At 64.6% G+C, this 55822-nt stretch carries 57 protein-coding genes and 1 pseudogene (2 of these 58 only partly in view); 46 read left to right on the top strand and 12 right to left on the bottom strand.

The features are described 5' to 3' along the window. Window positions 1-544, top strand: partial view of a substrate-binding domain-containing protein gene (locus B3H47_RS05750; RefSeq protein ID WP_013107182.1) — the 3' portion only. It extends 299 nt beyond the left edge of the window; 544 of the gene's 843 nt are visible here — the last part of the coding sequence; the start codon falls outside the window, past its left edge; the stop codon is at window positions 542-544. A 3-nt stretch (window positions 545-547) separates the two neighbouring features. Here B3H47_RS05750 and B3H47_RS05745 read toward each other — a convergent pair whose 3' ends face one another. The 5 genes from B3H47_RS05745 to B3H47_RS05725 form a co-directional block, all read right to left on the bottom strand. Next, window positions 548-1663, bottom strand: coding sequence for a 3-deoxy-7-phosphoheptulonate synthase (locus tag B3H47_RS05745; RefSeq protein ID WP_286986418.1), 1116 nt, complete (start codon window positions 1661-1663; stop codon window positions 548-550). Window positions 1664-1676: 13 nt separating this feature from the next. Further along, a complete protein-coding gene (aspS, locus tag B3H47_RS05740) occupies window positions 1677-3476 on the bottom strand; it encodes an aspartate--tRNA ligase (RefSeq protein ID WP_286986417.1) in 1800 nt (599 codons plus the stop codon). An 81-nt stretch (window positions 3477-3557) separates the two neighbouring features. Beyond that, the gene (locus B3H47_RS05735; RefSeq protein WP_013107178.1) at window positions 3558-4196 is read right to left on the bottom strand and encodes a DUF502 domain-containing protein; all 639 of its coding nucleotides are present in this window, start codon (window positions 4194-4196) and stop codon (window positions 3558-3560) included. 87 nt (window positions 4197-4283) lie between these two features. Continuing rightward, window positions 4284-4556 carry an FmdB family zinc ribbon protein gene (locus B3H47_RS05730; protein ID WP_013107177.1) on the bottom strand — a complete coding sequence of 91 codons (273 nt, stop codon included), beginning with the start codon at window positions 4554-4556 and terminating at the stop codon, window positions 4284-4286. Window positions 4557-4708: 152 nt separating this feature from the next. Next, window positions 4709-5302 (bottom strand): type II secretion system protein N, encoded by a 594-nt coding sequence (locus B3H47_RS05725; protein ID WP_286986416.1) that lies wholly within the window; start codon window positions 5300-5302, stop codon window positions 4709-4711. A 113-nt stretch (window positions 5303-5415) separates the two neighbouring features. Between B3H47_RS05725 and gspG the strand changes: the two genes are divergently transcribed. The 16 genes from gspG to waaF all read left to right on the top strand — a co-directional run bounded on the left by gspG (window position 5416) and on the right by waaF (window position 20776). Beyond that, window positions 5416-5883, top strand: a complete 468-nt coding sequence (gene gspG / locus B3H47_RS05720; RefSeq protein WP_286728871.1) for a type II secretion system major pseudopilin GspG — start codon at window positions 5416-5418, stop codon at window positions 5881-5883. Continuing rightward, window positions 5810-6475: a pilus assembly FimT family protein gene (locus B3H47_RS05715; RefSeq protein ID WP_324343490.1), complete on the top strand. Its 666-nt coding sequence runs from the start codon at window positions 5810-5812 to the stop codon at window positions 6473-6475. Before gspG ends, B3H47_RS05715 begins: the two co-directional genes overlap by 74 nt. Window positions 6476-6591: 116 nt before the next feature. After that, entirely contained in the window at window positions 6592-6954 is a 363-nt protein-coding gene (gene gspI / locus B3H47_RS05710; RefSeq protein WP_321164557.1) for a type II secretion system minor pseudopilin GspI, read from the top strand. After that, window positions 6955-7704, top strand: a complete 750-nt coding sequence (locus B3H47_RS05705; protein ID WP_286986413.1) for a PulJ/GspJ family protein — start codon at window positions 6955-6957, stop codon at window positions 7702-7704. 73 nt (window positions 7705-7777) lie between these two features. After that, entirely contained in the window at window positions 7778-8764 is a 987-nt protein-coding gene (gene gspK, locus B3H47_RS05700) for a type II secretion system minor pseudopilin GspK (RefSeq protein ID WP_286986411.1), read from the top strand. A 94-nt stretch (window positions 8765-8858) separates the two neighbouring features. Then, window positions 8859-10052 carry a type II secretion system protein GspL gene (gspL, locus tag B3H47_RS05695; protein ID WP_286986410.1) on the top strand — a complete coding sequence of 398 codons (1194 nt, stop codon included), beginning with the start codon at window positions 8859-8861 and terminating at the stop codon, window positions 10050-10052. Then, complete coding sequence (gene gspM, locus B3H47_RS05690; RefSeq protein WP_013124233.1) at window positions 10049-10609, top strand: type II secretion system protein GspM; 561 nt, start codon at window positions 10049-10051, stop codon at window positions 10607-10609. The genes gspL and gspM overlap by 4 nt, the downstream gene beginning before the upstream one ends. Continuing rightward, the gene (gene gspN / locus B3H47_RS05685; protein WP_013107168.1) at window positions 10610-11527 is read left to right on the top strand and encodes a type II secretion system protein N; all 918 of its coding nucleotides are present in this window, start codon (window positions 10610-10612) and stop codon (window positions 11525-11527) included. Window positions 11528-11591: 64 nt separating this feature from the next. Then, window positions 11592-14246 (top strand): type II secretion system secretin GspD, encoded by a 2655-nt coding sequence (gene gspD / locus B3H47_RS05680; protein WP_286986409.1) that lies wholly within the window; start codon window positions 11592-11594, stop codon window positions 14244-14246. A 13-nt stretch (window positions 14247-14259) separates the two neighbouring features. Continuing rightward, the gene (gene gspE / locus B3H47_RS05675) at window positions 14260-15684 is read left to right on the top strand and encodes a type II secretion system ATPase GspE (protein ID WP_013107166.1); all 1425 of its coding nucleotides are present in this window, start codon (window positions 14260-14262) and stop codon (window positions 15682-15684) included. Window positions 15685-15698: 14 nt separating this feature from the next. After that, window positions 15699-16913: a type II secretion system inner membrane protein GspF gene (gspF, locus tag B3H47_RS05670; RefSeq protein ID WP_276729483.1), complete on the top strand. Its 1215-nt coding sequence runs from the start codon at window positions 15699-15701 to the stop codon at window positions 16911-16913. Window positions 16914-16916: 3 nt separating this feature from the next. Next, on the top strand, window positions 16917-17831 hold the full coding sequence (locus B3H47_RS05665; RefSeq protein WP_013124230.1) for a 5'-nucleotidase: 915 nt from the start codon (window positions 16917-16919) through the stop codon (window positions 17829-17831). Between the two features lie 100 nt (window positions 17832-17931). Beyond that, window positions 17932-18429 (top strand): thiol peroxidase, encoded by a 498-nt coding sequence (tpx, locus tag B3H47_RS05660; protein ID WP_286986407.1) that lies wholly within the window; start codon window positions 17932-17934, stop codon window positions 18427-18429. Between the two features lie 79 nt (window positions 18430-18508). Then, window positions 18509-19444, top strand: a complete 936-nt coding sequence (locus B3H47_RS05655) for a branched-chain amino acid transaminase (protein ID WP_286986405.1) — start codon at window positions 18509-18511, stop codon at window positions 19442-19444. 32 nt (window positions 19445-19476) lie between these two features. Further along, window positions 19477-19677, top strand: a complete 201-nt coding sequence (locus B3H47_RS05650; RefSeq protein ID WP_013107161.1) for a zinc-finger domain-containing protein — start codon at window positions 19477-19479, stop codon at window positions 19675-19677. Window positions 19678-19690: 13 nt separating this feature from the next. After that, entirely contained in the window at window positions 19691-20776 is a 1086-nt protein-coding gene (gene waaF / locus B3H47_RS05645; RefSeq protein ID WP_286986404.1) for a lipopolysaccharide heptosyltransferase II, read from the top strand. A 12-nt stretch (window positions 20777-20788) separates the two neighbouring features. Here waaF and B3H47_RS05640 read toward each other — a convergent pair whose 3' ends face one another. After that, window positions 20789-21235, bottom strand: a complete 447-nt coding sequence (locus B3H47_RS05640; protein WP_286986403.1) for a CopD family protein — start codon at window positions 21233-21235, stop codon at window positions 20789-20791. Between the two features lie 309 nt (window positions 21236-21544). Between B3H47_RS05640 and B3H47_RS05635 the strand changes: the two genes are divergently transcribed. The 10 genes from B3H47_RS05635 (at window position 21545) to B3H47_RS05590 (ending at window position 30173) form a co-directional block, all read left to right on the top strand. Further along, window positions 21545-22033 carry an ATP synthase subunit I gene (locus tag B3H47_RS05635; protein ID WP_286986402.1) on the top strand — a complete coding sequence of 163 codons (489 nt, stop codon included), beginning with the start codon at window positions 21545-21547 and terminating at the stop codon, window positions 22031-22033. A 48-nt stretch (window positions 22034-22081) separates the two neighbouring features. Then, window positions 22082-22942 (top strand): F0F1 ATP synthase subunit A, encoded by an 861-nt coding sequence (atpB, locus tag B3H47_RS05630; RefSeq protein ID WP_013107157.1) that lies wholly within the window; start codon window positions 22082-22084, stop codon window positions 22940-22942. 70 nt (window positions 22943-23012) lie between these two features. Further along, window positions 23013-23261: a F0F1 ATP synthase subunit C gene (gene atpE, locus B3H47_RS05625; RefSeq protein ID WP_013107156.1), complete on the top strand. Its 249-nt coding sequence runs from the start codon at window positions 23013-23015 to the stop codon at window positions 23259-23261. 56 nt (window positions 23262-23317) lie between these two features. Beyond that, window positions 23318-23788 (top strand): F0F1 ATP synthase subunit B, encoded by a 471-nt coding sequence (locus B3H47_RS05620; RefSeq protein ID WP_013107155.1) that lies wholly within the window; start codon window positions 23318-23320, stop codon window positions 23786-23788. Window positions 23789-23800: 12 nt separating this feature from the next. Beyond that, complete coding sequence (locus tag B3H47_RS05615) at window positions 23801-24340, top strand: F0F1 ATP synthase subunit delta (RefSeq protein ID WP_286986401.1); 540 nt, start codon at window positions 23801-23803, stop codon at window positions 24338-24340. A 16-nt stretch (window positions 24341-24356) separates the two neighbouring features. After that, window positions 24357-25898, top strand: coding sequence for a F0F1 ATP synthase subunit alpha (gene atpA / locus B3H47_RS05610; protein ID WP_013107153.1), 1542 nt, complete (start codon window positions 24357-24359; stop codon window positions 25896-25898). 68 nt (window positions 25899-25966) lie between these two features. Beyond that, window positions 25967-26845 (top strand): F0F1 ATP synthase subunit gamma, encoded by an 879-nt coding sequence (gene atpG / locus B3H47_RS05605; RefSeq protein ID WP_013107152.1) that lies wholly within the window; start codon window positions 25967-25969, stop codon window positions 26843-26845. 37 nt (window positions 26846-26882) lie between these two features. Continuing rightward, window positions 26883-28298: a F0F1 ATP synthase subunit beta gene (atpD, locus tag B3H47_RS05600; protein ID WP_156053552.1), complete on the top strand. Its 1416-nt coding sequence runs from the start codon at window positions 26883-26885 to the stop codon at window positions 28296-28298. Between the two features lie 90 nt (window positions 28299-28388). Further along, window positions 28389-28823, top strand: coding sequence for a F0F1 ATP synthase subunit epsilon (locus B3H47_RS05595; RefSeq protein WP_286986399.1), 435 nt, complete (start codon window positions 28389-28391; stop codon window positions 28821-28823). A gap of 192 nt (window positions 28824-29015) precedes the next feature. Beyond that, window positions 29016-30173 (top strand): septal ring lytic transglycosylase RlpA family protein, encoded by a 1158-nt coding sequence (locus tag B3H47_RS05590; RefSeq protein ID WP_286986397.1) that lies wholly within the window; start codon window positions 29016-29018, stop codon window positions 30171-30173. A 78-nt stretch (window positions 30174-30251) separates the two neighbouring features. Here the strand turns inward: B3H47_RS05590 and B3H47_RS05585 are convergent, their stop codons facing one another. Beyond that, on the bottom strand, window positions 30252-30707 hold the full coding sequence (locus tag B3H47_RS05585) for a PsiF family protein (protein WP_414718230.1): 456 nt from the start codon (window positions 30705-30707) through the stop codon (window positions 30252-30254). 94 nt (window positions 30708-30801) lie between these two features. On the opposite strand from B3H47_RS05585, the gene argS reads away from it, so the two are divergent. The 7 genes from argS to B3H47_RS05550 all read left to right on the top strand — a co-directional run bounded on the left by argS (window position 30802) and on the right by B3H47_RS05550 (window position 38002). Further along, complete coding sequence (gene argS, locus B3H47_RS05580; protein WP_286986396.1) at window positions 30802-32556, top strand: arginine--tRNA ligase; 1755 nt, start codon at window positions 30802-30804, stop codon at window positions 32554-32556. Between the two features lie 52 nt (window positions 32557-32608). Next, on the top strand, window positions 32609-33235 hold the full coding sequence (locus B3H47_RS05575) for an SPOR domain-containing protein (protein ID WP_286986394.1): 627 nt from the start codon (window positions 32609-32611) through the stop codon (window positions 33233-33235). A gap of 35 nt (window positions 33236-33270) precedes the next feature. Beyond that, window positions 33271-33936, top strand: coding sequence for a thiol:disulfide interchange protein DsbA/DsbL (locus B3H47_RS05570; RefSeq protein WP_013124216.1), 666 nt, complete (start codon window positions 33271-33273; stop codon window positions 33934-33936). 122 nt (window positions 33937-34058) lie between these two features. Continuing rightward, complete coding sequence (gene lptA / locus B3H47_RS05565; protein WP_286986393.1) at window positions 34059-34694, top strand: lipopolysaccharide transport periplasmic protein LptA; 636 nt, start codon at window positions 34059-34061, stop codon at window positions 34692-34694. Between the two features lie 77 nt (window positions 34695-34771). Further along, window positions 34772-35545, top strand: a complete 774-nt coding sequence (gene lptB, locus B3H47_RS05560) for an LPS export ABC transporter ATP-binding protein (RefSeq protein WP_013107143.1) — start codon at window positions 34772-34774, stop codon at window positions 35543-35545. A 6-nt stretch (window positions 35546-35551) separates the two neighbouring features. Continuing rightward, the gene (locus B3H47_RS05555) at window positions 35552-37072 is read left to right on the top strand and encodes an RNA polymerase factor sigma-54 (protein WP_286986392.1); all 1521 of its coding nucleotides are present in this window, start codon (window positions 35552-35554) and stop codon (window positions 37070-37072) included. A 120-nt stretch (window positions 37073-37192) separates the two neighbouring features. Continuing rightward, window positions 37193-38002 carry a hypothetical protein gene (locus tag B3H47_RS05550; protein WP_286986390.1) on the top strand — a complete coding sequence of 270 codons (810 nt, stop codon included), beginning with the start codon at window positions 37193-37195 and terminating at the stop codon, window positions 38000-38002. Here B3H47_RS05550 and B3H47_RS05545 read toward each other — a convergent pair. After that, complete coding sequence (locus tag B3H47_RS05545) at window positions 37988-39544, bottom strand: CHAD domain-containing protein (RefSeq protein ID WP_286986388.1); 1557 nt, start codon at window positions 39542-39544, stop codon at window positions 37988-37990. The two genes, B3H47_RS05550 and B3H47_RS05545, sit on opposite strands and share 15 nt — an antisense overlap. Before the next feature lie 130 nt (window positions 39545-39674). On the opposite strand from B3H47_RS05545, the gene B3H47_RS05540 reads away from it, so the two are divergent. The 4 genes from B3H47_RS05540 (at window position 39675) to B3H47_RS05525 (ending at window position 42674) form a co-directional block, all read left to right on the top strand. Further along, window positions 39675-40634 (top strand): UDP-2,3-diacylglucosamine diphosphatase, encoded by a 960-nt coding sequence (locus B3H47_RS05540; RefSeq protein ID WP_156053544.1) that lies wholly within the window; start codon window positions 39675-39677, stop codon window positions 40632-40634. A 74-nt stretch (window positions 40635-40708) separates the two neighbouring features. Further along, a complete protein-coding gene (locus B3H47_RS05535) occupies window positions 40709-41749 on the top strand; it encodes a glycosyltransferase family 4 protein (protein WP_191088471.1) in 1041 nt (346 codons plus the stop codon). Window positions 41750-41753: 4 nt separating this feature from the next. Next, window positions 41754-42176 carry a diacylglycerol kinase gene (locus B3H47_RS05530; protein ID WP_286986386.1) on the top strand — a complete coding sequence of 141 codons (423 nt, stop codon included), beginning with the start codon at window positions 41754-41756 and terminating at the stop codon, window positions 42174-42176. Between the two features lie 60 nt (window positions 42177-42236). Beyond that, window positions 42237-42674 (top strand): nuclear transport factor 2 family protein, encoded by a 438-nt coding sequence (locus B3H47_RS05525; protein ID WP_286986384.1) that lies wholly within the window; start codon window positions 42237-42239, stop codon window positions 42672-42674. A 7-nt stretch (window positions 42675-42681) separates the two neighbouring features. On the opposite strand, the gene corA is transcribed toward B3H47_RS05525, so the two are convergent. The 3 genes from corA to B3H47_RS05510 are packed head-to-tail and all read right to left on the bottom strand — an operon-like array spanning window position 42682 to window position 45969. Then, window positions 42682-43647, bottom strand: coding sequence for a magnesium/cobalt transporter CorA (gene corA, locus B3H47_RS05520; RefSeq protein ID WP_286986382.1), 966 nt, complete (start codon window positions 43645-43647; stop codon window positions 42682-42684). Between the two features lie 9 nt (window positions 43648-43656). After that, complete coding sequence (locus tag B3H47_RS05515) at window positions 43657-44868, bottom strand: patatin-like phospholipase family protein (RefSeq protein WP_286986381.1); 1212 nt, start codon at window positions 44866-44868, stop codon at window positions 43657-43659. A gap of 45 nt (window positions 44869-44913) precedes the next feature. Beyond that, window positions 44914-45969 carry an MBL fold metallo-hydrolase gene (locus tag B3H47_RS05510; RefSeq protein WP_286986380.1) on the bottom strand — a complete coding sequence of 352 codons (1056 nt, stop codon included), beginning with the start codon at window positions 45967-45969 and terminating at the stop codon, window positions 44914-44916. Between the two features lie 78 nt (window positions 45970-46047). On the opposite strand from B3H47_RS05510, the gene B3H47_RS05505 reads away from it, so the two are divergent. The 3 genes from B3H47_RS05505 (at window position 46048) to B3H47_RS05495 (ending at window position 48242) form a co-directional block, all read left to right on the top strand. Then, window positions 46048-46452 (top strand): MerR family transcriptional regulator, encoded by a 405-nt coding sequence (locus B3H47_RS05505; RefSeq protein WP_276708247.1) that lies wholly within the window; start codon window positions 46048-46050, stop codon window positions 46450-46452. Window positions 46453-46567: 115 nt separating this feature from the next. After that, a complete protein-coding gene (locus tag B3H47_RS05500; protein WP_286986378.1) occupies window positions 46568-47017 on the top strand; it encodes a PaaI family thioesterase in 450 nt (149 codons plus the stop codon). Window positions 47018-47063: 46 nt separating this feature from the next. Next, window positions 47064-48242, top strand: coding sequence for an isovaleryl-CoA dehydrogenase (locus B3H47_RS05495; RefSeq protein WP_286986376.1), 1179 nt, complete (start codon window positions 47064-47066; stop codon window positions 48240-48242). 80 nt (window positions 48243-48322) lie between these two features. Here the strand turns inward: B3H47_RS05495 and B3H47_RS05490 are convergent, their stop codons facing one another. Continuing rightward, a complete protein-coding gene (locus tag B3H47_RS05490) occupies window positions 48323-49477 on the bottom strand; it encodes an aminotransferase class V-fold PLP-dependent enzyme (RefSeq protein ID WP_286986374.1) in 1155 nt (384 codons plus the stop codon). 158 nt (window positions 49478-49635) lie between these two features. Here B3H47_RS05490 and aceK point away from each other — a divergent pair, with 158 nt between their 5' ends. From aceK to B3H47_RS05465, 5 genes and pseudogenes are all read left to right on the top strand, one after another. Beyond that, entirely contained in the window at window positions 49636-51450 is a 1815-nt protein-coding gene (aceK, locus tag B3H47_RS05485) for a bifunctional isocitrate dehydrogenase kinase/phosphatase (protein ID WP_286986372.1), read from the top strand. Next, window positions 51447-52625: an acetyl-CoA C-acyltransferase gene (locus B3H47_RS05480; RefSeq protein WP_286986370.1), complete on the top strand. Its 1179-nt coding sequence runs from the start codon at window positions 51447-51449 to the stop codon at window positions 52623-52625. Before aceK ends, B3H47_RS05480 begins: the two co-directional genes overlap by 4 nt. A gap of 6 nt (window positions 52626-52631) precedes the next feature. After that, window positions 52632-53759, top strand: coding sequence for an acyl-CoA dehydrogenase family protein (locus B3H47_RS05475; protein WP_286986368.1), 1128 nt, complete (start codon window positions 52632-52634; stop codon window positions 53757-53759). A 23-nt stretch (window positions 53760-53782) separates the two neighbouring features. After that, a complete protein-coding gene (locus B3H47_RS05470) occupies window positions 53783-54388 on the top strand; it encodes a 2-hydroxychromene-2-carboxylate isomerase (protein ID WP_013107125.1) in 606 nt (201 codons plus the stop codon). Between the two features lie 31 nt (window positions 54389-54419). After that, window positions 54420-55822: pseudogene (locus tag B3H47_RS05465) on the top strand (AMP-binding protein) (it continues 263 nt past the right edge of the window).

The following is a 55822-nucleotide window of genomic DNA, read 5'->3' as shown; positions in this document are numbered from 1 at the left end:
GGGCGTGGACCGGCGTGACGTGATGTACAACGATTTCGTGCTCGTCGGGCCCAAGTCCGATCCGGCCGGGGTCATGCAAGTCAAGACCTTGTCGGAGGCCTTGCGCCGGATCGCTTCGAGCCAAGCCCTGTTCATTTCGCGCGGGGACAAGAGCGGCACGCATGCCGCGGAGCTGCGCGCGTGGAAGCAGGCCGGAATCGACCCGGTCGCTGCAGGCCGCGGCAAGTGGTACCGCGAAATCGGCGCGGGAATGGGACAGGCGCTCAACACCGCAGCGGCGCTGAACGCCTACACCCTGAGCGACCGCGGCACCTGGCTGGCGTTCAAGAACCGCGGTGACCTGACCATCGTGTTGCAAGGCGACAAGGCACTGTTCAATCCTTACGGCGTGATGCTGGTCAATCCGGCCAAGCATCCGCAAGTCAAGGCGGCGCAGGGCCGCGCCTTCATCGACTGGATCACCGGCCCGGCAGGCCAGCAGGCGATCGCCGGCTACAAAATCGGCGGCGAGCCGCTGTTCTTTCCCGACGCAAAAAGCCAGTAAATCTCAGAGTTCGCGCCGCTTGCGCACTGCATCGGCCAGAGCGCGCAACAACGGCACGGTGTCGTCCCAGCCCAGGCAGGCGTCGGTGATGGATATGCCCGGCGCCAGCGGCTGACCCGGCTTGAGATCCTGCCGGCCTTCGCGCAGGTGGCTCTCGACCATCACGCCCAGGATGCGCCGCTCGCCTGCGGCGATGCGCTCGGCGATGCTGGCGGCCACCTCCATCTGCTTGCGCGGCTGCTTGGCCGAATTGGCGTGCGAGCAGTCGATCATCACCTGTTCGCGCTGCCCGGCTTTGGCCAGCGCGGCGCAGGCGGCGTTGACTGATGCGGCGTCGAAGTTCGGCGCCTTGCCGCCGCGCAGGATGACGTGGCAATCCGCATTGCCGCGGGTTTCGAAAATCGCCGCCACGCCCATCTTGGTCATGCCCATGAAGGCATGGCCGCTGGCGGCCGACACCATGGCATCGGCCGCCACCTGCACCCCGCCGTCGGTGCCATTCTTGAAGCCCACGGGACAACTCAGCCCCGAAGCAAGCTGGCGGTGGCTCTGGCTTTCGGTGGTGCGCGCGCCGATGGAGCCCCAGGCGATCAGGTCGCTGAAATACTGCGGCGACAGCAGGTCGAGAAACTCGGTGCCCGCCGGTAAACCCAGCGAATTGATCTCCAGCAGCAACTGGCGCGCGCGCTGCAGACCCTCGTTGATGCGGAAGCTGCCATCCAGCCGCGGGTCGTTGATATAACCCTTCCAGCCCACGGTGGTGCGCGGCTTCTCGAAATACACCCGCATCACCACAATGAGCGCGTCGCTCAGATCGGCCGCCGTGGCTTGCAGGCGGCGCGCATAGTCGATGGCCTGATCGTGATCGTGAATGGAGCATGGCCCGACCACAACCACCAGCCGGTCATCGCGCCCGTGCAGCACATTCGCGACTGCGGCGCGGCCTTGCTCGACCACGGCCTCGATCTGCGGCGTGACCGGCAGTTCTTCCAGCAGCACAGCTGGCGAGATCAAAGCCCGCACCGCCTTGATGCGGGTGTCGTCGATGCGAGTGGCGTCGAGCGTGCCGTCCAGCACACCGGCCTCTTGGTCATGGGTGGAATCGTCGATTCGGGGCATCAAGGCCGTCCTCTTACATGCTCGGCTGCGGATTGCGCAGGCGGATGTGCAACTCCTTCAACTGCTTCTCATCCACCGGGCTGGGCGCGTTGGTCAGCAGGCACTGGGCGCGCTGGGTTTTGGGGAAGGCGATGACGTCGCGGATGCTCTGGGCGCCGGTCATCATGGTGACGATGCGGTCCAGGCCGAAGGCGATGCCGCCGTGCGGCGGGGCGCCGTATTGCAGCGCGTCGAGCAGGAAGCCGAACTTGGCGCGGGCCTCGTCGGGGCCGATCTTGAGCGCGGAGAACACCTTGCTCTGCACTTCGGCGCGGTGGATGCGCACCGAGCCGCCGCCGATCTCCCAGCCGTTGAGCACCATGTCGTAGGCCTTGGCGATGCACTTCTCGGGGGCCGTGTCCATCAGTTCTTCATGGCCGTCCTTCGGCGCGGTGAAGGGGTGATGCACGGCGGCCCAGCGCTGGTTGTCCTCGTCGAACTCGAACATGGGGAAATCGACCACCCAGAGCGGCTTCCAGACGTTCTCGAACAGGCCGTGGCTCTTGCCGAATTCGCTGTGGCCGATCTTGACCCGCAGGGCGCCGATGGCGTCGGCCACGACCTTGGACTTGTCGGCGCCGAAGAACAGCAGGTCGCCGTTTTGCGCGCCGCTGCGCTGCAGGACGGCGGTAATCGCGGCGTCGTGCAGGTTCTTGACGATGGGCGACTGCAGACCATCGCGGCCCTTGCTAACATCGTTGACCTTGATCCAGGCCAGGCCTTTGGCGCCGTAGATCTTGACGAACTCGGTGTAGGCGTCGATCTCGCTGCGGCTCATCTCCCCGCCACCGGGCACGCGCAGCGCGACCACGCGGTCGCCGGGGGTGGTGGCCGGGCCGGAGAACACCTTGAAGTCCACGTCGGCCATCACATCGGTGAGTTCGGTGAACTCCATCTTGACGCGCAGATCGGGCTTGTCGGAGCCGAAGCGGGCCATGGCCTCCGCATAAGTCATGACCGGGTAGGGGTTGGCGAGCTCGATGTCGAGCACATCTTTGAACACGCCGCGGATCATGGTCTCGAACAGATCGCGGATTTCCTGCTCGTTCAGGAAGGAAGTCTCGCAGTCGATCTGGGTGAATTCGGGCTGACGGTCGGCGCGCAGGTCTTCGTCGCGGAAGCACTTGGTGATCTGGTAATAGCGGTCGAAGCCCGCGACCATGAGCATCTGCTTGAACAGCTGCGGCGACTGCGGCAGGGCGAAGAACTCGCCGTCGTGCACGCGGCTGGGCACCAGATAGTCACGCGCGCCTTCGGGCGTGCTCTTGGTGAGCATGGGGGTTTCGATGTCGATGAAGCCCTGGCCGTCGAGGAAGCGGCGCACCGCCATTGCAACGCGATAGCGCAGCTTGAGGTTGTGCTGCATCTGCGGACGGCGCAGGTCGAGCACGCGATGGGTCAGCCGCGTGGTCTCCGACAGGTTGTCGTCGTCGAGCTGGAAGGGCGGGGTGACCGAGGCGTTGAGCACGGTGATGTCGTGGCACAGTACCTCGATCTTGCCCGAGGTCATGCCCTCGTTTTCGGTGCCAGCAGGTCGCGGCCGCACCAGCCCCTGCACCTGCACGCAGAACTCGTTGCGCAGGCCTTCGGCCGTGGCGAACATGGCGGCGCGGTCGGGGTCGCACACCACCTGCACCAGGCCCTCGCGGTCGCGCAGGTCGATGAAAATCACCCCGCCGTGGTCGCGACGGCGATGCACCCAGCCGCACAGTGAAACAGTTTGCCCCAGTTGGGCTTCGGTCACCTGACCGCAATATTGGCTACGCAGACTCATGTTGGAGAGGTACTTTCGGAAAACGGTCCTGCGGCTTCGGCGCGCAGGGGGCAGGTAGGGAAAGGATGGGAGCTCGGGCGCTCAATGCACTTGCGGATTGTTCGGCCCGCCCGGCACGACCACACCCATGGAAATGATGTATTTGAGCGCAGTGTCCACGCTCATCTGCAGCTCGATCACCTCGCTGCGCGGAAACATCAGAAAAAAGCCGGAGGTCGGATTGGGTGTGGTGGGAACGTACACACTGACATGATCGCCCTGCAGATGCCCTGCAACCTCGCCGCCCGGCGTACCGGTCATAAAGGCGATGGTCCACGAGCCCTGATGCGGATATTGCACCAGCAAGGCTTTGCGGAAGGCGTTGCCGCTGCTGGAAAACAGCGTGTCCGACACCTGTTTGACGCTGCTGTAAATGGTCTTGACTAGTGGAATGCGCGCCATCAACCCGTCCCAGCGGGCCAGCCACCACTGCCCCACCATATTGGCTACAGCCAGACCGGTGAGAAAAATGGCCGCCAGCACCAAGACCACGCCCACGCCGGGAATGTTCACCAGTTTGTCCAGCGCCGGGGCCAGGCCGGGCGCCACCGTGCTCAGCGCGCTGACCATGGCCCGGAAGATGCCGTCGAACACGGCCAGCAACTGCCACAGCACCCAGATGGTGATGGTCAGCGGCAGCCAGACCAGCATGCCGGCGATGAAAATACTTTTCAGGCTCATGGAATGAAACAGCCTTCCGGGGCGCGGAAGGCTTGGGGTTGAGGAAAGGGGCAGGGCGGGTGGATCACAGCCCTGGAGAGGATGAATTTAATGGCAGGCACACGAGGCGCCGCAGGCCGGGGGCGCGGCACTGTCGGAGGAAGACGCTGCAGCCGCTGTCGATGTTGCCGCCGCGCCGCCGCCCTTGAAGTCGGTGGCGTACCAGCCCGAGCCCTTGAGCTGGAAACCCGCCGCGGTGACCTGTTTGTGCAGCGCAGGCTTGCCGCAATGCGGACAGACGGTCAGCGGGGCATCGGACATTTTTTGCAGCGCGTCCAGGGTGTGGCCGCAGGCATCACATTTGTAAGCGTAGATCGGCATGATGGAAACCTCGTCAAAATAGGGGCGCCAGGAAAATCGGCGTTTCAAATCCAGAATTCACGCCTTAAATGGGGGCAAACAGGCGCAGAACAATGACGGCATTATAAAAACGCCCCGCCTGTCGGGGCGGCAGCGGCCACGCAGCCTCGGCCTTATCTCTCGTTATCCACCGTAGGCGGCGCGATACTGGCCGGTGCAATACCCGGCGGCGCCAGCGCGGGCGGGGTAAATTGCGGCAGACGGGGTGCGACGCCGGGGAAGCCGATGGCTCCGACCTGAGCGCCCTGCGGATCCATTTTGAGTTCCTCACGCACGCCGTCACGTTCCAGCCAGACCATTTTGTAGCCGGTGGCGCGCAAAATCACGCCCGGTGCGATGGCGTCTCCCACGCCGACGGCGCGGGGCGGTTGGCCGTCGATGCCAATCAGCGCCGAGCCGGTATCGCCCCCGGCAATCACCCCGTACAGCCGAAAGCGGCTGGGTGCGGCGGGTGCGCTGGCCGCGCCCACCGGTGTGGCGCCAAACAGGCGCGCGGCCTGCTGCGCGGCCTGCTCGGGCGACAGCGCGCCGATGAGTTGGGCATCAGCGGGAACCGTTTGCGGCGAGGCGACCAGTCGCAGCACCCAGGTCACTGCCAGCGCTGCGCAGGCGAAGGCGAGAACGACGCTCAGCAGCGCCGCGGCCCGGCGGCTGCCGCGGGTAGAAACGCCACTGGGCGCAGGGAATGAGGGTGAGGTGCGCAACATGAGACACTTATTATCCGCGCAGAACGTGTCTTCGCGCCGTCTTGTTGCAACGAGTCATCAGCAAGGCGGAAAAACCGAGGGCGCGCCCGGCGCTTTTCAAAAGGTGGAAGTCGATGAATGATGGTTTGAAGGGGGTTTCATCCGAGGTGCTGCGCGTGCCCGCGGCCCGTCGCAAAGCGCGCGGTTTCACGCTGATCGAGCTCATGGTGGTGCTGGTCATCATGGGCGTGCTGGCGGCGCTCATCGTGCCCAACATCATGGGCCGCACCGACGAGGCGCGGCAAACGGCTGCCAAGACGGATATCGCCACCATCATGCAGGCGCTCAAGTTGTACAAACTGGATAACGGCATTTACCCCACCCAGCAGCAGGGCTTGCAGGCGTTGGTGGTCAAACCCACCACGCCGCCGATTCCCAACAACTGGAAGCCCTATCTCGAAAAGCTGCCGACCGATCCGTGGGGCAATCCCTATCAATATCTCAACCCGGGCGTGAAAGGTCCGGTGGATGTGTTCAGCTATGGCGCAGACGGCAAACCCGGCGGAGAAGGGGCGAATGCCGACATTGGCAGCTGGCAATAAGCCCGGCTGCGTCCTGAGGGCAAGGCCGCCGCGCCGGCGGCGAGCGTGGGGATTCACCCTACTCGAAATGCTGGTGGCGCTGATCATCGTGGGCATGGTCACGGCGATGGCGGCTTTTGCCTTGCCGCCTTCCGAAAATGCGCAGATGCAGCGTGAGGCGCAGCGGCTGTCGGCACTGTTCGATGCCGCACGTCAACACGCCGCCGAAACCGGCGTGCCCCTGGCCTGGGCCAGCGGGCCGAGGGGCTATGCCTTTGTGCAGATCGGGCCGCAGGGTTGGGAGCCGGTGGACTCCGACCTGCTGCGTCCGCGGCTCTGGCCCTGGGTGGGCGGCGGCCGCGAAATTCCCCCGCAGGATTGGCGCACCGCGCTAGGCGGCGAGCCGCGCGAGGCGGCTTACTCGGCGGGTACGGTGTCGGTGAGTCTGAGCGAGGGTGGGGTGCGCAGTCTGGGCACGCCGCCGAGTTGGTTGCTGTTCGGCTCCGAGCCGGTGGGCGGCCCGATCCGCCTGGTGCTGTCTGATGGCGCGGAGCGCGACAGCATCGAAACCGACGGCTTTGCGCCTTTTGTGGTCAGTCGCAGCCGATCATGATGTGCGGACCCCTTCGCGTTCCAGCGCCCCCATTGAATAGGTCGGCCCAGCCGCCGGGCCGCCCCAAGGCTGGGCCAGCCCCCTCGGGGGGCAGTGCCGCCGCGTCAGCGGCAAGCGTGGGGGCAAGCTCCCGCGGATTCACCCTGCTCGAAGTGTTGGTGGCTTTGGCGGTGGTGGCCATTGCGCTGCTGGCGGCCATGCGTGCCGCAGGCGGCGTGGCCGACAACGCGCAGCGCTATCGCATGACCGTTCTGGCCGAGCAGTGCGCGCAGAATTTTCTGGTCGATCAACGCCTGAGCAAAACCTTTCTCGCAGTGGGACAGAGCACCAGCGCCTGCACGCAGGCGAATGTGCCGTTCACCGTGGCGGTGGATGTGATGCCCACGCCCAACCCCAACTTCCGCCGCGTGCAGGTCAACGTGCTCGATGCCAGCGGCTGGAGCGCGTGGCAGGTGGTCACCATCATCGGGAATCTGTAAGTGAACCGGGCGCCTGTTTCGGCACAGCGGGGTTTCACCCTGATCGAGCTGCTGGTTGCGGTCACCATTCTCGCGGTGGTGGCGGTGCTGGGCTGGCGCGGGCTGGACGCGGTGGCGCACAGCCGCGACGACGCCAGCCGCGCGTTCACCACCAGTTCGCGTCTGGCCGACGGCATGCAGCAGCTGGGCGACGACCTGCGCCATGCGGTGTCGCAGGGGCCCGGACTGCCTGCGGTGAGCGTGCTCGGCGGCGGGCTGTTCATCGTGCGCCGTCCCGCGCAACCGTTGGGCGGCGATGTGCGCGCCGATGTCGGCGCGGGCGTCGGCCTGCCGCCGAATGCGGGCGAGCTGCAGGTGGTGCGCTGGACGGTGCAGGACGGCGCGCTCAAGCGCAGTGCCAGCGCGCCCACCGACAGCCGCGCCGTCTTGCAGTCGGCCTTGCAAAACTCCACCGCGCCTTTGCTGACCATTCTGCCCGGCGTGATGAGCATGCAGATCCAGTTCTATCGCTACGCCGGTATCGGGCTGCTGCAGCAATCGGGCGCCTGGGTCAATGCCGGTACGGCGGCCAATGTGGCTAACGCCAGCAGCAACACGCCGGCCGCATCGGCCAGCGCCGCGACGGCCGCCGCCAACACGCTGGCCGCCAGCGCGACGACCCCGGCGGCCGTGCGCCTGCAGCTGCAGTTCGCCGACAAGCTGCTGACGGGCGATTTGCAGCGCGACTTTTTGCTGGACGACCGCGAATGAGCGCTCCGCACGGCCGCTCCGGAGGAGCGCTCAACTCCCTTGGGGAGTCGAGACTAGTGAGGAGGGTAGTCCAGTGAGGCGCTCGACCAAGTATCAAGCCGGGCATCAAAGCGGCGCGGCGCTGATCACCGCCATGCTGATTGCCGCGCTGGCTGCGGTGATGGTCTCTAGCATGTTCTGGAGTCAGTGGAGCGCCATCGCCCGCGAGCAGACCGCGCGCGAACAGACGCAGGCGCGCTGGATTTTGCGCGGCGCGATCGACTGGGCGCGGCTGATTCTGCGCGAAGACGCCATGACCTCGACGGCCGATTACCTCGGCGAGCCCTGGTCGGTGCCGCTGGCCGAGGCGCGGCTGTCGACCTTTCTCGCCGCGCGCGGGCAAGACAGTGCGGGCCTGCCCGACGCCTGGCTCGAAGGGCGCATCGTCGATGCGCAAAGCCGTTTCAATCTGCGCGATCTGGCTCCGGCCGGGACGATCGATCCGCAGGCGCTGCTGGCCTTCCAGCGCCTGTGCGCCGCGTTGCAACTGCCGTCCAACGTGGCGGCCACCATCGCCAATGGCGTGGCGGCGAGCAACCCCATCGGCGCTGCGGCGCAGACAAATGTTGCAAATTCGCCACTGCCGCTGCAGCAATTGCAGGATTTGGCGCGGCTGGGCCCCACCGTGGCGCAGGCCCTGCCCAAGCTCGCCTCCGCCGTCACCCTGCTGCCGCAGGCCACGCCGGTCAACGCCAACACCGCCAGCCCGGAGGTGCTCGCTGCCGTGCTCGGGGTGAGCGCCGATACGGCGCAGGCATTGGTCGAGGCGCGCAAGCGCGCGTATTTTCGCAATCTGGGCGATATTTCAACCCTGCTGCCGCAAGGCGCAACCGTCAATCCGCAACTGGTGAGCGTGGCCACCGGCTACTTCGACGCCATTGCCCGTGTGCGCATCGACAAGCTGGAATACGCCGAACGCGCGCTGATTCAGCGGGCCGGGGTGTTCTCGCAAGTGGTGCGCATCCAGCGCGTGCCCCCCTGGTTGGCGGCTGCCCCTGAGGTCGAACAGGGAGCAAACTGATTTCTTTCGCAAAACGCGATTGAGGAATGCATTGCAACATCGCGTATTTCCTGTACCTTTACTGCAACAAAGCCTCTCTACAATCGCCGCCATCATGCAAACCCTGGTTCTCCGCCTGCCGCCCCTGGCTACCGCGCACCCGCTGCCGGAGCTGGAGTACGTGCTGCTGAGCGCCAACGGCAAACTGCAATCGGCCGGTCGGGAGCAAGTTGCGCTGCTGCCGCGTGGCGCCCGGGTGGTAGCCGTGGTCGATGCGCTCGACGCCTCGGTCATGGCGGCGACGCTGCCCGCCATGGCGCCTTCCCGGCTGCAGGCCGCACTCAACGGGGCGCTCGAAGACCGTCTGCTGCAGGACGCGGGGCTACTGCATTTGAGTGTCGGGCCGCTCGCCGAAGACGGCAGCGTCACGCTGGCCTGTGCGGTGCAAAAGGCCGCGCTGCAGCAGGCGATTGCCGATCTCGCTCAGGCCGGGCAGGAGCCGGAGAAAATCGTTCCCGAAGCCGCCTTGCTGGCACCGGGCGACGCGCTGCTGCAAACTTCCGGGCAAGGCCCGCGTCTGCTGTGGCGCGACCTGCAGGGCGAGGCGGCCTGGCTGCCGCTCATCCTCGCGGCTGACGCCGCCGCGCCGCAGGCGCTGCCACTGCCCGTTACGCCCGAACATCTCTGGGTGCAAGATCAGGCGCAGCCCCAACTCAGCTGGCTCGATCTGCCGCCTGAACTCACACCGGCCACGCTCAGCGACGCCGGCTGGATGGCGCGGGCAGCGCAGTCGCCGTGGAATCTGCGGCAGTTCGACCTGGCGCCCAAACACGCGTTGTCGCGAGGTTGGGCCGGGGTGATGGAGCAACTCACCACACCCGCCTGGCGACGTGTCGGCGCCCTGCTGGGGCTGCTGGCGGTGGTGCAGTTGGTGGGCATGAATGCCGCCGCTTTCAAACTTTCACGGCAGGAAAGTCAGTTGCGACAAAAGCTCGACACCACGGCCGCCGAGGCGCTGCCCGGTGTGCCCGCCATACTCGATGCGCGCCTGCAGGTGCAGCGCGCGCTCAACGACGCGCGCCTGCGCACCGGCCGTCCCGGAGATGGCGATCTCGACGTGCTCATGGGGCGCGCCAGCGTGGTGGTGCCGCCGGGCATCGTGCCCACGGTGCTGAAATTCAGCCCGGGCCAGTTGCAGCTCAGTCTGCCGGGTGACGCGGCCGCGCAGGCGGCAGCAAGGTGCACTCCGGCCGGCCTGTCCTGTGTGGCGCAGGGCGATGTGCTGAGTGTGACGGGAGCGGCGCAATGAGCGCGACGCAAGGCGGCCGCATGGCGACGTTGTCGGGGCTCTGGTACCGGGGCCTGCCGCAGACGGTGGCGCTCGGGCGTCAGCGCTGGGCCGCCATGTCGCCGCGCGAGCGCGTGCTGATCGGCTCTGCCGCGGTGCTGGTGCTGGTTGCGCTGCTGTGGCTGCTGGCGATCAAACCCGCTTGGCATACCCTGCAAACCGCGCCGCAGCGCATCGTCAGCCTGCAGCAGCAGTTGCAAACCCTGCAGCAGGACGGTCAGCAGATCGCCGCTCTGCGCAATGCGCCTTCTGCCCCGGTATTCAGCGGCGATCTGCAGGCGGCCATCGTGGCCTGGTTCAAGCGTGTCGATCCGGGCGCCAAGGTTCAGGCGCAGGTGCTGCCGGGCGAGGTGACGCTGGATCTCTCTGCGCTGCGACCGGCCACCCTGGCGGCGCTGGCGCAAACGGCGCGACGCGACTGGTCGGCGCAGGTGGACGGCGCCGATCTCAAGCTCGGCCCGGACGGCGCGCTCAGCGGCACGGTGCACCTGTCGCGGCAAGGATCGGGTGGCGGATGAATGGCCAGCGCACCCAAATCTCCCGACCCGGCGCGCGCTGCGGCGTCTTCCGGCAAACGCTCGTCCAAGTCTTCGTCACGCGGGCGTTCATCATCCCGCAAACCGGTCAAACGCCAACGCGCCTTCAGCCGCCGCTGGTTGTGGCTGGCGGCTTTGCTGGGCGTGCTGTGGGCGCTGCTGTGGCAGGCCCCGGCCAGCTGGCTGAGCGCGGCGGTGTGGAAGGCCAGCGGTCAGCACGTCTTGCTCGCTCAGGCGCAAGGCACCTGGCGCGACGGCTCGGCGCTGCTGGTGCTCGAAGGCGGGGCGGGCAGCCGCGGCGCCACCGTGCTGCCCGGCACCTTGCACTGGACTATCGGTCTGGGCAATCTCTGGCGCGGCCGACTGCTGGCGCAGATCGACTGGCCCAAGGTCTCGCCGCAGCCGCTGCAGATCAGCACCCAGCTCGGCTGGTCGCAGACCACCGTGGCGCTGCGCCCGGCGGGGGGCGCGCCAGATGCCCCCTGGCAGGGCATGCTGCCGCTATCGGTGCTCGACGGGCTGGGCACTCCCTGGAATACCGTTGCGCTACGGGGACAGGCGCAATTCACCTTGCGTGGCCTGCTCCTAGAATCGGTCGCCGGGCGGATGCGGATCGGGGGGCAGGTGCAGATCGATCTGCCGGATGTGGCATCCCGCCTGAGTGTGGTGGCGCCCATCGGCAGCTATACCCTGAGCATCACCGGGCAGGGCGCCGATGCGCAAGTCGATCTGCAAAGCAGCAAAGGGCCCCTGTTGTTGCAGGGCAAAGGGGTCTGGAACGGTCAGGCCCTGCAATTTCTCGGCACCGGCCGGGCGGCGCCTGGCAACGAAGCGGCGATGGCGAATCTGCTGTCGCTCCTCGGACGTCGCGAGGGTGACCATGTGCGAATCGCCATTTGAATTCGACTGAATTCGACGACACTCCGACCGCCACAGAACACGACAAGAATCAAGGAACGCCGTGATGCATCCCGACTTGAACCCCAATTCTCATGCCCGCAGCGGGATCAGCCGCAGGATCGGCCGCGTGGTGGCCTTGCTGCTCGTTCCTTTGCTCATGCTGCAACCGGTGATGGCGCAGGCGCCCTCAGGCATGGCGGGCAAGACCGATCAAGCCAAACGTAGCGCCAATGGGGATCTCACCATCAACCTGGTCAACGCCGACATCGCCAGCGCGGTGCAGGCGGTGGCCGCGGCAACCGGGCGCAACTTCATCGTCGATCCGCGGGTGAAGGGCCAGGTCACTATTCAATTCGAAAAACCGGTGCCGCCGCAGAAAGTCTTCCAGGCGCTGCTCACGCAGTTGCGCCTGGCCGGCTTTGCCGTGGTGGAGCATGACGGCGTGTTTCAGGTCGTGCCCGAGGCCGACGCCAAGCTGCAGAGCGGGCCGGTGGGCGTCGGGCTGGCGCCTTCTCGCATTCCCGGTCGTGGCGATCAGGTGGTCACGCAGATCTTCCAGTTGCGCAATGCCTCGGCCAGCAGCCTGCTGCCCGTGTTGCGGCCCCTGATCTCGCCCAACAACACCATCAACGTCAGCCCCTCCGGCAATGCGCTGGTTGTGACCGACTATGCCGACAACCTCAAGCGCATCGCGCGCATCATCGCCGCGCTCGACGTGCCCACCGGCACCGAAGTCACCGTCGTACCGCTGACCTACGCGGTGGCCAGCGATCTGGCGCCCACGTTGCAAAAGCTCATCGACATGCAGACGGTCACCTCGAGCGGCCCGGGCACCCCCGGTGTGCAGGCAGCCGTCGCTGGCAGCGGGGCCATGCGTGCGGTCATCCTGCCGGAGACGGCCAGCAACTCGCTCATCGTGCGGGCCACCAATGGCGCACAACTCGCCGAGATCGAGCAGATGATCCGCCGCCTCGACCGGCCGCAAAATGATCAGGACAACATCCATGTGGTCTATCTGCGCAATGCCAATGCGGCCGATCTGGCGCGCACCCTGCGCGGGGTGCTGGCAGCGCAAGGCACGGGCAGCGCTGCGGGCGGGCAGTCGCAGGTCAAACCGCAGGGGGGATCGCAGTCGATGAGTGGCGGCAGCAACAACAGCAACTCATCTTCTTATGGGTCGTCCGGCGCCACCAGCCCGGGGCTGGGCCAGGCGCCGGAATTCGCCGCCACCAGCAGCGACTCGACGGTAACCTTGCCGCAGGGCGGCACGGTTTATGCCGACAACTCGCTCAATGCCCTCATCATCAACGCGCCGCAGCCGGTTTACATGCAACTGCGCCGGGTGATCGAGCGGCTCGACGTGCGCCGGGCGCAGGTTTATGTCGAGGCGCTGATCGCCGAGGTCGACGCCAACAAGGCGGCGCAACTCGGTATTCAGTGGCAGGCCATCGCCGGCAGCGCGGGCAATCAGAATGCCATCATCGGCGGCAGCAATTACGGCACCGGCGGCTCGAACATCATCAATCTGCAGGCGGCCATTTCCGGCGGCGGCAGTTCGGCGGCAACGGCGCTCGCCAGCGGTTCGCTGGCCATCCCCAATGGCTTGAACATCGGCATTCTGCACAACGTGGCGGGCATGGCCACGTTGGGTCTGCTGGCGAACTTTCTGCAGACGCAGGACGGCGCCAATATTCTTTCCGCGCCCAACCTGATGACCCTCGACAACGAAGAGGCCAAGATCGTTGTCGGCCAGAACGTGCCCTTCGTCACCGGCCAGTATGCGCAAACCGGATCGAGCGCCACCGTCACGCCGTTCCAGACCATCGAGCGCAAGGACGTCGGCCTGACCTTGAAAGTGCGGCCGCAGATTACCGCGGGCGGCGCGATCAAGATGGATGTCTATCAGGAGGTGTCGAGCATTTCCAGCACCACCAACGCGGCGGGCATCATCACCAACAAACGCTCCATCCAGACCGCCGTGCTGGTCAACGACGGCCAGACCATCGTGCTCGGGGGGCTGATGCAGGACAACGTGAGCCAGAACAACAGCAAGATTCCGGGCCTGGGCGACATTCCCGGGCTGGGCGCGCTGTTCCGCTCCAATTCGCGCACGGCGCAGAAGACCGATCTGATGGTGTTCCTGCGGCCTATCGTGGTGCGCACCGAAGATCAGGGCAACGCGCTGAGCCAGCAACGCTACGACACCATGCGCGGCATGCAGGACAGGGCGCAACTGCCCGCGCAGTTCGGCATGCCCGAGATGCCGGGGCCGGTGCTGCCGTCCCTTCAAGGCGATACGGGGGCAGCGCCCACGCCCCCCATGTCGCTGGGCGCAGCCAGCAGCGCTGCCGCGGCGCCTTCGCCCACGTCCCTCGCCATGCCACCCGCTGCGCCCGGTGCAGCCAATGCCCTGCAGAGCCTTCAGGCGAAGAGCAAGGCTGACGCGACCGTGGTGGAACTCGGCTTTTCTCAGCCCCTGGCCGCCCCGCCCACCGCATTCACCTTGAGCGATCCGATTCGGCTGGTGCTCGATTTTCAGGGCGCCCATTCGCAGCTCAGCAGCAAGAGCCAGAGCTTTGATCTGGGGCCGCTGCAGTCTGCCAGCGTGGTTGATGACCAGGGCAAGACCCGGGTGATTTTCAACCTGACTCAGACCACGCGCTACGTCACCGAGGTGCAGGGCAAGCAACTGCGCGTCATCCTCACGCCGCAGCACTGAACGACCGCTCGCCATGTCCGTGCGTCATCCCTTGCCCTATACCTTCTGCCGCGACCAGGCGGTGCTGGCCGAAGACGACGGCCAGGGCGTCGAACTCTGGATGTGCGAGGCCACGCGGCCCGCGGCGCTGGCCGAGGTGCAGCGCCAGCATGTGCTGTGCGCGGTGCACCGCACCACCGCTGAAGACCTGCAGGCGCGCATCGGCGCGGCCTACGCTGCCCGCGATGGCAGCGCCGCGTCGGTCATCAGCGAAGTGGAGGGCGACGTCGATCTGGGCCGGCTGATGCAGGACATCCCCGCGGTGGAAGACCTGCTCGAAGCCGCCGACGACGCGCCCATCATCCGCATGCTCAACGTCTTGTTCACCCAGGCCGCGCGCGAAGGGGCTTCGGACATTCACATCGAGCCCTATGAAACCGCTTCGGTGGTGCGCTTTCGCGTGGACGGCACGCTGCGCGAAGTGGTGCGGCCCAACAAGGCGCTGCATGGCGCGCTGATTTCGCGCATCAAGATTCTTTCGCAGCTCGACATCGCCGAAAAGCGTCTGCCTCAGGACGGCCGCATCGCCCTGCGCATCGGCGGCCGCACTCTCGATGTGCGCGTGTCCACCCTGCCTTGCGCGCATGGCGAACGCGCCGTGCTGCGCTTGCTCGACAAATCGGCGGCGCGGCTGAATCTGCGCGCCGTGGGCATGGCGCCCGACATGCTCGACCACTTCGATGCCCTCATTCGCGCGCCGCACGGCATTTTGCTGGTCACCGGCCCGACCGGCAGCGGCAAGACCACCACGCTGTACTCGGCGCTGAGCCGACTCGATGCCAGCACCACCAGCATCATGACGGTGGAAGACCCGATCGAGTACGACCTGCCCGGCATCGGCCAGACGCAGGTCAACGCCCGCATCGACCTCACCTTTGCCCGAGCTCTGCGCGCCATCCTGCGGCAAGACCCCGACGTGGTGATGATCGGCGAAATCCGCGATTTCGAAACCGCGCAGATCGCCATTCAGGCCTCGCTCACCGGTCACCTCGTGCTCGCCACACTCCATACCAACGACTCCGTCTCGGCCGTTACCCGCCTGACCGATATGGGCGTCGAGCCCTTTCTGCTTGCCTCTTCGCTGCTGGGCGTGTTGGCGCAGCGGCTGGTGCGCCAGCTCTGCCCGGCCTGCAAAGTGCCGTCGCCCGACGGCCAGGGTTTCGTGCCCGTGGGTTGCCCCGCGTGCAATCACACCGGCTACACCGGACGCACCGGCGTGTTCGAGCTGTTCGAAGTGGACGACGGTCTGCGCGCCGCCATTCACGCCCGTGCCTCCGAGGCCGAGTTGCGCCGCCTGGCCCAGGCCACGGGGATGCGCAATATGCGCCAGGATGGGCAACGCTATATCGACACCAGCATCACCAGTCTGGCCGAGTTGCTGCGCGTGACGCGTGATTGAATTTCTGCTCCACCATGCCCGCCTACCGTTTCACCGCCCTTGACACCGCAGGCGCCGAACAGTCCGGCGTGCTCGAATCCGACAGCGCCCGCGGCGCCCGTACCCTGTTGCGCAGCCGCGGGCTCATTCCGTTGCAGGTCGAAGGCATTCACGAAGAAGCGGCGCAGGCCAGCGGCCGCCGGTTTGCGCGCCGGGTGTTCAACAACCAGGAACGCACCCTGTTCACCCGCCAGCTCGCGGGCCTGTTGGTGTCTGGCCTGCCGGTGGAGAAAGCCCTTGCCGCCCTGGCCGAAGATGCTGACCGCGCCGAAATCGGCAATCTGCTTTCCAACCTCAAAAGCGAAGTCTCAGCTGGTCACAGCCTGGGCGACGCGCTGGCTCAGTATCCGCGCGAATTCAAGCCCATCTACCGCGCGCTGGTGAGCGCGGGCGAAGATAGCGGCGACCTGGGTCTGGTGATGGAGCGGCTGTCCGACTACCTCGAAGACCAGCAGGCGCTGCGCGGCAAGCTGGTGCAGGCCTTCGCCTATCCGGCCATCGTGGTGCTGGTGGCCGTCACCGTGGTGGTGCTGCTGCTCACCTACGTCGTGCCGCAGGTGGTCGGCGTGTTTCAGGGCGCGCACCAGAAGCTGCCGCTGCTCACCGTCGGCCTCATCGCCGTGTCCGATTTCATGCGGGCCTGGGGCTGGCTGATTTTGATCGTCCTCGCGGTTGGCGGCGTCGTGTTCGCGCAGGCCATGAAGCTGCCGGGACCGCGTCTGGCGTTCGACGCCATGATGCTGCGCAGCCCGCTGTTTGGACGGCTGATCCGCGGCATCAACACCGCGCGTTTCGCCAGCACCTTGGGCATTCTGGGTGCGGCGGGCGTGCCCATATTGCGCGCGCTGCAGGCCGCTGCAGACACGCTGAGCAACAGCCTGCTCAAGGCCGACGCGGAAGAGGCCATCGCCCTGGTGCGCGAGGGCGCAACGCTTGCGCAGTCGCTGGCGCTGCACAAGCGCTTTCCGCCCGTGCTCATCACCTTTATCCGTTTGGGCGAGCAAACCGGCACGCTGCCGCAGATGCTCGACCGCGCCGCGGTGCAGCATGCGCAGGAAGTGCAGCGCCGCGCCATGACCCTGACCACCATTCTGGAGCCGCTGCTCATTCTGGTCATGGGCGGCATGGTGCTGCTCATCGTGCTGGCCGTGATGATGCCCATCATCCAGATGAACAACCTGGTGAAATAAGTCATGCCTGCTGATTTGAACGACCGCCTGGTGGTGGCGATTTCCTCCCGCGCCCTGTTCGATTTCGAGGAGGAGAACCGCGTGTTCGAGCAGGCCGACGACGCCGCCTACATGCGGCTGCAGCTCGACCGGCTGGAGCGCCCGGCGCAGCCCGGCGTGGCGTTCCAGTTGGTACGCAAGCTGCTGGCCTTCAACACCAGCGACGCCCAGCGCGACCGGGTGGAAGTGGTGCTGCTGTCGCGCAACGACCCGGTGTCCGGGTTGCGGGTGTTCAATTCCGCCAAACACCACGGCACGCCCATCGAGCGCGGCGTATTCACGCGGGGCCGCGCGCCCTATCAATATCTACACGCTTTGCAGGCCCATCTGTTTCTGTCGGCCGAGCCAGACGATGTTCGCGCTGCGCTGCACGCCGGGTATCCGGCGGCGCAGGTTTACCCCGAGTCGGCGCGTGCGTCCGAGGCGCATCCCGATGAGGTGCGCATCGCCTTCGACGGTGACGCGGTGCTGTTTTCAGACGAAGCCGAGCGCGTTTTCCAGACCGAAGGTCTGCCCGCTTTCCAGCAGCACGAAGCCCGAAAGGCCGCGCTGCCGCTGCCGCCGGGCCCATTCAAGCCCCTGCTCGAAGCCCTGCACCGCCTGCAAAAGGCGAGCGCCGATGGCTCCACCCCCATGCGTCTGCGCACCGCGCTGGTCACCGCGCGCAGCGCTCCGGCGCACGAGCGCGCCGTCCGCACCCTGATGCACTGGAACATCACCATCGATGAAGCCATGTTTCTCGGCGGGCTGGATAAGGGGCCGTTCCTGCGCGAATTTCAGCCCGATTTTTTCTTCGACGACCAAGCGGGGCATGTGCAATCCGCCGCGCGTCATGTGCCCTCGGGGCAGGTGCACGCCGAAGTCACGCGCAAGTCCTGAAGACGGCTCGGCCCGTGCAGTCGCCGCCTGAAAAAAAGTCGCGGCGCCTCTACCATGCCAAGCTCTGTCACTCGCTGACGACACCCCGAAGGAGACTCGCATGGCCACCACCCATCTGCAGGGCAACCCCGTTCCCACCAGCGGCGAATTGCCCGCCAAAGGCAGCAAAGCCCCCGATTTCCGCCTGACCGACAAAGACCTGGCCGACCGCACCTTGGCCGACTTCGCGGGCAAGCGCAAGGTGCTCAACATCTTCCCGTCCATCGACACCCCGACCTGCGCGCAATCTGTGCGCACCTTCAACGCTCGCGCCAGCGACAAGCCCGACACCGTGGTGCTGTGTATCTCGGCCGATCTGCCCTTCGCCCAGGTCCGCTTCTGCGGCGCCGAAGGGCTGGACAAGGTGGTCAACCTCTCGGAAATGCGTGACCGCAGTTTCGCCCAGGCCTACGGCGTGGGTATCGCTGGCGGCCCGCTTGCCGGGCTGTGCGCCCGCGCCGTGGTCGTGCTCGACAAAGACAACACCGTACTGCACACCGAGCTGGTGAACGAAATCGCCCACGAGCCCAACTACGACGCGGCGTTGGCGGCGCTGTAAGCCAGCCGACTCCGCGTGGCGTGTGTTTGCCACGCGGAGTTTCTAGAATGGTTCTTTTATTCTGCGGAGACAACACATCATGGTCATGCCCACATCCATGTCGGATCGCGACGGAAAAATCTGGATGGACGGCCAGTTGGTGGAGTGGCGTGATGCCAAAGTCCACGTTCTGACCCACACCCTGCACTACGGCTGCGGCGCCTTCGAGGGCGTGCGGGCTTACAAGACCGACCAGGGCACGGCCATCTTCCGCCTGCGCGATCACACCGAGCGCCTGTTCAACAGCGCCAAGATTCTGCGCATGGAGATTCCTTTCACCATCGAGCAGGCTATGCAAGCCCAGATCGACGTGGTCAAGGCCAACGGTTTCGACTCCTGCTACATCCGCCCGCTGACCTGGATCGGCGACAAGAAGCTGGGCGTCTCGCCGCGCGGCAACACCATTCATCTGATGATCGCAGCGTGGCCGTGGGGCGCCTATCTCGGCGAAGAGGGGCTCAAGCGCGGCATTCGCGTCAAGACCAGCAGTTACACCCGCCACCATGTGAACATCACCATGTGCAACGCCAAGGCGGTGAGCAATTACACCAACTCCATTCTTGCGAATCTGGAGGTCACGGGCGACGGTTACGACGAAGCGCTGCTGCTCGACCCGCAGGGCTTTGTGAGCGAGGGCGCGGGCGAGAATATTTTCGTCGTGCGCGAAGGCGTGCTCTACACCCCCGATCTTTCTTCGGGCGCGCTCAACGGCATCACGCGCAAGACCGTGTTCGCCATCTGCGAAGACCTTGGCCTGACCATCAAGGAAAAGCGCATCACCCGCGACGAGGTTTACATCGCCGACGAAGCCTTCTTTACCGGCACGGCGGCCGAAGTCACCCCCATCCGCGAGCTCGACGGCATCACCCTCGGCCCCGGTTATCGCGGCCCGATCACCGAGCGCATCCAGAATGCTTTCTTCGACATCGTCGGCGGCCGCAATCCCAAGTACGCAGGCTGGCTGTCTGCGGTTTGACGACGCAATCCCTCACTGATCGAGACCCGCCTATGAGCGCCATTCCCAAGCCCGACATGCCCGTGGTCGAACTCAAAGCCAAGGATCTGCCGGCCTACTGTCCCAATCCCAGTATGCCGATCTGGAGTAGCCATCCGCGCGTATTCATCGACGTGACGCACGGCGAAGCGGCCTGCCCCTACTGCGGCACCCGCTACCGTCTGGCCGAAGGCGAAGTGGTGCACGGCCATTGAGTGCACGTCCGGCATGACCCGTGTTCTGCTGATCGCCCCGCAGTGGATCGGCGACGCGGTGATGGCCCAGCCCTTGGTGGCTTTGCTGGCTGCCCGAGGCGAGCAGATCAGCGCGCTAGGGCTGCCCAGTGTGACCCCGGTGTTGCGGGCCATGCCGGGAGTGAGCAAGGTCATCGAGGCGCCGTTCGCGCATGGCCAGCTCGATTTCGCGCTACGCAGGCGCATCGCAAAGCCATTGCGTGGTGAGGGTTTCCAGCGGGCCTACATCCTTGGCAACAACCTCAAGTCACGCCTGGTGCCGTGGCTGGCACGCATACCGCAGCGCATTGGCTATACCGGCGAAGCGCGCGGGCTGCTGCTGACCGATCGGGTTGAGGCTGACGAATCGGCTCGGTTGAGGGCAGTCTCCGAGCCAATGGCGCTGTCGCCCGTGTCCTGCCGCGTTCCCCGGCCGCAGAGTCAGGGCCGACCGGACATGCGCCAACATTACGCCGCGCTGGCGAAGGTTGACGGCGCGTCCAGCCCGGTTTCGATTCCAGAGCCGACCCTGCACATTTCTCCCGACGAGGCCGAGGCGGCGCGCCGCCGGTTCGGTCTGCCGCCGCGCTGGATTGCCCTCTGCCCCGGCGCGGAATACGGCCCGGCCAAGCAATGGCCGGTCGCGCACTATGCCGCCCTGGCCATCCAGGCGCAACAAGCCGGTTATGCCGTTGCCGTGCTTGGCGCCCCGCGGGATGCTGCGGCCGGAGCCGAGATTGCCGCGCAGGCGCCGGGCAGCGTGAATCTGTGCGGCGCCACGCGGCTGGCAGACGCCATTGCCCTGCTCGCCAGTTGCAGCGGTGCGGTGAGTAACGATTCCGGTTTGATGCATCTGGCCGCCGCACTGCAGCGCCCGACCGTGGGGGTGTACGGTTCGACCGATCCGCGCCACACGCCTCCTGCGGCGCATCACAGTGCAACGCTCTGGCTGCACCTCGATTGCAGTCCGTGTTTTCAACGCACCTGCCCGCTGGGGCATCTGGGCTGCCTCAATCACATCACGCCCGATGCGGTCTGGCGTGAGCTGGCGCGACTGATGTCTGCTGCCGCACCCCATTGAGCGCTCAGGCGCTCAATGCCAGAGCAGCACAACCGCAATCGCAATCCAGCCCAGCGTAAAGTTGAGCACCACCAAGGGGTGAATCTGCTCCAGCGCGCGGCCCAGCGCGGGCCAGTCCTGATGGGAGGCGGCCTGGCGCGCGCGGCGGAACGGTGCAAAGTAGATGTGCGCAAAGACCGCCATCATCACTAGGCCGATGCCCAGCATCGTATGCCAGCCCATCGGCGCCTGGGCGAAACCGACCTGCAGCATGATGATCAATCCCGAAATCAAAATCACCGCGATGCTGAGCCAGACGAGAGGGAAGAAGCGCTGCAGCGTCGCCAGAATGAACTGCGGGCGCACAGGCGGTTGAAGCAGGGCGAAAGCGGCGGGTCGCATGGCAAACAGAATGAACGCCATACCACCCATCCAGATGACCGCGGCGACAAGATGTAAAAAGACCAGCAGAGCCGTCATGAAAGTTCCCGAAATTGGATGAAATGCGCGCTTGCACAAATTGAGGTCAGTGGCGTCGCGGCTGTCAAGCGAAATGACAGAACGTTGACTCGACACAATGTTAGATGCAGCCGCACGAAAAAAGCTGGTGCTGTATCGACTTTCCCCTATACTTTCGCCGTTTGACCTTCACGCCAATTGTTACCCGTCGCAACAACCGTCGCTGCAATCCGCAGCGGGCTGCGCAGATTGGTGGAAGCGTTTTAACCCAAGTTCAACTCGTGGACTGGCGATACGGCCGTCCACAAAGCTGACCAGAGTGTTTTTGCCTTGAACCCAACTGTGCCATCCATAGACCCCTGGAAAGACGAGCAAGACGTGCCGTCGGCTGCGCCCATGACGCGCGCCGAAGTGCAGAGCTTGCTTCTGCGCAAGCCGCAGGTGTCCGTTTGGCGCGTGGTGGCGCTGCAGGCCGTGGTCGGCCTGGCCGTAGCCTTGGCGAGCGGGTTTTTTGCGGCGGGCAAGCTCTCGGTCGTGTGGTCTGCCCTGTATGGCGCGGCCATCATCGCCGTGCCCTCCGCGTTGTTCGCAATGTCCATCCAGCTCTGGCTGTCCAAATTGAAGCCCGGCGTGGCGGTTTACGGTTTTGCGCTGGGTGAGTTGTTGAAAATCGGTTTGACCATCGTGCTTCTGTTTTTTGCGCCGCGCATCGTGCAGCCCCTCAGTTGGGCCGCGATGCTGATCGCCGTCGTCGTGACCTTGCAGGTGTACTGGGTCGCCCTGATTCTGCGCGGCAAGAAATCGAGTTGCGCAGCCTGATCCATTCCAGTCGTGCCGCGCAGGCGGCCCTCCTCAAAATAGTCGACCATGTCCGCAGAACAACACACCATCACCGCAGGCGAGTACATCGTTCACCACCTGACGCAATGGACCAGTGGTCCGCGTACCGGGGTGGTTGACTTTGGCATCGTCGACATCGATTCCCTTTTCTTCTCCGTGCTGCTGGGCGTGATTGCGTGCTACGTGCTTTGGCGCGTCGCAAAAAACATGACCAGCGGCAAACCGGGCAGGCTTCAGGCTGCGGTCGAATTTCTGGTTGAGTTCGTGGACGAGCAGGCGCGCGGCATTGTGCGCAATGCCAAGTCGCGCGAATTCGTGGCTCCGCTGGCGTTCATCTCGTTCGTCTGGATCGTGATGATGAACCTCATGGATCTGCTGCCCGTCGATCTGTTACCCCGCCTCTGGCAAACCGCGGGCGCCGCGACCGGCCACGACCCGGAGCATATGTATTTGCGTGTGGTGCCTACGGCCGACCTGTCGATCGCCCTGGGCATGTCGATCACCATTTTGTTGCTGAGCCTGTACTACGGCATCAAGATCAAGGGCATTGGCGGTTGGGTGCATGAATTGTTCACCGCTCCGTTTGGCAACCACTTTCTGCTCTGGCCGCTGAACTTCGCCATGCAGTTGCTCGAATATTTGGCAAAAACCCTCTCGCATGGCATGCGGTTGTTCGGCAACCTTTACGCCGAAGAAATTCTGTTCATGATCATCGCGCTCATGGGGGCTGCCGGTCTGAGCAGCTTGACGGGTTGGGCACTGTTCTTCGGCAACATCGCAGCCGGTCTGGCCTGGTCGATCTTCAGTCTGCTGGTCATCGTGCTGCAGGGTTTCATTTTCATGATGCTGACTCTGGTTTACATCGGTCAGGCGCATGATCACCATTGATCGGTTTTGATTAGTTTCGTTTTTTTCTGATTTCTTTTTTCTTCACCACTTCAACTCACTAGGAGCAAGCATGGAACACGTTCTCGGATATGTCGCACTGGCCGCGGGTCTGATCATTGGTCTGGGCGCCAACGGCGCTTGTATCGGCATCGGCATCATGGGCAGCAAATATCTCGAATCCGCCGCACGTCAGCCCGAGCTGATGAACGAACTGCAAACCAAGATGTTCCTGCTGGCCGGTCTGATCGACGCGGCCTTCCTGATCGGTGTCGGTCTGGCCATGATGTTCACCTTCGCCAACCCGTTCGTTCTGAAGTAAGCCACGCTTGACTCCAGCAACGATCTGTTCACCCATCTGAAGCAAAGGTTAGCGCCATGCATCTGGACGCAACACTCATTGCGCAGATCATCGTTTTCTTGCTGCTGGCGTGGTTCACGAAGAAATTCGTGTGGCCCCCCATCACCAAGGCCCTCGATGAACGCGCAACAAAAATCGCCGACGGTCTGGCTGCCGCCGATCGCGCCAAGTCTGAACTCGCCTCGGCCAATCGCAAGGTCGAGGAAGAACTTGCCCGCTCGCATCAAGAGAGCGCGGGACGCCTGGCTGACGCCGAGCGTCGTGCGCAGGCCGTGATCGAAGAGGCGCGCAAGAAGGCCGAGGAGGTCGCAGCTAACATCGTGGCGCAGGCCAAGTCAGAGGCCGATCAGCAAGCGGTCAAGGCGCGCGAGCAATTGCGTGACCAGGTGGCAGCGCTGGCAGTCAAGGGTGCCGAGGCCATTCTGCATCGCGAGATCAATCCGCAGGTGCATGCCGATCTGCTGAACCGGCTCAAGGCCGAGCTGTAATCGGAGTGCGCCATGGCTGAACTCGCCACTATTGCCCGTCCTTACGCCGAAGCCGCTTTTGCCGCTGTGCGCGAATCCGGTATTCCGCCTGCGCAAGCGGCAGACGCCTTGGACCAGATCGCCCAGATTGCTGCAGATCCCGCTTTGCGCGAGGTGATGGGCAGTCCGAAAGTTTCCGCACGGCAACTTGCTGATCTGGTTCTGGGTGCTCTGCCGGGAACCGTTGCTCCGGTGCTGAAAAATCTGGTCGAGATGCTCGCCGAAAACCGGCGTTTCGCCGCAGTCGGGCAGATCGCCGAGCAGTTCCGTGTGCTCAAGGACGAGGCCGAAGGCAAGGTCGAGGCCGTGGTGTCCAGTGCGTTCCCGCTGGAAGGCGAGGCGCTCGACAGCTTGCTGCAGGCGCTCGAACGCAAATACGGCCGCAAGCTGCACGCCACTGTGGAAATCGATCCGTCGCTCATCGGGGGGGTGCGTGTCGCTGTAGGCGACGAAGTGCTCGACACCTCGGTTCGCGCCCGGCTGGAGCAGATGAAAGTCGCTCTCACCGCTTAAAGTCTTAGAGGCTCCCATGCAACTCAATCCCGCAGAAATTTCCGAACTCATCAAGAGCCGCATCGAAGGTCTGGGCGCCAGCGCCAATATCCGCAACGAGGGCACGGTCGTGTCCCTCACCGACGGTATTGCGCGGGTGCACGGCCTGTCCGACGTGATGCAGGGCGAAATGCTCGAATTCCCGAACAACACCTTTGGCCTGGCGCTCAACCTCGAGCGTGATTCGGTCGGGGTGGTGATTCTGGGCCCTTACGAGCAAATCTCAGAAGGTGACACGGTCAAGTGCACCGGCGAGATTCTTTCCGTGCCCGTCGGCCCCGAGCTCATCGGCCGCGTGGTCAACACCCTGGGTGTGCCCATCGACGGCAAGGGCCCGGTGGAGACCAAGCAACTCGATCCGATCGAAAAGATCGCCCCTGGTGTGATCTGGCGGCAATCCGTGTCGCAGCCGGTGCAGACGGGTATCAAGGCGATCGACGCCATGGTGCCCGTCGGCCGCGGCCAGCGCGAGCTGATCATCGGCGACCGCCAGACCGGCAAGACCGCGGTGGCCGTCGACTCGATCATCAGCCAGAAGGGCAAAGACCTGATCTGTATCTATGTGGCGATCGGCCAGAAGGCCTCGACCATCGCCAACGTGGTGCGCAAGTTGCAAGAGTTCGGCGCGATGGAATACACCATCGTCGTCGCGGCCTCCGCCTCGGACTCGGCCGCCATGCAGTACCTGGCGCCTTACGCCGGCTGCACCATGGGCGAATACTTCCGCGACCGCGGTCAGGACGCGCTGGTGATCTATGACGATCTGACCAAGCAGGCCTGGGCCTATCGCCAGATCTCGCTGCTGCTGCGCCGTCCGCCGGGCCGTGAAGCCTACCCTGGCGACGTGTTCTACCTGCACAGCCGCCTGCTGGAACGCGCCGCCCGCGTCAGCGAGGCGTATGTCGAGAAGTTCACCAACGGCGCGGTCAAGGGCAAGACGGGTTCGCTCACCGCCTTGCCCATCATCGAAACCCAGGCTGGCGACGTGTCCGCTTTCGTGCCGACCAATGTGATTTCGATTACCGACGGCCAGATCTTCCTCGAAACTGATCTGTTCAACGCCGGTGTGCGTCCCGCCATCAACGCGGGTGTGTCGGTATCGCGGGTGGGTGGTGCGGCGCAGACCAAGATCATCAAAAAGCTCTCGGGCGGTATTCGTACCGACCTGGCCCAGTACCGTGAACTGGCTGCGTTCGCGCAGTTTGCTTCCGACCTGGACGAAGCGACCCGCAAGCAGCTCGAGCGCGGTCGCCGTGTGGTCGAACTGCTGAAGCAGCCTCAGTATCAGCCGGCGCAGGTCTGGCAGATGGCCGCATCGCTCTACGCGGTGAACAACGGCTATCTTGACGACATCGAAGTCAAGCAGGTTCTGCCGTTTGAAAAGGGCCTGCACGATCATCTGCAGACCAAGCACGCCGCCTTGGTGCAAAGCATCGAATCTTCCAAGGATCTGTCCAAGGATGATGAGGCCAAGCTCAAGGAAGCGATCGCCGAATTCAAGAAAAATGGTGCGTACTAATTCATTCCACGAAAACGGACGGAGCTGGGCATGGATGTTTTTGCCCAGACTGACCCAGGAGTAATTCAATGGCTGGAATGAAAGAAGTACGCGTCAAGATCAAGAGCGTGCAAAACACGCGCAAGATCACCAAGGCGATGGAAATGGTTGCGGCCTCCAAGATGCGCAAGGCGCAGGAGCGCATGCGCGCTGCGCGTCCGTATGGCGACACGGTGCGTGTCATCGCGGGTCACCTGCGCCAGGCGAATCCGGAATACACCCATCCTTTCCTGATCAAACGTGAGCCGATCAAGCGCGTGGGTTTGATTTTGGTGACCACTGACAAGGGGCTGTGCGGAGGGCTGAACACGAATATCACCCGCATGGCTTTAGGCAAAATCAAGGAATGGCAGGCCGATGGCGTGCAGATCGAGTGCTGCGCCATTGGAAACAAGGGCCTGCAATTCCTGCAGCGTTTAGGCATGAATCTCACGTCGCACGCGGTACAGCTTGGCGACAAGCCGCATCTTGAAAAGTTGATCGGCCCCGTAAAAATCATGCTCGACGCCTACCAAGACGGCAAACTCGACGCGGTGTATCTGGGCTTCAGCCGCTTCGTCAACACCATGAAGCAGGCGCCGGAAATCGAGCCGCTCGTACCGCTCCCCGCGCATGCGCTGACGGCCAAGGCTGGAGATGAAAAGTCCCATAGCTGGGATTACATTTACGAGCCCGACGCCAAGCCGGTGATCGATGCGCTGTTGGTGCGCTATATCGAGGCACTGATTTATCAGGCGGTGGCAGAGAACATGGCGTGCGAGCAGTCCGCCCGCATGGTGGCGATGAAGTCCGCCTCGGACAACGCCAAGAGCGTGATCGGTGAGTTGCAGCTCGTCTACAACAAGAGCCGACAGGCAGCCATTACCAAAGAACTTTCGGAAATCGTGAGCGGAGCCGCCGCGGTGTGAACCCCGGCTAACCGAATTGAAACCATTGGAGAGCAATATGACGACGGCTCAAGCGCAAGGCAAAATCGTTCAGTGCATCGGCGCTGTGATCGATATCGAATTTCCCCGCAATGCCATTCCCAAGGTGTACGACGCCTTGGTGCTGGCGGACAACAACGCCAGCAGTCTGGCAGAAAGCGGCCTCACTTTCGAGGTACAGCAGCAGATCGGCGACGGCGTGGTGCGCACCATTGCCATGGGCTCCAGCGATGGCCTGCGTCGTGGCATGCTGGTCAACAACACCGGCCATTCCATTCAGGTCCCGGTGGGGCCGGCGGTGCTGGGTCGCATCATGGACGTGCTGGGCCGCCCCATCGACGAAGCCGGCCCCATCGCCACCGACGAGCGCCGCTCGATTCACCAGTCCGCGCCGAAGTTCGATGATCTGTCTCCTTCGGTCGATCTGCTCGAAACCGGCATCAAGGTGATCGACTTGGTCTGCCCGTTCGCGAAGGGCGGCAAGGTCGGCCTGTTCGGCGGCGCCGGCGTGGGCAAGACCGTGAACATGATGGAGCTCATCAACAACATCGCCAAGCAGCACAGCGGCCTGTCGGTATTCGCCGGTGTGGGTGAGCGCACCCGCGAAGGCAATGACTTCTATCACGAAATGAAGGACTCCAACGTCCTCGACAAGGTGGGCATGGTGTTCGGTCAGATGAACGAACCCCCGGGCAACCGCCTGCGTGTGGCGCTGACCGGCCTGACCATGGCCGAGCGTTTCCGCGATGAGGGCCGTGACATTTTGTTCTTTGTGGACAACATCTACCGCTACACCCTGGCGGGTACCGAAGTGTCCGCGCTGCTGGGTCGTATGCCGTCTGCCGTGGGCTACCAGCCGACGCTGGCCGACGAAATGGGCAAGCTGCAAGAGCGCATCACCTCCACCAAAACCGGCTCCATCACCTCCATCCAGGCCGTGTACGTGCCGGCGGACGATTTGACCGACCCGTCTCCCGCAACCACCTTCAACCACCTCGACGCCACCGTGGTGCTGAGCCGCGACATCGCCTCTCTGGGCATCTACCCGGCGGTCGATCCGCTGGATTCCACCAGCCGTCAGATCGACCCCAACGTCATCGGCGAAGAGCACTACTCCACCACCCGCGCGGTGCAGGGCATTCTGCAACGCTACAAGGAACTGCGCGACATCATCGCCATTCTGGGCATGGACGAACTCTCGCCGGAAGACAAGCAGGCTGTGGCCCGCGCCCGCAAAATCCAGCGTTTCCTGTCGCAACCCTTCCACGTGGCCGAAGTGTTTACCGGTTCGCCCGGCAAGTATGTGCCGCTGAAGGAAACCATCCGCGGCTTCAAGATGATCGTCAACGGCGAATGCGACGCCCTGCCCGAGCAGGCGTTCTACATGGTCGGCACCATCGACGAAGTCTTCGAGAAGGCCAAGAAACTCAACTAAGCCAGCGAGCTTGAAGCGATCCAATCCGGCCGACGACGCAAAAGACCGTCGGCTGGAGCCTGAAACCGCATCACGTTCCGGATTGAAGCCATGAACACCATCCATGTCGACGTCGTCAGCGCCGAAGAATCCATCTTCTCCGGCGAAGCCCGTTTCGTCGCCCTTCCGGGCGAGTCAGGTGAACTGGGCATTCTGCCCGGCCACACCCCCTTGATCACCCGCATCAAGCTGGGCTCGGTGCGAATCGAGTTGGCCGAAGCCAACGCCTCAGGCGGCAAGGAAGAGTTCATCTTTGTCGCAGGGGGCATTCTTGAAGTGCAGCCCAAGAGGGTGACTGTGCTCGCGGACACCGCCATTCGGGGCAAAGATCTCGACGAGGCCAAGGCCAACGAGGCGCTCAAGGCCGCGCAAGACGCGCGCGCTCATGCCAAAGAAGTGCAAGACGTCGCTGTGGTGGAAGGTGAACTCGCCATGCTCGCCGCCCAGCTCGCGGCGATCCGCAGGCTTCGCGGCCGAGCGCACTGAGAGCCCCCAGGGCCGGGCTGCGCCCAGCCCGCCCCCCCGTGGGGGTGAAGGAAACTTGGGACGGCCCTACGTTTCCTTGAGTTTGCGTGGGCCAACCATTGCAAAACAAAACAGCCCGCTCATGCGGGCTGTTTTGTTTTGCGCTTCGCCGCCGTTACGATGAACTGGACGCGAGCAATGTGGAGTCGGTGAATGAGCGCAGGTGGGGGCGTATGGACGACAGCCCAAGGAGGTCGGGACTGCAGGCAGCGCCTGCCTGGCTCTGCGCTCGCCGTTGCACTGCTGCTGGGTTGGGCCTTAGGGGGCTGCGCCAGTGCGCCGCAGCGCAGCGCCACAAGCGGGGCGCCAATCAATGCGCAGGAGGGGTGCCACGCTCCACCGCCCAATCTGCGTGCGGCCTACAACCGCACTTATACCGTGCGGGGCCGCAGCTACAGCCCCTTGCGCAACGCTGACGGTTACGACGAAGTAGGCATCGCCTCCTGGTACGGCTGGGAGTCGGGCACCACCACGTCGATGGGCACGCGTTTCAACCCGCGAGACTTTTCGGCCGCCAGCCGCGTCTTGCCGCTGCCAACCTGCGTTCAGGTGACCAATCTCGACAATGGCCTGAGCGCCCTGGTGCTGGTCAATGATCGGGGTCCGTTTGTCAGCGGACGTTTGCTCGATTTGTCGATGGGCGCAGCGCAGGCTCTGGGCGTGACCCGAACGGGCACGGCGCGGGTGCGCATCGTGGCCCTGCCCGAGGGGGCCAACGCCCCCTTGCAAATCGCGCAGGCGGCCACGCCGCAGCCGTCGCTGCAAACCGGGTCGGCGCCTGTCGTGAGCCAGCCATCTACTTCCTTGTCGGATCAGCCCGCGTTTGCGCCGCAGCAGTTCGATGCGGCGCCCGTCACGCAGGCGCCGTTGGTTCCAACGCCCGGAGCGAGCTTGCCCCAGCAGGCGCCAGAGCCTGCGCCCATTGAAGTGCAGACGCTGCCGCCGCTTACGCCCGCCTCATTGTCAGCCTCTGTGCCGGCCGTCTCTGACCCACAGGCTGCGTTGCCTGCCGCTGCCGCCAGCACTCAGCCGCCAATGCCGCAGCCCGCGTTGAACCTGCCCGCAAACTCCGCTTCACCGCAAAACTATGTGCAGACTGGCGCATTCACGCTGCAAGCCAATGCCGAGGCGGAAAAAGCGCGTCTGCAGGCCGCAGGCATCGACGACGTATTGGTGGTGCCCGGCTATATCCGGGGTCAGACGTTCTACCGTGTGCAGATCGGACCGATCACAGGCGCCGCACCGGATGCCACGCTAGTGCAGAAATTACAGGGACTGGGATTGAGCGGCTACTCCGTGGTGCAGCAGTAGCGACACACTTCCTGCCTCCAAGACCACAAATGAAAAACGCACCCGAAGGTGCGTGCAAACCGCGTGCAAGCGTTGGAATTATTTCTTGCGCAGGCATTCGCTCATGAATTTTTTACGCTCTTCGCCTTTCATGCCTTTGGCCTTGGCATCTTTGCTGCAGAACGACATCTTCTCTTGCTGAGGGGTCAGCTTCTTTTCGCCGGCAGCGGCTTTTTGTTCTGTCTTGCGTTCGGGCTTGGCGGCTTCTTTGCTAGCAGGCTTGGCAGTTTCGGCCGCTGCGGCGGGCTTGCTGGCCAGGCACTCTTTCATGAAGGTCTTGCGGGCCTCGCCGGTCATGCCGGTGGCCTCCTTGTTGCATTGGGCCATGCGGCTTTGCTGCGGTGTGCCTTGCGCTTGAGAGAGCGCGGGCAGGGCCATCAGGCCCAGGGCGAGACCGAGGGTGGTGATCAGTTTTTTCATCATTCCTCCAAGTTGTGTTGTGACCGGACCGCAGTAGGCGGTTGTGCGATCAAGCCGTGCAACGAAAGGTTGCAAACCGGCAATTCATTACACCATAGGGTTGTGCGGGCGCGAAGAACGGCAACAGACCCATAAAATGCCGACTTTGCGTCTTCACAACATTCCCATAATGATCGAATTCACCGCGCGGTTGACCACGGCGCTGCAACAAGCGGCAACGGCCTTGCAGCCCGAGTTTTCAGGCTCTATCGAACTCAGCCGTCCGCGCAGCGACGATCATGGCGAATTGGCCAGCAATCTGGCGATGCAACTGGCCAAACCGCTCAAACGCAACCCGCGCGATGTCGCCCAGCAAATCATCGATGCGCTGCGCACAAATGCTGACTTGGCCGAGGGCATCGCCCGCACCGAAATCGCCGGGCCCGGATTCATCAACTTTCACCTCCATCCTGCGGTGCTGCAGCAGGTGATTGTGGAAGTCGAACAGGGTGCGGCGAAGTTCGGGCATTCCCGTGCGGGGCGCGAGCAGCCCATGCTGGTGGAGTTTGTTTCGGCCAATCCGACCGGGCCGTTGCATGTGGGACATGGTCGCCAGGGGGCGTTGGGCGATGCCATTGCCGCCGTCTTGACCACTCAAGGGTGGGCGGTGCAGCGCGAGTTTTATTACAACGACGCCGGGGTGCAGATCCAGACGCTTGCGCTGTCGGTTCAGGCCAGGGCGCGTGGGTACAAGCCGGGCGATGCGCAATGGCCCGAGTCGGCCTACAACGGCGACTACATCGCCGACATCGCGCGGGACTTTCTGGCGTGTGAATCGGTACCAGACGACCAGGGTCAGCCCATCGTGGCCAATGGTCAAGCCGACGATCTGGACAATATCCGCCGTTTTGCCGTGGCCTATCTGCGCCGCGAGCAGGATCTCGATCTCAAGACTTTCGGCATTCGGTTCGACAACTATTACCTCGAATCCAGTCTCTACACCGATGGCCGGGTGGAAGACGCGGTGCAGCGCTTGCAGGCCTCGGGCCACACCTACGAGCAGGACGGCGCGCTGTGGTTGCGCACGACGCAATACGGTGACGACAAGGACCGCGTGATGCGCAAGTCCGACGGCACCTACACCTATTTCGTTCCCGATGTGGCCTACCACCTGGCCAAATGGCAGCGTGGGTTTCATCGCGCGGTGAACATTCAGGGCTCGGATCATCACGGCACCATCGCGCGGGTGCGCGCCGGGCTGCAGGCGCTCGACCTCGGCATACCCACCGGCTATCCCGACTATGTGCTGCACAAAATGGTCACGGTGATGCGGGGCGGGCAGGAGGTGAAAATCTCCAAGCGCGCGGGCAGCTATGTGACCGTGCGCGACCTGATTGAATGGTCGGGCGGCGTGCGCGACGACATGAGCGACGAGCAGCGTCAGGCGGCTTTGCAGCGAGGGCGAGACGCCGTGCGCTTTTTTCTGGTCTCGCGCAAAGCCGATACCGAATTCGTGTTCGATGTCGATCTGGCCCTGGCGCAAAGCGACGAAAACCCGGTTTACTACGTGCAATATGCCCACGCCCGGGTGAACTCGGTGTTCGAGCAATGGGCCGCCCGCGCCCCGCAAGAGGCCGCGCAGCCCGCGCTCATCGAGCAAGCCGACTTGTCGCTGCTGATCGCCCCGCGCGAACGAGCGCTGCAACTCACGCTTGCGCGCTATCCGCAAGTCCTGGCCGCAGCGGCACAGGAACTGGCGCCGCATCAGGTGGCCTTCTATCTGCGCGATCTGGCTGCCGATTTCCACGCTTTCTACAACGCCGAACGCGTGCTGGTCGACGAACTTCCCCTGCGGCATGCGCGCCTGCGGCTGCTGCGCGCCGTTCGTCAGGTGATGCACAATGCACTGGCCGTGCTCGGCGTGAGCGCGCCGCAGCGCATGTAAGCGTCACGGCGCGTCCGCAGGGCTCCATCGACAACGCACACTCCTGTCTTCCATGTCTAAACGCACCACACTTCGCGGCCAGTTCGGCGGCACCGTGATCGGCCTGATCGCCGGCTTGGTCATCGGCCTGGGTATCGCACTCGGCGTTGCCCTCTACATCACCAAGGCGCCGCTGCCCTTCATGAATCGATTCCAGGAGCGCCCCGCCAGTGCGGCTTCCGGGGCCAGCAACTGGAATCCCAATCAGGGTTTGAGCGGCGCAACCGCAGCGCCGCCTGCGGGCAGCGGTTCCATGCCCGTGACGGTGGCGAGCAGGCCGCTGTCTCCTCAGGCGCTGGCCAAATTGGGGCAGCCCGCTGCGGGGGCCTCACAGGCGGCACTCGCGCCGACGACGGGAGGCGCGACAACCCCGGCCGCCCCAACCAAACCGGCCGCCCAAGGCCCCGTGCAGTATGTGCTGCAGGTCGGGGCGTACAGCACGCGCGAAGACGCCGAGCGTCAGCGCGCCAAGGTGGCTCTGATCGGTCAGGAAGCGCATGTGGATGAGCGCGTTGTCAACGGGCGCACCCTCTATCGCGTTCGAGTGGGGCCATTCACCTCGGCGCAGCAGGCCGAGCAGACGCAGAAACTTCTGGGCGATAACGGGGTTCAAACCGCCCTGATGCGCACCGGTTCATAAAACCCTATTCAGATCTTCAAACCAAAGGACGACTCATGTTTCAACGCTGGCTTACCGTGGTGTTCATGGTGTTTTCAATGGGCTTTCTTGCTGCGGGCGCGCAGGCGCAGACGCCCGCCAAGAGCAGCCCGTTCAACGAGGGTTTTGCCTACAACCGCCTGGCCGTGCCGCAGCCGGTAAGCCCGTCGGACAAAATCGTGGTGTACGAGTTTTTCTGGTACGACTGCCCGCACTGCGCCGACTTCGACCCACTGCTCGAAGCCTGGCAGAAAAAACTGCCCGCCGGAGTGGTGCTCGAGCGCGTGCCCGTCGCTTTTTCTCCCCAGTTCGTGCCGCAACAGCACCTCTACTACGCACTGAAGGCGCTGGGCAAGCTCGACGATGCGATGCAGGCCAAGATTTTCAATGCCATCCACAAACAGCACATTCCTCTGGGCACGGCCGATCAGATGGCCAACTGGCTGGCACAGCAGGGCATTCCCAAAAAAGCGTTCCTGGATGCCTACAACTCGTTCGGCGTGAATGCGCAAGTCCGGCAGGCCACGCAAATGGTGACGGACTATCAGATCAGCGGGGTGCCGACCATGGCGGTTCAGGGCACCTACACCACTTCTGCGGCGCTGCCTGAAGCCAATAACAACAAGAAGGTGCTTGAGGTCGTGGACTACCTGATCAAGAAGGTGCAGGCGGAAAAGAAGTAAGCGCGTCGCCTTGCCACATCTCAACACTGCCCGCATACCGCGGGCAGTGTTTTTTGAGGCCCGCAAAATTGCTGCGAAATCGCCTGAACTGGCCCTAGAATGGATCGACGAAAGCAAAACCCATGCCGATGAAACGAGTGGCCCGAATCCTGTTGTTGACCCTGCTGTGTGCGCCGAACTTGGCGCTGCCCGTGCTTGCGGCGCAGGCCGACCGGAACCAGCCGATTCACATCGAGGCCGACGCCATGCGCTACGACGACGTGCATCAGACCAGTGTGTTCACCGGCAACGTGGTCGTCACCAAGGGTTCTCTGGTGCTGCGCGCCGCCACGGTCGATGTGCGCCAGGCGCCGGACGGCTATCAGTACGCGACGGCGATCGCCGCGCCGGGCCAGTTGGCTACCTTCCAGCAACAACTCGATACCGCGCCCGGCCAGCCCACGCAAACCATGGACGGCGCCGCGCAGCGCATCGAATACGACGGCAAGACCGATGTAGTGACGCTGCGTGGCCAGGCCATGCTCAGCCGACTGATCGACGGCAAGCTGGCCGACCGCAGCCAGGGCAATGTGATTGCCTACAACCAGATCACCGATGTGTTCACCGTCGAAGGCGGTGCGCAGGGCGCCACGGCCACCAACCCTGGAGGGCGGGTGCGGGTGATGTTGACGCCGCAGCCCGCCGCCCCGTCCGCGCCGACGGCGCCCAAATCGCCTCCCGCGCTCAAAGTCGCCCCGAAGCTGGGGACACAGCCTTGAGCGTCCAGCCGCATTCCGCTGGACAGACCGTGGTGCGGGGCGGCCTGGAGCCCGTCGCCCCGGCGGAAGCCGCGCGCGTGCCTTCCACTCCGTCGTCCCGCGCGGCCACCGGCCCGGAGCTCGACGTTCAACATTTGCAGAAACGCTATGCCGGTCGGCAGGTGGTGCGCGACGTCAGCTTCAGCGTGCGCTGCGGCGAGGTGGTCGGCCTGCTGGGGCCGAACGGCGCGGGCAAGACCACGTCGTTCTACATGATCGTCGGCCTGGTGCGGCCCGACGCGGGGCGCATCCACATCGACGGCCAGGACGTGAGCGATTCTCCGATGCATCGCCGTGCGCGCATGGGGCTGTCGTATTTGCCGCAGGAGGCGTCGATCTTCCGCCGCATGACGGTGGCCGAGAACGTGAGGGCGGTGCTGGAGTTGCAGCGCGACGCGCAAGGGCGCCGCCTGGGCAGGGCCGAAATCCGCGAACGCGAAGATCATCTGCTGCGCGAACTGCACGTCGAACATCTGCGCGACAGCCCCGCCCCCGCGCTTTCGGGCGGCGAGCGGCGGCGGGTGGAAATCGCCCGCGCGCTGGCCACGCAACCGCGATTCATCCTGCTCGACGAGCCGTTTGCCGGCATCGATCCGATTGCGGTCATCGAGATTCAGCGCATCGTGCAGTTCCTGAAAGAGCAGGGCATCGGCGTGCTGATCACCGACCACAATGTGCGTGAAACGCTAGGCATCTGCGACCGGGCCTGCATCATCAGCGAAGGGCAGGTGCTGGCGCAGGGCGATCCGCAATCCATCATCGACAACCCCGCGGTACGCAAGGTGTACCTCGGCGAAAACTTCCGCATGTAAGCCGCGATGAAGCCGTCGCTGAACCTGCGCCTGTCCCAGCATCTCGCACTCACGCCGCAGTTGCAGCAGTCCATCCGGCTGCTGCAACTCTCCACCCTCGAACTCACGCAGGAAATCGAAGGCCTGCTCGAATCCAATCCCTTCCTCGAACCTGAAGAAGAGCAAGAGGCGCCCGCTGCCGCGCCGACATCCGAGTCGCCACCGCCTTTGGCGCCCGACCCGTCTCAGGCATCGGTCGAAGGGCATGACGCAGCCGCCGAGCCCGCCGCTGAGTTGCAACTCGACACGCAGGACTGGACGGCCAGCAGCGGCGAAACCGATCACGGTGCGGATACCGATGCCGACGCCGACTCCTGGGTCAGCTCAGGCCAGTCCGTCAGCGGGGGCGGGGGTGACGACGACGAATTCAGCGCGCTCGACATTGCCTCCGAACACCTCGATCTGCGCGACCACCTGCGCGGTCAGTTGGCCGGGCTTGCGCTGAGCGCCACCGACCGCGCGGCTGCCGAAGCCATCATCGACTCGCTCGACGACGACGGCTATCTGCCCGACAGCCCGCTGGAACTGGCGCAGGCCCTCGCCCCCGCGGCAGACGCCGAGCAGCTCGAAGACCTGGCCGATGCGCTGACCACGGCCATGCGCCTGATTCAGAGCTTCGACCCGGCCGGTGTCGCCGCCCACGATTTGCCCGACTGTCTCTGCCTGCAGCTTCAGCGCCAGGCGTCTTGTCCCGTGCGCGAACTCGCCCTGCAGATTTGCCGCGGCGGCCATCTCGATCTGCTGGCCAAGCGCGACTGGCGCAAGCTCGAACGCCAGCTCGAAGCCGATGAAGCCGCGCTGCGCCTGGCGCAGCAACGCATCGCCCAACTCGACCCCCATCCGGGCAGCGCCTTCCGCCGCGATGCCGCGCAGGCCGTGACCCCCGATGTCATCGCCCGCAAGACCCCGCAAGGCTGGGTGGCGCAGCTCAACCCCGAGGTCATGCCCCGGCTGCGCGTGAACCAGATCTATGCCGACGCCATGCGCCGCGCCCGCGACAGCGGCGGCGCCATGCAGGGACAGCTTCAGGAGGCGCGCTGGTTCGTGAAAAACGTGCAGCAGCGTTTTGAGACCATTCAACGCGTGTCGCAGACCATCGTCGAGCGCCAGCAGCGTTTTTTCGATTTCGGCCCCGTGGCGATGCGGCCCATGGTGCTGCGCGAAATTGCCGACGAACTCGGCCTGCACGAATCGACCATTTCGCGCGTGACCACGCAGAAGTTCATGCTCACGCCCTTCGGCACTGTCGAGCTGAAGTATTTTTTCGGCTCTGGCCTGAGCACCGAGGCAGGGGGCAACACCTCATCCACCGCGGTACGCGAACTCATCCGCCGCCTGGTGGCTGAAGAAGACAGCGCCAAACCCCTGTCGGACAGCGAACTCGCCGAGCGCCTCACGCAGCAAGGCGTGCAGGTGGCGCGGCGCACCGTGGCCAAATACCGCGAAGCGCTGCGCATCGCCCCGGCCAATCTGCGCAAGAGCAGTTGAGGGCCCGCAGCCGCAAGCGGAGCCAGTCGCTCACCTTGCGCTAAGTCGTCCTCTCCAGAATGCCGGGGTCGCGCCGCACGCGACGCCACAACAACGCAAACGGTATTCAGGGAGTTCATCATGCAAAACGCAGTAAAAGCCGCGCAGCCCGGTTGGGCGCTGGCGGTCAAGGTTCCGGTCGTCATCACGCTTTACTTCTGGCTGATCAAAATCATGGCCACCACGGTGGGCGAAACCGCCGCAGACTATCTGGCGGTGGATCTGCATCTGGGCCTGGTCGCCACCAGCGCGGTGATGACCCTCTTGTTCATCGGTGTGCTGGCGGCGCAGATGCGCGCCAGCCGTTACGTTCCCTGGCTTTACTGGTTGACGGTGACTCTCATCAGCGTGGTGGGCACCTTGCTGACCGACAATCTGACCGATCAGTTGGGCGTGCCGCTGCCGGTGAGCACCGCCCTGTTTGCGGTGGCCTTGCTGGCGACGTTTGCGATCTGGTGGGGCCGCGAGCGTGACCTGTCCATCCACAGCATTGCCACGCCAAAACGAGAAGGGTTTTACTGGGCGACGATTCTGTTCACCTTTGCGCTGGGTACTGCAGGAGGCGATCTGGCCGCCGAGCGGCTGCAACTCGGCTATGCCTTGTCGGCCTTGCTGTTTGGCGGCGCCATTGCGCTGACGGCAGCGGCCTACTACCTCTTCAAGGCCAGTGCCGTGACCACGTTCTGGATCGCTTACATCCTCACCCGCCCGCTGGGTGCGACCTTGGGCGACTGGTTGTCCAAACCCGGTGCCGAAGGAGGGCTCGGTCTGGGAACCATGGGCACTAGCGCTCTGTTCCTGGTCACGATTCTGGCCCTGGTGATTTACCTCACTGCGACACGGCGGGACCAGTTGCAGGCAAGTTCAGCCCCAAGTTCAACCCCCTCCTGATTTCCCGCGGGCGGCTTGGAGCGCGCGCTGCAAACCGGTGCGGGCCTGCTTGAAGGCATCGTCCATGGCCTGTTCGCTGAACGCGTTGGGCTGTGACGGCGGAGTGGTTGGGTCGCTGATCATCCAACGCGCCAGCCGGTGGGTGTCGAGCGCTTTGCCCAGGTCGGTTTGCAGGGCGCTGGTGAGTTTGAGCCAGGCCTTGCCTTCGTCGCCCAGCGACTGGCCGATCCAGGGGGCCAGCCATTCCAGCGCATAACGCAACTGCTTGGCGCGCAGGCGCAGGGCGTGCAGCGCGCTCCAGGGGGCGTCGATCGGTGTCGCGGCGAGGCCGTCCCAGATCGCCAGCAGTTCGCCCCAGCGCTGCGGGTGCAAATGCAGGTCGTCGCGGTGCAAGCGCAGCAGCCTGCGGGCCAGTTGTTCGGTGGACAGCTCGGCGGCAATGATCTGGCTGCCGCTCCAGCACTCGGCCCAGCGCGCCTGCGCCAGCAGTACGCGGCCGAAGCGGGCGCTGCGCAGATAGGTCAGCAGGGCTTGAAGACGCGCCTCGCGGCGTTGGGCGAGACCGTCGCGCACGGTGGCGTGTGTGCTGTCGGGCGCGCTGGCCTGTTCAAGGCAGACGTCGACATCGCGCACCGCGCCCAGCAGTTGTCCGGCCCAGCGCCATTCGTCGCGCAGCCAGCGGCAGGCCGCGCGTTGCGACTTCGGCCCCGTGGTCTGGAACAGCCGCAGCAGCACCCGCAGTCGGCGCAACTGCAGCCGCATCTGGTGCACGGTTTCGGGCAGGGCCTTGTCGTGCAACAGATCGGCGCCGACGGCAATGACGGCGGTTGCCTGCTGCAGCACGTCGGCTACGGCCTGCCCGCCCTGTTCATGCGGAGGCAGTTCGCGAGCGAGCGCGGGCAGTTGCAGCGTGGCGGCGCCTGCGGCAATCGCGGCGAGCTGAACCTTGCTGATGGGCGAGATCAGCAGCGGCAGGTCTTGCGCCAGCGTCCACGCAAGGTCGAAAGCGTGGAGCCAATGGCCGCTGATGAACTCGATCTCCAGTTCGCTGATCAAGAGGCTGGGCGCGAGTGGGGTGATGCCGCCCAGCGCCTGGCCGTGATCGAGGCAGACCTCGAGTTGCGAGCCCTCCCAATCGACCCACCATAGGGTGCGCTGCACCCGGGTGCCGAGCACCGCTTGCAACTGGCTGGCGAGCGCATCAAGGTCGCCCAGGCGGGCCAGCGGCGTCTCGCTCAGGCGTTGCAGCGACGCGGCGTCGGGCGTGTCGGCGTCGATGTCGAACTCCCATTCGCCGCGCGCGAGTTGCAGGCCCTGCGCGGGGCTGCTCTTGAGGGTGAGAATGCGCCGCCCGTCCCCCGGGTGCCGTACCCGCAAGGCCAGGCCCGCCTCGCGCAGGGCGTGCGCTGGGGTGTCGAAGTACCAGGTTTGCAGCGCCTGAACCCGGGGCGGCTGCGCCATCGATTGCAAGACCGGATGGCGGCGCACGACGTCATGCAGGGCGGGATCGAGTCGGAATTTGAGTTCGCGTTCCTGGCTCATGGCGAGGGGGGTTCGAGGGAATGAAGCTGTCATTTGACCCGCTCGCTAGATGTGAAACAAGTCGCAGCGTCAATTGGGTAGCGATATTTTTTCCGTGACGTTCACCAGATTGACACATTGAAGCTATGCAATGCGCGACATGGTGATCCAAACCCTGTCCCGAATGATGCGCAGCAGTGCCGTGATTCCGCAAGACGGCGCCACGGCGGAAACCCTGCGCGCGGCAGCTCACATCGACGCCCCGCAAGCCGGCGGTGAGGGCGAGCCGGAGTTGAAATGGCGCACCCTGTGGCTGTCCGACATTCATCTCGGTACGCGCGATTGCAAGGCGCCGCAGCTACTCGAATTTCTGCGGCATTGCAGCGCCGACACCATTTATCTGGTGGGCGACATCATCGACGGCTGGCAGCTCAAGAAAAAGGGCATCTACTGGCCGCAGGCTCACAACGACGTGGTGCAAAAGCTGTTGCGCAAGGCGCGCAAGGGCACGCGGGTGGTGTTCGTGCCGGGCAACCATGACGAGTTCGCGCGGCCCTACGACGGGCTGCATTTCGGCGGCATCGAGGTCATCAATCAGGTGCGGCATGTCACCGCCGATGGCCGCACCCTGCTTATCGTGCATGGCGACCTGTTCGACAGCGTGGTGCTTTATGCCAAGTGGCTGGCACATCTGGGCGACGCTGCCTACATGTTCACCCTCAAGCTCAATCGCTGGCTCAACCATGCGCGGCTCAAGCTCGGTCTGCCGTACTGGTCGCTATCGCAGTATCTCAAGCACAAGGTCAAGGCGGCGGTGAACACCATCTCCAGTTTCGAGACCTTGCTCAGCGATGAAGCGCGACGCCAGCAGTGCGACGGCGTGGTCTGCGGGCATATTCACCGCGCCGAGCTGCGCAGCGAAGACCGGCAGATCTACGCCAACTGCGGCGACTGGGTGGAGAGCCTGACCGCGCTGGCTGAAGACTTCGACGGCCGCCTCAAGCTGCTGCACTGGAACGCCGGGCTGCAGGTGCTGGCGGAGCTGGCGCCGCAGACTGCAACGCATCCCGCCCCTTTACATCCCGCACCCACACAACCCGTCCACGCATGATCGCCTCCGCAGTCGCTCCTCAAGTGGCCGCCGCGGCCGAAAAGCCCTGGCCCCCCGCCGCTGGCACGCCGCCGCTGCGCATCCTCATCGTCACCGACGCCTGGGAGCCGCAGGTCAACGGCGTTGTGCGCACCCTCAAGACCACCATCGGGCAGTTGCGCGACATGGGGCAGGTGGTCGAGGTGGTGGAGCCGGGCAGTTTTCGCACCATTCCCTGCCCGACCTATCCCGAAATCCGCCTCAGCCTGCGGCCGCGTTCGCGCATCATGCAGCGGGTGACCGAGTTCATGCCCGACGTGGTGCATGTGGCCACCGAAGGGCCGCTGGGGCAGGCCGCGCGGCGCATCGCGCAGCGTCTGGACATTCCGCTGACCACGGCGTACCACACCCGCTTTCCCGAATACGTCCAGGCTCGCTTTCGTGTGCCGCTGGGGTGGACTTATGCCTATCTGCGGCGTTTTCACAACGCCGGCCGCGCGGTGCTGGTGCCCACGCAAGTGGTGCAGCGCGATTTGCAGGAGCATGGTTTTCGCAATGTGCGGCTTTGGTCGCGCGGGGTGGATCACCGCATGTTCTACCCGCGCGAAGGTGAACGGCTCGACGGCAAGCCGCCCATCTTTCTGTACGTCGGCCGGGTGGCGGTGGAAAAGAACATCGACGCCTTCCTGCAACTCGACCTGCCGGGCACCAAGTGGGTGGTGGGCGAAGGGCCGGAGCTGGAGCGCATCCGCAAGCAGTACCCCGGCGTGCGCTTTCTCGGCGTGCTCACGCAGGACGAGCTCGCCAAGGTTTATTCCGGCGCCGATGTCTTCGTGTTTCCGAGCAAGACCGACACCTTCGGGCTGGTGCTGATCGAAGCGATGGCCTGCGGCTGCCCGGTGGCGGCTTATCCCGTGACCGGCCCGCTGGACGTGATCGGCGAAAGCCCGGCTGGCGCGCTCGACAACGACCTCAAGGCCGCCTGCCTGCGCGCCCTGCAGATTCCGCGCAGCGTGGCGCTGGCGCATGCGCGCAAATTCACATGGGAAGCGGCCTCGCGGCAGTTTCTCGATCATTTGCGCAAGGCCGTGCGCGAAAGTAGTGCGGCAAATAGTGCGACGCAAACGACGCACTGAACTTATGGCCCAGCAGCGCGAACGCGCGCCCCTGCCCAAGCCGGAGGCGGCGCCCAATCCCTACAAAACCCGCACCGGGCTATCGCGCGTGTATCACGCGGGCATCAACTCCATGAGCGGCCTGCGCGCAGCCTGGCAGACCGAGTCGGCCTTCCGCCAGGAGCTCACGCTGGCCCTCATCCTGCTGCCGCTGGCGCTGTGGCTCGGGCGCACCTGGACCGAGCGGGCCGTACTCGCGGGCAGCGTGCTGCTGGTGCTCATTGTCGAGCTGCTCAACACCGCCATCGAGTACACCGTTGATCGCGTCTCGCTGGAGCAGCACGACCTGAGCAAGACCGCCAAAGACCTCGGCAGCGCCGCCGTGTTGCTCACCCTGCTGCTGTGCGTGCTGATCTGGGCGGCTGTGCTGCTGCCGCGCTGGGTCTGAGTCTGAGTCTGGCCGGGTCTGAGTCAGCATCGCAGCGCGCTCTTGCCTAAGATGGGCGTCATGGAAACCGACGCCACCGCCACGCCTTTGCACCGCATTGCCCGCGTGTTTGAACAACTGCGCGCCGACCAACTCGACGTGCTGGCGCAGGTTTACGCCCCGCAGGCCACGTTTCAAGACCCGTTCAATCGCGTGCAGGGCTTGCCCGCCATCACGGCGCAGTTTGCGCATATGTACGCCAAACTGCATGCGCCGCGTTTTGTGGTGACCGAGGTCACCGGCCAGGGCAATGTGGGGTGGATGACCTGGGATTTCCACTTCGCGCTGCGCAAGGGAGCGTCTGCGCAGGTCGTGGCCGGCGCGACGCGCTTCGTGCTCGATGCGCAGGGGCTGGTGATGGATCACCGCGACTATTGGGACGCTTGCGATTTCTACGCCACGGTGCCGGTGCTCGGCGCCGTGGTAAGGCGGCTGAAACGCGCTGCCGCGGCCGGCTGAACAAGCTCTAATCGAGCCAGCCCTTTTTGCGGAAAAACCAGAACGGCGCGATGACGGTGAGCACCATCAGCCCCAGGGCGAAGGGGTAGCCGAGGGGCCAGTCGAGCTCGGGCATGTGTTTGAAGTTCATGCCGTAAATGCTGGCGATCAGCGTGGGCGGCAGCATGGCGACGGCAGCGACGGAAAAAATCTTGATGACCTTGTTCTGGTTGATGTTGATGAAGCCGACGGTGACGTCCATCAGGAAGTTGATCTTGTCGAACAGAAAAGCGGTGTGGCCGTCGAGCGAGTCGAGGTCGCGCAGGATCTGCCGCGCCTCTTGCGACTGATCGGCGCTGAGATGGCGGCTGCGCAACAGAAAGCTCAGCGCGCGGCGGGTGTCCATCACATTGCGGCGGATGCGTCCGTTCAGGTCTTCCTGCTGCGCGATGCCGGTGAGCGCCTCCGAGGCGTCCTGGTCGCTGGGGCGCGGCTTGAGGATGTGCGCGCCGATGGCCTCCAGATCGTCGTAAATGCCTTCGAGGGTATCGGCCGAATACTCGGCGTCGGTGAGGTAGAGCGCGAGCAGTACGTCGGTAGCGTTTTCAATCAACCCGGGCATGCGACGCGCCCGCAGCCGCAGCAGGCGAAAGACGATGAGGTCGTGCGTGTGGATGGAGAACAGCACGTTGCCGTGAACGATGAAGGCCACGCGCTCGTTGCGCGGACGCTCTTCGTCACTGATGAGAAAGTCGGTGCGCAGATGCAACTGCCCATCTTCTTCCTCCTCGTAAAACCGCGCGGATTCCTCCAGATCCTGATCGAGGACGTCGGCGGGGATGTTCAGGCCGAAGCGGGCCTCGACCCAGCCGAGCTCGCGTGGATCGGCCGATTCGAGATCGACCCAGACGGGCTGCAGCCCCGCGAGGGTTTGCGGGTCGCCGACCTCCTGCTGCACCAGGCGACCATTCTTGAGGGTGAACACATTGAGCATAGGGCTGCATTATGCGCAATGCGGGTCGGGCGCGGTGAGGTTGAAAAACGCCGTAATCGCATCGCGCTGCGCCAGCGCATCGGCCCGGCCGAGTTCGACCAAGGCGGAGAGGTAGTCCGGCGTGAACAGCAGATAACTGGCCAGCGCCGATCCTCGGCCGGTACCCATGCCCACCGATTGCAGCAGCAGCCGCGCGCCACGGGGCATGCTGTGCCAGTGCCGCGCGGCAATGGCGTCGATCGAGGCGGAGGGCAGCAGGGTCAGCGTGGGCAGAGGGCGGTAAGGCAGATCGGCACGCACTTGGGGCGGCAGATCCGCCAACATGCGGTTGATGCGCCCGGCCTGCTGCGCATCGGCGCGCAGGGTGTCGAGAAACACGCTGGACATGGCGTGCGCCGCAATCTCCGCCACGCTGGGGTAGGGCGGCAGATGCCGGCGCATTTGCCCCGCCTCGGGATGCGGCTCGGCTACGCCGATGGCCAGTGCGCGTTCTGCACCCAGATGAATGGCGGGCGCCAGCGGGGCGAGCTGGCGCATGGCGCCGTCGCCAAAGTATTCCGGCCCGACTTCGCCATACAGCGGCGTGGCCGGAAACACGAAGGGCAGGGCGCTCGACGCCAGCAAGTGCTCGACGCCGATGGGCTGCGCAATGCCCCACAGCCCAGGCCGCCGCCAGGGCTGCACTTCGGGGCGGGCCTGAAAGAAGGTGATGTGCCGCCCGCTGGTATAGCTGGAGGTGGCCACAGATAGCGCGCGCAAGGCGCCGCTCTGAATCGCGGTGTCCACCGCATCGAAGTGCACCCGCCGACCCAGGGTGTCGGCCAGCGGGGTGTTGTCGAGCAGGGCGCGCGGGTTCTGCTTCCAAAGCCAGCCGAATGCCATCAGTCCGAGCCAGCGCGCGCCGCCGCGCAGCAGTTGCCCTGTGCCGACCTCGAAGACCTCGTGCGCCTGCAGGGTGCTCCAAAGCGTTTGCAGTTCATGCAGGGCGGCTGGCCATTCGGCGCAGCGGCTGGCGAAATACGCCGCATTGATCGCCCCGGCCGAGGTGCCGCAAACCACGGGAAACGGGTTGCGCTGCGTGGGCCAGCCCTGCGCCTGCAGAATCTCGCCCACACCGCCGAGCACTCCGGCCTGATAGGCCGTGCGCGCCCCGCCGCCCAGCAGCACCAGGGCCGCGTTTTGCGGCGGTGGATTGTCGGCGGCAGTCGTGTTGTCGGGCATGGCGGCGTTGAAAATATCACTGCGCCGCGGCAGTAGAAATGCGGGTTAGCGCACGAAACGATAGACCCCGCCGTCTTCCAGGCGGCGCAACTGCCCATCGAACCACAGCTTGTGCAGATGGGCGATGGACTCGCCCATGGCGAAGGTTATCTGGTGCACGTCCAGCGGGCGTTTGAACAGCACGGGCAGCAGGTCGGCCGCGGTTTGTGGCGTGGCGCAGGCCTGTATCACCTCGGCCAGACGCTCGTGGTGATGCTGCTGCAACTGCGCGATCCGGGCCAGGGCGCCGCGGAAGGGTAGGCCGTGCGAGGGGAAGATCAGCGTGTCGTCCGACAGCAAGGTGCTAAAGCGCGCCAGACTGTCGAGAAATTGTTGCAAAGGATTGGACAACGGTTCGTTGTCGTTCACGCTGATGTTGGTGGAGATGCGAGGCAGCAGCATGTCACCTGCGATGAACAGCGCGTCGGCCTCGCTGTATAGGCTGATGTGTTCCGGCGCATGGCCGTAGCCCGCGACGCAGCGCCAGTCGCGCTCTCCGATGCGCAGCACGTCGCCGTCCTGCAGGCGCACGAAACGCGTGGGCATGGCGGGCACCAGGCCGCTGTAGTAGTCGGTGCGCTTGCGGATGGCGGCCAGAGTCTGCGGGTCGGCCAGGCCGTGCGCGGCGTAGTGCGCCGCCATCGCCTCTCCGCCGATGGTCATGCAGCCGCGCGCCGCCATGCACGAGACGGCATAGTCGGTGGCGCTCATCCACAGCAGGCAATTCCAGCGCGCGGTGAGCCAGTGCGCCAGCCCGACGTGGTCTGGGTGCATGTGCGTGACGACCACGCGCAGCACCGGCAGGCCGCCCAGTTGCGTGGCGAACACCTGCTCCCATGCCGCGCGGGTGGGCGGGGAGTCGATGCCGCAATCCACAATCGTCCAGCCGCGCACGCCGTCGAGGGTGTCTTCCAGCAGCCAGAGGTTGATGTGGTTCAGCGCGAAAGGCAGCCCCATGCGCAGCCAGCGCAGCCCCGGCGCCAGCTCGATGCTTTCTCCCAGTGCGGGCGTCGTTTCTCCAAAGGGGTAGCGGATGGCATCAAAGGCGGGCTGGGCGGACATGGCGAGTGATCGGTTGGAGTCGTTGCGGGGCAAACTACACTTGACGTTAACGTCAACTGGAGCCGAGTATAGGCACGCATGAAAAAAGCCGCTGCTGCACCTGCCGCCCCCACTTTCACCATTGGCGAGCTCGCCCGCGAGTTCGACCTCACCACCCGCGCCATCCGCTTTTACGAAGAAGCCGGCTTGCTTTGCCCGCAGCGCGAGGGTCGGCTGCGCGTCTATACCCAAGGCGATCGCACGCGGCTCAAACTCACCCAGCGCGGCAAACGGCTGGGCCTGAGCCTGGCCGAGATCAAGGAACTGGTGATGATGTACGAGTCGCCGCGCGACACCGTACCGCAACTGCGCCGCTACCTCGAAGTGCTGGCCGAGCACCGCGCCGACATCGAAGGCCGCATGGCCGATCTCAAGGCGACGCTGGAGGAGATTCGCGCCTACGAGACCGAGGCGCGGGGGCTGCTCAAGAAGCAGGGCGGGTGAGGGGAGCGCTGGTTCTGGATGGGTGCTGGAGGAGTGACTATTCACGTTGACGTAAACGGAAGGTAAGATCGCCGGAAATCTGCCAGCAGAGCAGCCCCCACGGAGACTTGCCACCATGACCACCGCCCCCGCCGTTCTATCGCCTGCGCAGGAGGCGGCTATTCGCCAGAGTTTTGCCCGCCAAGGCTTGATGGCCGCGTTGGGCGTGGAGATGGTGCGGTTGGAGCCGGGCCGGGCGGAACTACGGCTGCCGCATTCAGAACGCATCAGCCAGCAGCAGGGCGGCTTCCACGGTGGGGCCATTGGCGCGCTGGCCGACGTGGCCGGTGGCTATGCGGCGATGACTCTGGCGCCCGAAGGCGACGAAGTCACCACGGTGGAGTACAAAATCAACTTTCTAGCGGCTTTTGCGGGCGGTGAACTGCGCGCCTACGGGCGGGTAATCCGGGCTGGCAAGCGGCTGATCGTCACCACCGCCGAAGTGATGCACCGCGATGAGGACGGCGCTGAGACAGTTTGCGCGGTGATGCAGCAGACCATCGCGCCAGTGCCCAAGCGGTATTGAAATTACGTCGAACCAACGCATCGAAACAAACAAGCGAGGAGACCTCATGCAACTACCCGGACTGGACTTCCAACTCGGCGAAGACATCGCTGCTCTGCGCGAGGCCGTGCGCGACTTTGCCGAGCAAGAAATTGCCCCGCGCGCCGCCGAAATCGACCGCACCGATCAGTTTCCGATGGATCTGTGGCACAAGTTCGGCGACCTGGGCCTGCTGGGCGTCACCGTGCCCGAGGCCGATGGCGGCACGGGCATGGGCTACCTGGCGCATATGGTGGCGTTGGAAGAAATCTCCCGCGCCAGCGCCTCGGTGGGCTTGAGCTACGGCGCGCATTCCAACCTCTGCGTCAACCAGATCAGCCGCAACGGCAGCGCCGCGCAGAAGGCGAAGTACCTGCCCAAGCTGATCAGCGGCGAGCATGTGGGCGCGCTGGCGATGAGCGAGCCGGGCGCGGGCAGCGATGTGGTGAGCATGAAGCTGCGTGCTGACCGGCGAGGTGATGGGTTTGTGCTCAACGGCAGCAAGATGTGGATTACCAACGGGCCGGACGCCGACGTGCTGGTGGTCTACGCCAAGACCGATCCGGCCGCTAATTCCAAGGGCATCACCGCCTTCCTGGTGGAGAAGGGCTTCAAGGGCTTTTCGGTGGCGCAGAAGCTCGACAAGCTGGGCATGCGCGGCAGCCACACTGGCGAGCTGGTGTTTCAGGATTGCGAGGTGCCCGCAGAGAACGTGCTGGGCGATTTGAACGGCGGCGTCAAAGTGCTGATGAGCGGCCTGGATTACGAGCGCGCGGTGCTGGCCGCCGGGCCGGTGGGCATCATGCAGGCGGTGATCGACAGCGTGGTGCCTTATGTGCACGAACGCAAGCAATTCGGCCAGAGCATCGGCGAGTTCCAGCTCATCCAGGGCAAGCTGGCCGATATGTACACCGTGCTGCAGGCCGCCCGCAGCCTGCTCTACACCGTGGGCAAAAACCTCGACGCACTGGGCGACGGCCATGCCCGCTCGGTGCGAAAAGACTGCGCGGCCGTGATTCTGTGGTGCGCCGAAAAGGCCACCTGGATGGCGGGCGAGGGCATCCAGATTTTTGGTGGCAACGGCTATATCAACGACTACCCGCTGGGCCGACTGTGGCGCGACGCCAAGCTGTACGAGATCGGCGCGGGCACATCCGAAATCCGCCGCATGCTGATCGGGCGGGAACTGTTCGCGCAAACGGCGTGAAGCCGTGAAACTGGATAGCGATCAGGGCTGAGCGGCTGATGCGGCGGGTGATTCAGTTACCGAGGCGCTTACCGAGGCGGCTACCGATGCGCTTTTTCCGGCAGGTGCAAACCCACGGCGTCGAGCGCCGCGTCCAGCCGCTGCACGGCGGCGGGCACGTCCTTCCATTTGTCCAGCCCGAACAGGCCGAGGCGAAAGCTCATGTAGTCGGCCGGTTCGTCGCAGGCCAGCGGCACACCAGCGGCAATCTGCATACCCTGTGCCACAAATTTTTTGCCGTTCTGAATGTCGGGATCACGGGTGTAGCTCACCACCACGCCCGGCGCCTGAAAGCCGGGCGCCGCCACGCTCTTGACGCCACGCTGCTCCAACGAAGCGCGCGCTGCGCGACCCAGTTCCATCTGCGCGGCCTTGAGCGCGGGCAGGCCGTAGCTGAACGCCTCGCGCATCTGGTCGCGCACTTCCGCCAGGGTGTCGGTGGGCATGGTGGCGTGATAGGCATGCGTGCCTTTTTCGTAGGCCTGCATGATCTGATGCCACTTTTTCAGGTCGCAGGAAAAGCTGTCGCTCGTGGTCGTCTCCAGCCGTTGCAAAGCCCGCTCGGACAGCATGGCGAAGCCGCAGCAGGGCTGGCCGCTCCAGCCTTTTTGCGGTGCGCTGACCAGCACGTCCACGCCGGTGGCCTGCATGTCCACCCACATCGCACCCGAGGCGATGCAGTCGAGCACGAACAGGCCGCCCACCGCATGCACCGCGTCGGCAACAGCGCGCAGATAGTCGTCGGGCAGCATCATGCCGGCGGAGGTTTCCACATGCGGGGCGAACACCACGGCGGGCTTTTCGCGGGCGATGGTGGCGACCACCTCGGCTATGGGCGCAGGCGTGAAGGGCGACTCGGACGCATCGGCCACGCGGCGCGCCTTGAGTACCGTGACTTTGTCCGACAAATGCCCGGTCTCGATGATCTGGCTCCAGCGATAACTGAACCAGCCGTTGCGCACAATGAGCACCTGCGCACCCTGGACGAATTGCCGCGCCACGGCCTCCATGGCAAACGTGCCGCTGCCCGGCACGATGACCGCTGCCTGCGCGTTGTAGGCCTGTTTGAGCATGGACGACAGATCGCGCATAACCTGCTGAAACTTGGCCGACATGTGGTTGAGCGAGCGGTCGGTGTAAACCACCGAATACTCCAGCAGTCCATCGGGATCGACATTGGGCAGCAAGGCGGGCATCAGAAATCTCCTGGTCTTATGGTTCGAAAAAGTCGGCGCGGTGTCTATGCCGACCGCCTGAAAAGCCTAGCACGCAGCGGCGTCAAGCGCTGGGCGCTTTGCCTTGCCAGCGTCGCGGGCTTACAGTGGGCAGGGTGTTTTCGTATTGCCAATGCCCCATGAACCAATTCCCGCCCCGCCTCGATTCCCCCGTGGCTTTTGCCATGGCCCGCACCATGCTCGACGGCTTCAATCGCCATTACCGCCTGTTCCGCCAAGTGAGCGCCGCGGCCAAGCAGCGGTTCGAGCGCGCCGATTGGGCCGGGCAGCAGGCAGCGCAGCGCGAGCGCATCGCCTTCTACGACCAGCGGGTGGACGAAGCCACCGAACGGCTGCAGAACGAACTCGATGCCGGCAACCAGCCCATGGAAATCTGGCAGCAGGCCAAGCTGCACTACATCGGCCTGCTGACCAATCATCACCAGCCCGAGCTGGCCGAGACGTTTTTCAACTCGGTGACGACCAAGATTCTGCGGCGCGAGCATTTCAACAACGAGTTTCTGTTCGTGCGCCCCGCGCTGTCCACCGAGTACATCGAGAACGAAGAGCCCGCCGCCAAGCCGACCTTCCGTGTGTATTACCCGCACACCCACGAGGCGCTGCACGCCTGTCTGCGCCGCGCCATCGAGAACTTTCAGCTTGCGCTGCCGTTCGAAGATCTGGACCGCGACGTGGGCCAGGTGCTGGCCGCCGTGCGCCAGCGCTTCGGCAACGATGTGCGCCTGCGCGCCAACTTCCAGATTCAGATGCTCGACTCGCTGTTCTACCGCAACAAGGGCGCGTATGCGGTGGGCAAGGTGATCAACGGCTTCACCGAATTTCCGCTGGCGCTGCCCATTCTGCACAACGAGCGCGGCCAGCTCTTTATCGACACGGTGCTGCTCACCGAAGACGATCTGCTGCTGCTGTTCTCCTTCGCTCGCGCCTATTTCATGGTCGATATGGAAATCCCGTCGGCCTACGTGCAGTTTTTGCGCAGCCTCATGGCGCGCAAACCGCGTGCCGAGCTGTATAACGCGCTGGGTCTGGCCAAGCAGGGCAAGACCCTGTTCTACCGCGACTTTCTCTATCACCTGCGGCATTCGAGCGATCAGTTCATCGTGGCGCCGGGCATCAAGGGCATGGTGATGGTGGTGTTCACCCTGCCGTCCTTTCCCTTTGTGTTCAAAGTCATCAAAGACTTTTACCCGCCGCAGAAAGACACTACCCGCGACAAGATCAAGGGCAAGTACCTGCTGGTGAAACAGCACGACCGCGTGGGCCGCATGGCCGAGACGCTGGAATACTCCAACGTGGCCTTCGAGCGAGCCCGTTTCTCGCCCGAGCTGATTCAGGAAATCGAAACCTTCTGCCCCTCGCAACTCGAATACGACGGCGACACCATCATCATCCGGCACTGCTACATCGAGCGGCGCATGATTCCGCTCAACATCTATCTGCAAGAGGCTGACGACGCCCAGCTCGACGCCGCCGTCATCGAATACGGCAACGCCATCAAGGACATGGTGGCGGCCAATATCTTTCCCGGTGACATGCTGTGGAAGAACTTCGGCATCACCCGCCACGGCAAGGTGGTGTTCTACGACTACGACGAGATCGAGTACATCACCGACTGCAACTTCCGCCGCGTGCCCGCGCCGCGCAACGAAGAAGACGAAATGGCCGCCGAGCCCTGGTACGCCGTGGGTCCGCACGACGTGTTTCCCGAGACCTTCGGCCAGTTTCTGCTCGGCAACCCCAAGGTGCGCGCGGTGTTCATGAAACACCACGCCGACCTGCTCGACGCTGCGTTCTGGCAGGAGCACCAGAGCCGCATCCGCGAGGGCCATCTGTACGACGTGTTCACTTATGACGCCACCCGCCGCTTCGCCCGCGAGGGCGCTCTTGCGGCATCCAACCCACCCGTTCAACCTGTTCAGGAGACTTCGACATGACTGATCCCATCGTGATGGTTTCTGCCGCGCGCACGCCCATCGGCGGTCTGCTCGGCGACTTTGCTGCCGTACCCGCCTGGGAGCTCGGCGCCACCGCCATCGCCGCTGCCGTGCAACGCGCGGGCATCGCGGGCGACGCCGTGAATGAAGTGCTCATGGGCAACTGCCTGATGGCCGGGCAGGGCCAGGCCCCCGCGCGCCAGGCCGCACTCAAGGCCGGGCTGCCGCAATCGGCGGGCGCGGTCACGCTGTCCAAAATGTGCGGCTCGGGCATGCGGGCGATGATGTTCGCCCACGACATGCTCGCTGTGGGCTCCGCCGATGTGATGGTGGCCGGCGGCATGGAAAGCATGACCAACGCGCCGCATCTGGCCTTTGTGCGCAAGGGCGTGAAATACGGCGCCACCGCCTTCTACGACCACATGGCCATCGACGGGCTGGAAGACGCCTACGACCGCGGCAAGGCCATGGGCGTGTTCGCTGAAAGCTGCGTGAGCAAATACGCCTTCAGCCGCGAGGAGATGGACGCTTTCGCCATTGCCTCGACTGACCGCAGCAAAAAAGCCAACGAAGACGGCAGCTTCGAGTGGGAGATGGCGCCCGTCACGGTGGCGGGTCGCGGCGGCGAGGTGAAAATCGCCCGCGACGAGCAGCCCTTCAAGGCCAAGCTCGACAAGATTCCTACGCTCAAGCCCGCGTTCAAGAAAGACGGGGCCATCACCGCCGCCACCTCGTCGAGCATTTCCGACGGCGCTGCCGCGCTGGTGCTGATGCGCCAGTCCACCGCCGACAAGCTGGGCTGCGCGCCGATCGCTCGCATTCGCGCCCATGCGGTGCATGCGCAGGCGCCCGAGTGGTTCACCACGGCGCCCGTGGGGGCCATTCAAAAGGTGCTCGACAAAACCGGCTGGAAGGCGGCCGATGTGGACCTGTGGGAAGTCAACGAAGCCTTCGCCGCCGTCACCATGGCGGCCATGCGCGAATTCAAGCTGCCGCATGAGATCGTGAACGTGCACGGCGGCGCGGTGGCGCTGGGCCACCCCATCGGCGCGTCGGGCGCGCGCATCGTCGTCACCCTGCTGGGCGCGCTGCGGCAGCGCGGGCTCAATAAGGGCGTCGCCGCGCTGTGCATCGGTGGCGGCGAGGCCACGGCAATGGCCGTCGAACTGCTCTGAATCGTCATGCTGCTTTCTGACGATCACCGCATGATCCGCGACGCGGTACGCGACTTCGCCCAAGCTGAAATCGCCCCGCATGCGGCCGACTGGGCGCGCGAGGCCCGCTTCCCGCGCGAAGCGCTGCAGGGCTTGGCGGCGCTGGGTTGCCTGGGCATCGCCGTGCCCGCCGAATGGGACGGCGCCGGGCTCGACTACCTGTCTCTCGCGCTGGCCGTCGAGGAGATCGCCGCGGCCGACGGCGCGACCAGCACCATCGTGAGCGTGAACAACTGCCCGGTGTGCTCCATTCTGATGGCCTGGGGCAGCGATGCGCAAAAAGACCAGTGGCTGCGCCCGGTGGCGCGCGGCGAGTGGATCGGCGCGTTCGCGCTGACCGAACCGCAGGCCGGATCGGACGCCTCCAACCTGCGCGCCACGGCAAAGTTAGAGGGTGACCACTACGTCCTCGACGGCGTCAAGCAGTTCATCACCAGCGGCAAGAACGGACAGGTCGCCATCGTGATGGCCGCAACCGACCGGGCCGCGGGCAAGAAAGGCATCAGCGCCTTCCTCGTGCCCACCGACACGCCGGGCTACATCGTCGAACGGCTCGAAGACAAGACGGGGCAATCGGCCAGCGACACCGCGCAGATCCGCTTCGAGGGCTGCCGCGTACCCGCCGCCAACCGCCTCGGCGCCGAAGGCGAGGGCTACAAGATTGCGCTGTCCGGCCTGGAAGGTGGGCGCATCGGCATTGCGGCGCAGTCGGTCGGCATGGCGCGCGCGGCGTTCGAAGCGGCGCTGCGTTATGCGCGCGAGCGCACTGCCTTTGGCAAGCCGATTGCCGAGCATCAGGCAGTGCAATTCCGCTTGGCCGAGATGGCGATGCAGATCGAAGCGGCGCGGCAGTTGCTGTGGCACGCAGCCAGCCTGAAGGATGCGGGCCTGCCTTGTCTGAAGGAGGCGGCGATGGCCAAACTGATGGCCAGCGAAATGGCCGAGCGGGTGTGCAGCGCGGCGCTGCAGATCCACGGCGGTTACGGTTATGTGGCCGACTTTCCCGTCGAGCGCATCTGGCGCGATGTGCGGGTTTGCCAGATTTACGAAGGCACCAGCGATGTGCAGAAAATGCTCATTGCCCGTGCGCTGTAAAACCAGATTCACTGGAGACTCCCATGCCCGTCAGCCCGATTACTTTTTTCTTCGATTTTTCGTCGCCCTATGCCTACCTGGCGAGCACGCAGATCGAGGCCATTGCCGCGCGCCACCTGCGCGACATCGAGTGGGTGCCGATGCTGCTCGGGCCGGTGTTCCAGACGACAGGATCGAAACCGCTGATCGATCAGCCGCTCAAAGGCGACTATGCCCGCATCGACATTCCGCGCTCGGCGCGCTTTCTGGGCGTGCCTTTTGTGCAGCCGGAGCCGTTTCCCATTGCCACTTATCAGGCCGCGCGGGTGCTCATCGGCCTGCAACGCGACTTGCCCACGCAGGCTGCACCGTGGCTGCATCGCTGTTTTTCGGCCTATTTCGCGCAGAACCGCAACATCGCCGAATTGCCCGTACTTGAAGCCCTTGCCGCCGAGCAGGGGCTGGCGAGCGATACGGTGGCGCGCTATACCGCCGATCCCGCCATCAAGGCCCAGCTCAAGGCCAACTGCGACCGCGCGCTGCAGCAAGGCATGTGCGGCGCGCCCTTTATGGTGGTGGACGATCAACCCTTCTGGGGCGCAGACCGGCTGCCGCAGCTCGAGCATTGGCTGCAGACCGGCGGGTTTTGAAGTCGCCAAAAATGAACACCGGAGAATCATCATGACCGAACCAACCCCGCTGGTCCAGGCTTATGCCTGCGGCGCCACCGACCAGCCGCTGCTGACGCAGACCATAGGCGATTTTTTCGACGCCATGGCCGAGCGCCAAGGCCTGCAAGAGGCGCTGGTTTCGCGCCACCAGAACATTCGCCTGAGCTATGCCGAGCTCAAGCGCGAGGTGGATCGTCTGGGCAGCGCCTTGTTGCGCAGCGGTTTGCGCAAGGGCGACCGCGTGGGCATCTGGGCGCACAACAGCGTGGAATGGGTGCTGATGCAACTGGCGACGGCCAAGGTCGGCCTGATTCTGGTGAACATCAACCCGGCCTATCGCACCTCCGAGGTGGAGTACGCGCTCAACAAGGTGGCGTGCAAGGCGCTGGTCACCATGACCTCGTTCAAGACCAGCGACTACCTCGCCATGCTGCGTGAACTCGCGCCGGAGCTGAATACCTGCGCGCCGGGCGAACTGCGCGCCGCGCGTCTGCCCGATCTCAAACTGGTGGTGCATCTGGGCGAGGCCGATGAACCCGGCATGCTGCGCTTTGCCGACTGGATCGCCCGCGGCAGCGCCGACGACCCGGCGGTCGCCGAGGCCGCGGCAACGCTGCACGCGCACGAACCCATCAACATCCAGTTCACCAGCGGCACCACCGGTTTTCCCAAGGGCGCCACGCTCACGCACAGCAACATCCTGAACAACGGTTTCTTTATTGGTGAGGCGATGAAGCTCACCGCCGAAGACCGGCTGTGCATTCCGGTGCCGCTGTACCACTGCTTCGGCATGGTGCTGGGCAACCTGGCGTGTCTGACGCACGGCGCCACCATCGTCTATCCCAACGACGGCTTCGACCCATTGCTGACTTTGGAGTGCGTGCAGGACGAAGCCTGCACCGGGCTGCACGGTGTGCCGACCATGTTCATCGCCATGCTCGATCATCCGCGCTTTGCCGAGTTCGATCTGAGCACCTTGCGTACCGGCATCATGGCCGGCAGCCCTTGCCCCATCGAGGTGATGAAGCGAGTGGTGCGCGACATGCATCTGTCTGAGATCACCATCGCCTACGGCATGACCGAGACCGCGCCGGTGAGCTGCCAAAGCTCCACCGACACGCCGCTGGACAAGCGGGTGAGTACGGTGGGGCAGGTGCAGCCGCATTTGCAGGTGAAGATCGTCGATCCGCAAAGCGGCGAAACTGTCGCGCCCGGCGAAACCGGCGAGCTTTGCACCAAGGGCTATTCGGTGATGCACGGCTACTGGGGCGACGCCGAGAAGACGCATGAGGCCATCGACGCCGAAGGTTGGATGCATACCGGCGACCTGGCGGTGATGGATGCGGAAGGTTATGTGAACATCGTCGGCCGCATCAAAGACATGGTGATTCGCGGCGGCGAGAACATCTACCC

This window comes from Thiomonas sp. UBA7699, from assembly GCF_002482605.1.
GTDB lineage: Bacteria > Pseudomonadota > Gammaproteobacteria > Burkholderiales > Burkholderiaceae_C > Thiomonas > Thiomonas arsenitoxydans.
The sequence above is the reverse complement of the archived record's forward strand: the minus strand, read 5'-3'. Positions and strand labels throughout refer to the sequence as shown.

Bases quoted from the DNA above. Each gene is read 5' to 3' on its own strand.
- B3H47_RS05510 (WP_286986380.1), bottom strand. From the start codon at position 45,969: ATGTCCGCCCAGCCCGCCTTTGATGCCATCCGCTACCCCTTTGGAGAA.
- B3H47_RS05655 (WP_286986405.1), top strand. From the start codon at position 18,509: ATGGTCATGCCCACATCCATGTCGGATCGCGACGGAAAAATCTGGATG.
- atpB (WP_013107157.1), top strand. From the start codon at position 22,082: ATGTCCGCAGAACAACACACCATCACCGCAGGCGAGTACATCGTTCAC.
- B3H47_RS05620 (WP_013107155.1), top strand. From the start codon at position 23,318: ATGCATCTGGACGCAACACTCATTGCGCAGATCATCGTTTTCTTGCTG.
- B3H47_RS05575 (WP_286986394.1), top strand. From the start codon at position 32,609: ATGTCTAAACGCACCACACTTCGCGGCCAGTTCGGCGGCACCGTGATC.
- B3H47_RS05715 (WP_324343490.1), top strand. From the start codon at position 5,810: ATGTGTTCAGCTATGGCGCAGACGGCAAACCCGGCGGAGAAGGGGCGA.
- gspN (WP_013107168.1), top strand. From the start codon at position 10,610: ATGGCCAGCGCACCCAAATCTCCCGACCCGGCGCGCGCTGCGGCGTCT.
- B3H47_RS05470 (WP_013107125.1), top strand. From the start codon at position 53,783: ATGCCCGTCAGCCCGATTACTTTTTTCTTCGATTTTTCGTCGCCCTAT.
- atpG (WP_013107152.1), top strand. From the start codon at position 25,967: ATGGCTGGAATGAAAGAAGTACGCGTCAAGATCAAGAGCGTGCAAAAC.
- B3H47_RS05540 (WP_156053544.1), top strand. From the start codon at position 39,675: ATGCGCGACATGGTGATCCAAACCCTGTCCCGAATGATGCGCAGCAGT.
- B3H47_RS05745 (WP_286986418.1), bottom strand. From the start codon at position 1,663: ATGCCCCGAATCGACGATTCCACCCATGACCAAGAGGCCGGTGTGCTG.
- B3H47_RS05640 (WP_286986403.1), bottom strand. From the start codon at position 21,235: ATGACGGCTCTGCTGGTCTTTTTACATCTTGTCGCCGCGGTCATCTGG.
- B3H47_RS05570 (WP_013124216.1), top strand. From the start codon at position 33,271: ATGTTTCAACGCTGGCTTACCGTGGTGTTCATGGTGTTTTCAATGGGC.
- B3H47_RS05730 (WP_013107177.1), bottom strand. From the start codon at position 4,556: ATGCCGATCTACGCTTACAAATGTGATGCCTGCGGCCACACCCTGGAC.
- B3H47_RS05555 (WP_286986392.1), top strand. From the start codon at position 35,552: ATGAAGCCGTCGCTGAACCTGCGCCTGTCCCAGCATCTCGCACTCACG.
- B3H47_RS05480 (WP_286986370.1), top strand. From the start codon at position 51,447: ATGACTGATCCCATCGTGATGGTTTCTGCCGCGCGCACGCCCATCGGC.
- B3H47_RS05665 (WP_013124230.1), top strand. From the start codon at position 16,917: ATGCCTGCTGATTTGAACGACCGCCTGGTGGTGGCGATTTCCTCCCGC.
- gspG (WP_286728871.1), top strand. From the start codon at position 5,416: ATGAATGATGGTTTGAAGGGGGTTTCATCCGAGGTGCTGCGCGTGCCC.
- B3H47_RS05515 (WP_286986381.1), bottom strand. From the start codon at position 44,868: ATGCCCGACAACACGACTGCCGCCGACAATCCACCGCCGCAAAACGCG.
- gspM (WP_013124233.1), top strand. From the start codon at position 10,049: ATGAGCGCGACGCAAGGCGGCCGCATGGCGACGTTGTCGGGGCTCTGG.
- lptA (WP_286986393.1), top strand. From the start codon at position 34,059: ATGCCGATGAAACGAGTGGCCCGAATCCTGTTGTTGACCCTGCTGTGT.
- B3H47_RS05735 (WP_013107178.1), bottom strand. From the start codon at position 4,196: ATGAGCCTGAAAAGTATTTTCATCGCCGGCATGCTGGTCTGGCTGCCG.
- atpD (WP_156053552.1), top strand. From the start codon at position 26,883: ATGACGACGGCTCAAGCGCAAGGCAAAATCGTTCAGTGCATCGGCGCT.
- B3H47_RS05475 (WP_286986368.1), top strand. From the start codon at position 52,632: ATGCTGCTTTCTGACGATCACCGCATGATCCGCGACGCGGTACGCGAC.
- gspF (WP_276729483.1), top strand. From the start codon at position 15,699: ATGCCCGCCTACCGTTTCACCGCCCTTGACACCGCAGGCGCCGAACAG.
- B3H47_RS05615 (WP_286986401.1), top strand. From the start codon at position 23,801: ATGGCTGAACTCGCCACTATTGCCCGTCCTTACGCCGAAGCCGCTTTT.
- B3H47_RS05530 (WP_286986386.1), top strand. From the start codon at position 41,754: ATGGCCCAGCAGCGCGAACGCGCGCCCCTGCCCAAGCCGGAGGCGGCG.
- tpx (WP_286986407.1), top strand. From the start codon at position 17,932: ATGGCCACCACCCATCTGCAGGGCAACCCCGTTCCCACCAGCGGCGAA.
- atpA (WP_013107153.1), top strand. From the start codon at position 24,357: ATGCAACTCAATCCCGCAGAAATTTCCGAACTCATCAAGAGCCGCATC.
- gspD (WP_286986409.1), top strand. From the start codon at position 11,592: ATGCATCCCGACTTGAACCCCAATTCTCATGCCCGCAGCGGGATCAGC.
- B3H47_RS05650 (WP_013107161.1), top strand. From the start codon at position 19,477: ATGAGCGCCATTCCCAAGCCCGACATGCCCGTGGTCGAACTCAAAGCC.
- B3H47_RS05725 (WP_286986416.1), bottom strand. From the start codon at position 5,302: ATGTTGCGCACCTCACCCTCATTCCCTGCGCCCAGTGGCGTTTCTACC.
- gspL (WP_286986410.1), top strand. From the start codon at position 8,859: ATGCAAACCCTGGTTCTCCGCCTGCCGCCCCTGGCTACCGCGCACCCG.
- B3H47_RS05495 (WP_286986376.1), top strand. From the start codon at position 47,064: ATGCAACTACCCGGACTGGACTTCCAACTCGGCGAAGACATCGCTGCT.
- gspE (WP_013107166.1), top strand. From the start codon at position 14,260: ATGTCCGTGCGTCATCCCTTGCCCTATACCTTCTGCCGCGACCAGGCG.
- waaF (WP_286986404.1), top strand. From the start codon at position 19,691: ATGACCCGTGTTCTGCTGATCGCCCCGCAGTGGATCGGCGACGCGGTG.
- argS (WP_286986396.1), top strand. From the start codon at position 30,802: ATGATCGAATTCACCGCGCGGTTGACCACGGCGCTGCAACAAGCGGCA.
- B3H47_RS05590 (WP_286986397.1), top strand. From the start codon at position 29,016: ATGAGCGCAGGTGGGGGCGTATGGACGACAGCCCAAGGAGGTCGGGAC.
- atpE (WP_013107156.1), top strand. From the start codon at position 23,013: ATGGAACACGTTCTCGGATATGTCGCACTGGCCGCGGGTCTGATCATT.
- B3H47_RS05545 (WP_286986388.1), bottom strand. From the start codon at position 39,544: ATGAGCCAGGAACGCGAACTCAAATTCCGACTCGATCCCGCCCTGCAT.
- B3H47_RS05595 (WP_286986399.1), top strand. From the start codon at position 28,389: ATGAACACCATCCATGTCGACGTCGTCAGCGCCGAAGAATCCATCTTC.
- B3H47_RS05525 (WP_286986384.1), top strand. From the start codon at position 42,237: ATGGAAACCGACGCCACCGCCACGCCTTTGCACCGCATTGCCCGCGTG.
- aspS (WP_286986417.1), bottom strand. From the start codon at position 3,476: ATGAGTCTGCGTAGCCAATATTGCGGTCAGGTGACCGAAGCCCAACTG.
- B3H47_RS05490 (WP_286986374.1), bottom strand. From the start codon at position 49,477: ATGCCCGCCTTGCTGCCCAATGTCGATCCCGATGGACTGCTGGAGTAT.
- corA (WP_286986382.1), bottom strand. From the start codon at position 43,647: ATGCTCAATGTGTTCACCCTCAAGAATGGTCGCCTGGTGCAGCAGGAG.
- B3H47_RS05505 (WP_276708247.1), top strand. From the start codon at position 46,048: ATGAAAAAAGCCGCTGCTGCACCTGCCGCCCCCACTTTCACCATTGGC.
- aceK (WP_286986372.1), top strand. From the start codon at position 49,636: ATGAACCAATTCCCGCCCCGCCTCGATTCCCCCGTGGCTTTTGCCATG.
- B3H47_RS05500 (WP_286986378.1), top strand. From the start codon at position 46,568: ATGACCACCGCCCCCGCCGTTCTATCGCCTGCGCAGGAGGCGGCTATT.
- B3H47_RS05550 (WP_286986390.1), top strand. From the start codon at position 37,193: ATGCAAAACGCAGTAAAAGCCGCGCAGCCCGGTTGGGCGCTGGCGGTC.